Source organism: Amycolatopsis sp. NPDC104587, from assembly GCF_055583645.1.
Genome location: NZ_JBVJNO010000008.1, coordinates 268,584 through 324,362 on the forward strand (window position 1 = coordinate 268,584; position 55,779 = coordinate 324,362).

Sequence of the window (55,779 nt, forward strand, 5' to 3'; positions counted from 1 at the left end):
AGTCTTCTAGGCTGACCCGAGGCGGGGAACGTGATCGGCCGGTCGGAGGCGGTTGAGGGTGGCGAAGGCTGAGGTGGCAGGGCTCTGGCAGCGGCTTTCCGCGCGCCGGCCGAGCCGCGCCCTGTGGCGGCGCGCCCGTGAGGTCGCCGACGCCGTCAGCCTGCCGGAGCCGTTCGACGCCGAGCGGTTCGTCGCGAGCCTGGCCGCCGGCCGCGGCCGCCCGATCGAGCTCATGCCGGTCAGCGCCCCCGAAGGCGCGCCGTGCGGGCTGCTCATGAGCACCGATCGCGCCGACTACATCCTGTACCCGACGAACACGACCGCCCTGCACCGGCGCCACATCCTGCTGCACGAGGTCGGGCACCTGCTGTGCGGGCACACCGGGGCCGACGCCGGCGCGGACGGCGTCGCGATCGACGCCGCGGCCGGCCGTCAGCTGATGCCGAACCTTTCGCCGGAGCTGGTCCGGCGGGTGCTCGGCCGCACCACGTACACGGAGGTCCAGGAGCGGGAGGCCGAGCTCGTCGCGAGCCTGCTGGCCCAGCGCGTCGTGCGGCCCGAAGAGCCGCGCGAGCCGGCGCCGGACGTCCCGGACGGCCTGCGGAACTTCGACTCGCTGTTCGGCGGCCGGTCCCGCCGCCGCGCGCCGTGACCGAGACCCTCGCGTACCTCCTGTGCGTGGTGGGGTTCGCGGGGTTCGGGTACAAGCTGATCGAGGCCCGCCACAGCCAGCCGGTGCGCACGATGTGGTTCCTCGCCGGGTTCGGCATCTGCATCGCCACCGGCATCCTGGTGCTGACCCCGGCGATGGAGGCGTTCGTCGGCCCGGGCCCGCTCGCCGAGTGGGTCCTGACCCTGGCCGGCGACGAGCTGAAGCTGGGGGCGATCGGCTTCGCGGTGGCGTTCACGCAGTCGGTGTGGAGGGGTGAAGGCGCGCGCCTCACCCCGCACGGGCTGTTCACCGGAGCGGCGATGGTGCTGCTGGCGGTGTGCTTCGCGCTGTCCGAGCCGCAGCGCGTCGGCGACGAGACGGTTTTTTCGCCCGGCACGCTGCCGTTCGCGCTGGGGGACAAGGCCGTGTTCCTGATCTACAGCCTGGTCAGCCTCGGGCTGCTGATCACGGTGTTCACCCGCAGCGCGTGGCACGCCGAGCCGGGCCCGCTGCGCGCCGGGCTCTGGCTGCTGGTGGTGGGGGTGGGCGCGGCGATCGCGTGGACGTTCTGGGACATCGACGACGTCCGCCGCCTGGCCCAGTCGGCGAGGATCGGCGCCCGGGAGGACCTGCCCTCCTCGGTCTTGGCGGCGACGACGATCTGTTTCGTGACGGCCGGCGCGACGCTCAGCGCGTGGTCACCGGCGGTGTCGTCGGTGGTCGGGCGGGTGCGCGCGTACCGCGCGTACCGGCGCATCGAGCCGCTGTGGAAGGCGCTGCGCTCGGCGGTCCCGGGCATCGCACTGGACCCGGGCCGCGAGCTGACGGCGGGCGCGGAGTTCGCGCTGTACCGCAGGGTGATCGAAATCCGCGACGGCCATTTGGCGCTGCGAGCCCACTTCGACCCGGCCCTCCCGGCGCGGGTGGAGGCGGAGGCCCGCCGGGCGGGAGTCCGCGAACCGGACTTGGCTCCCACGGTGGAGGCCGTGACCCTGGCAGCGGCGATCGAGGCTGGTAGGGAGGGCCGCCGTTTCGAGCAGGCGGAGGGAGTGCCGTTGGCACCACTGGAGGCCGAGGCGGACGCGGACGTCGCCGCAGAGGCGGCTTGGCTGGTCCGGGTGAGCCGGGCGTGGCAGCGAGACGCGGTGCTGACCCGGGTCCGGCAGGGCGCGCTGCGCTGAGGGCGGTGGGGTCGACCGGAAGCCGCGCTGGGCGGCTTCTGACCGCGGCCTAGTCGGGGCTGCGCTGACCGAGCCGCGAGCGGGCGGAGCCGGCAACTTCGCGTCGCCAGCCAGCCAGCCAGCCAGCCAGCCAGCCAGCCCTCACCGCGGGTAGCGAGCCCCGTTCACCGTCACCCTCAGCGTGTACACCGAGCTCGAAGCCGTGATGAACAGCTCGTTCCCGCGCGCCCCGCCGAAGGTGAAGTTCGAACAGATCTCCGGCACCCTCAGCTTGCCGATCCGGGTTCCGTCCGGGGCGAAGCAGTGCAACCCGTCGTGCGCGGCCGCCCACACCTGGCCCTCGCTGTCGACCCGGATGCCGTCGAAACCGCCGCTGTCGGACGTTGCGAACACCTCGCCACCCGTCAGCTTTCCGTTGTCCCGCACCTCGAACACCCTGATGTGACTCGGGTCCTGGCGCGTGTCGGCGATGTACAGCAACGACTCGTCGGCCGAGAAGGCGAGGCCGTTCGGGCGGGAGAAGTCGTCCGCGACGATGCGGACCTCGCCGTCGGACGGGGACACCCGGTACACGTGACAGCCGCCGATCTCGCTCTCGGCTCGGTACCCCTCGTAGTCGCTGTCGATGCCGTAACTCGGGTCGGTGAACCAGATTGACCCGTCCGAGTGCTCGACCACGTCGTTCGGGCTGTTCAGCCGCTTGCCCTCGAAGTGCGACGCCAGCACCGTGATCGAGCCGTCGTGCTCGGTGCGGGTCACCCGGCGCGGGCCCTGCTCACAGCTGATCAGCCGTCCGGCGCGGTCGACAGTGTGCCCGTTCGCGTACTCGGACGGCTGACGGAAGACTCCGACCCGCCCGGTTGTCTCGTCCCAGCGCAGCGTGCGGTTGTTCGGGATGTCGCTGAACACCAGGTACCGCCCGGCCGGGAAGTACGCCGGCCCCTCCGTCCAGCGGCAGCCGGTGTGCAGGCGCTGCATCCACTCGTCGCCGTTGACCCGCGCGAAGCGGTCGTCGAGCACCTGGAAGTCCGTCTTCACCAGATCCATGGGCCAACCCTAACGAGATTCCCGTTCGGGCCCTCGCCGTGCACACTACTGTGCAATGCGTGGTACCTTTCCAAGCGTAAGACTGGAGGGTGCAGTGGAGATCAGTCAGCTGCTCAAAGGGGTGCTCGATCTGGCCGTGCTGGCGGTGCTCCGCGAGGACGACGGCTACGGGTACGACGTCCTGCGAAGACTCCGGGCCGCCGGCCTGGACGAGGTGGGGGACGCGTCGGTGTACGGGACGCTGCGCAGGCTCTACAAGGCCGGCCTGCTCACCTCGTACGTGGTGCCCAGCGAAGAAGGGCCCCACCGCAAGTACTACAGCCTGAACGAGCCGGGCCGGCTCCGCCTCGCGGAGTCGGGGAAGACCTGGCAGAGCTTCGCATCGACGATGAACGTGCTTTTGGGAGAGGCAGCATGAGCGAGAAGCCGACCGCCGTGCGGGTGTATCTGGCGCGGGTCCGCACCGCGCTCGCCGACCTGCCCGCGAGCGAAATCGAAGAGATCCTCGAAGACGTCCGCCCGCACCTGGCGGAGCTGGAGGCCGAGCTGGGGGAGGGCGCCCGCGTCGAGGCGCTGATCGAACGGCTCGGCTCGCCGGAGAGCTACGCCGCCGAGCTGCGCGCCTCCGGGGGCTACCCGGCGCCGGCCGAGGGGGCGACGCAGGTGCTCACCACCACCAAGAGCCCGAGCCTCGCGAAACCGCGGATCGCGTTGTGGGGCCTGGTGATCTGCGCGCTCGGGCTGGCGATGCTGTCGTTCGGCGCCGCCGTGTCCATCGACCCGGACGTGCTCGCGGGCCTGCTGCTGTTCCTCCCGGTGTTCCTGGTCAGCCTGTTCCTGCTGCTGCGCGGCGGGGTCGAGCCGGTGCTGGCGCTGCCGGAAACGGTGTGGCTGCGCGGCGCGCTGGCCAAGGGGCGCGAGCAGGAAGAATCCGGGAAGGTGCTGCGGTACCTGAGCTCGCTCAAGCCGGCGTGGTGGATCCTGTGCGCCGTCACGCTGATCGCGTTCGGGGTGCTGCTCATGCTCCGGCAGCGGAACGCGGTGCTGATGCTGCCGTTCCTGCTCGTCGCGGGGGCGGGGATCGTGTGGGCCGGCCCGCGGGTGCGCGGCGACCGGCGGCTGCTGTGGCTGGCCGTGCCGGTCTCGGCGTTCGTCGTCGGCGGCGCGCTGGGCGGGTTCGGCGCCGCGGTCGACCTCATCTCGAACCGGAACGCCTACCAGAGCTCGCCGTCGTCGTACTACCAGACGTCCGACCAGTACGGGAACGACCAGCTGAGCTACGGCAGCCACGAAATCGAGAACGTCTACGCGTTCGACGCCGAGGGCAAGCCGCTGACGGAGGTCTACCTCTACGACGAACAGGGCCGGCCGATCACGCTGACCCGCTACGGCTGCGAGCGGTCCAGCGGCACCAAGGAGAAGATCGGCGAGGACAACCGCTTCCCGCGGCCGCGGGTCGAGCAGGGCGTCACCGACAACCAGGGCAACTACAACGGTTACAACGGCTACCGCTCGGCCTGCCGCGAGGACCCGAACGTGCCGTTCAGCGCCGCGATCCCGAAGGTGACGGCGCCGACGCCCACGCCCACGACCACCCCGCCGGCTTCGACGACCACGCCGTCGACCACCCCGCCGACGACGCCGACGACGCCGACGCGGTGAAAGCCCTCAGGAGTGGAGGTCGGGGCCGCTCCTGACGCGACGAAGGCCGCCTCCGGACCCGATCCGGGGGCGGTCTTCGGCCTTTCGCGGTGTTCACCCGATCCGAACGTGGGCGAAACGCGGGCGTGCTGAGCTGGACGCGTGCCACTCACCGAGGTCGGGGCGGACGGCTTCGCCCCGCGCACCCGCGTCGTCCACGGGTACGAGCGCGCCTACCGGATGGCCGGGCGCGGGCCCGCCCTGCTGTTCCTGCACGGCATCGGCGACGACTCGGCGACGTGGCTGGAGCTGCTGGCCTCGCTCTCGACCGACCACACGGTGATCGCGCCCGACCTGCTCGGCCACGGCGCTTCGGCCAAGCCGCGCGCGGACTACTCCGTCGCGGCCTACGCGTGTGGGATGCGCGACCTGCTGACCACGCTCGACGTCGACCGCGTGACGGTGATCGGGCATTCGCTCGGCGGTGGCGTCGCGATGCAGTTCGCCTACCAGTTCCCGGAACGCTGCGAACGGCTGGTGCTGGTCGGCTCGGGCGGTGTCGGGGCGAGCGTGCACCCGCTGCTGCGGCTGGCCGCCGCGCCGGGTGCGGGGCTGGTGCTGCCGCTGCTGGGCACGCGCCCGGCGCTGACGGCGCTGCGCGGGCTCGCCGGGCTGCTGCGGGTGTCCGAGGGGCTGGGGCTGGGGCCGGACCTCGACTACGTGGTGACGCGCTACGTCCGGCTGCTCGAGCCGGGCACGCGCTCGGCGTTCCTGCGGACGCTGCGGTCGGTCGTCGACTGGCGCGGGCAGGTGGTCAACATGCTGGACCGTTGTTACCTGACCGAGGGGATCCCGACGCTGCTCGTGTGGGGGACCGACGACCGGGTGGTGCCGAGCGGCCACGCGCGGCGCGCGCACCGGGCGATGCCGGGCAGCAGGCTGGTGCTGTTCGAGGGCGCGGGCCACTTCCCGCACCGGTCCGACCCGCGGCGGTTCCTGGAGATCCTGCGCGAGTTCTTGGCTGAGGCGCCCCCGGCCGAGTACGACCGCGGCCGGTGGGGCGAGCTGTTGCGCACGGGCCGGCCAGCGGGTTCTCCCGACCCGGCCGGGGCCGACGACGTGCCGGCGGTGTCCTCGGGGACCTGAGCAGCCCCCGTTTTCCACGCTACCGGCGGCTACCGACAGTTCCGGCGCGGTCGGCGCGAGTTGTCCACAGGGAGGGGCAAGCGCCCAAGGCGGCCTTGGTTGCGTCTGACGCCCCCAATGTGGCCTTCGGTGCGTCAGACGCACCGAAGGCCACATTGGGGCGCTCCGGACCGCCGGACGCGACGAAGGCCGCCTCCGGAACACCGGGAGCGGCCTTCGATCTTCAGCGGGTCAGTGGCCGAAAGCGCTCCGCGCCGCGAGGTCCGCGAGCAGCTCACGACCCTTCTCGGCGTTGCGCGGCTGCGACAGCACGTCGTATCGCCGGGCCACCAGCTGGCTCTGCGAGATGAACCCGCGCTTGTTGCGGTTCGCCGCGTAACCCAGGGCCCCGAACAGCAGGTTGAACCCGAGACCGGCGACCAGGCCGATCACGATCGGCACCAGTCCCGCGCCGGGGTTCAGCAGGCTGAGCACCAGGCCGAGGAACACACCGAACATCGCGCCGGACGTCGCCGCGCTGCCCAGCACCTTGCCCCAGGACATCTTGCCCGCGATCCGCTCCACGAGCATCGGCTCGACGCCCACGATCGTGACGTCCGTGACCGGGAAGTCCGTGCCCGCGAGGTGGTCGACCGCGCGCTGTGCCTGCTCGTAGGACTCGTACGAACCGATCGGCCAGCCGGTGGGCAGGGTCGGCAGCTGGGGCCGGGCCTGCTGCTGTCCGATCGTGGTCTGCGTGAATGCTGTGGTCATCGATCTCACCTCTCCTGCCCCGTTCAACGTGGGAGTACCCCGGATTCCTCCCGTCGAGCGGGAATTCACAGACTCTTCTCAGCCGGGCAAACCGCGCATACCGGCTCCCGAGTCAATGGCTCAAGAAAATACCTTTGTTCCGGTTGACCGTCGCGGCGTCACCGGGTAGGAAGAAGCCGCAAAGGATTCGCATCAAACCTTTGGGGCAGCTGATGGCACGCAGGCGAGGCATGCTCACGCTGGACGAGCTCCGGGCGCGCGTGGACGCGGGCACGATCGACACCGTGCTCGTCGCGCTCACGGACATGCAGGGCAGGCTCCAGGGCAAGCGCTGCTCGGCCGAGTACTTCCTGGACGAGGTCGTCGGCCACGCGACCGAGGCCTGCAACTACCTCCTGGCCGTGGACGTCGACATGAACACCGTCGACGGCTACGCGCTGTCCTCCTGGGAGAGCGGCTACGGCGACTTCGTGCTGCGTCCCGACTTCGAGACGCTCCGGGAGATCCCCTGGCAGGAGGGCACCGCGCTGGTGCTGGCCGACGTCGAGCGGGTGCAGGGCGGGTCCGTCGACGTCTCGCCGAGGCAGATCCTGCGCCGGCAGCTCGACCGCCTCGCCGAGCGCGGGCTCGGCGCCTACGTCGGGACCGAGCTCGAGTTCATCGTGTTCGAGGACACCTATGAAGCCGCCTGGGACAAGCGCTACGCCGGTCTCAAGCCCGCCAATCAGTACAACGTCGACTACTCGATGCTCGGCACCGCGCGCCTCGAGCCGCTGCTGCGCCGCATCCGCAACGAGATGGCCGGCGCCGGCCTCTACCCCGAGTCCGCCAAGGGCGAGTGCAACCCCGGCCAGCAGGAGATCGCCTTCCGCTACACCGACGCGCTCACCACCTGCGACAACCACAGCGTCTACAAGAACGGCGCCAAGGAGATCGCCGCGCAGGAGGGCAAGAGCCTCACGTTCATGGCGAAGTACAACGAGCGCGAGGGCAACTCCTGCCACATCCACATCAGCCTGCGCTCGACCGAAGGCCGCGCGGTGCTCGCCGGTGACAACGAACACGGCTTCTCGAAGCTGATGGAGCACTTCCTCGCCGGCCAGGTCGCCGCGCTGCACGAGCTGACCTACTTCCTCGCGCCGAACATCAACTCCTACAAGCGGTTCGTGCCCGGCAGCTTCGCGCCGACCGCGATCGCCTGGGGCACCGACAACCGCACCTGCGCGCTGCGGGTCGTGGGCCACGGCGAGTCGCTGCGCGTCGAAAACCGCGTGCCGGGCGGGGACGTCAACCCGTACCTCGCCGTCGCCGCGCTGATCGCCGCCGGTCTGTACGGCATCGAGAACGAGCTGGAGCTGGAAGAGCCCTTCACCGGCAACGCCTACCACTCCGACCGCGGCACGGTGCCGACCACGCTGCCAGCGGCCGCCGCGGCGCTCGCGGGCAGCGAAATCGCCCGGAGCGCGTTCGGCGACGACGTCGTCGAGCACTACCTGAACGCGGCGAAGATCGAGGTGGACGCCTACAACGCCGCCGTCACCGACTGGGAGCTCATCCGTGGTTTCGAGCGCCTCTAAGCCCGTCATCGGGCTCACCAGCTACCTCGAACCCGCGAAGTTCCTGGTCTGGGAGACCGAAGCCGTGCTGCTGCACCGGGTCTACGTCGACTGCGTCGTCGCGGCCGGCGGCGTCCCGGTGGTGCTGCCCCCGGTGTCCGACGCGTACGACGAACTCGTGTCCACTGTGGACGGCCTGGTGCTCACCGGCGGCGCGGACGTCGAGCCGGAGCGCTACGGCCAGGAGCAGCACCCGGCCACCTACACCCGGCCGAACCGCGACGCCTTCGAATTCGGCCTGTTCGCCGCGGCGCGCGGAGCGGGCAAGCCCGTGCTCGGCGTGTGCCGCGGCCTGCAGGTGATGAGCGTCGGCCTCGGCGGCACCCTGACCCAGCACCTGCCGGAAGCCCGGGACACCACCGAGCACCAGCCCGCGCCCGCGACGTTCGGCCGGGGCACCGTCACCCTGGCCGAGGGCAGCCGGGCCGCCGCGATCCTCGGGTCCGAGACGAAGACGCTCTGTTACCACCACCAGGCCGTCGACCGCCTCGGCGCCGGCCTGGAACCCGTCGGCTGGGCCGCCGACGGCACAGTCGAAGCCGCCGAAGTCCCGGGTGAGTTCACCCTGGGCGTCCAGTGGCACCCCGAGCAGGACACCGACGACGTCCGGCTGTTCCAGGCCCTCGTCGAAGCGAGCAAGGAGCGGAAATGACGACGTTCGACGTCCTGAACCCCGCCACCGAGGAGGTGGTGCGGACCGTCCCCCAGACCAGCGCCGAGGAGACCGACGCGGCGATCGCCCGCGCCCGGGCGGCGTTCCCAGCGTGGCGCGACGTCACCCCCGGCGACCGCGCGCGGCTGCTGCGCCGCTTCGCCGACGCCGTCGAGGCCGACATCGAAAACCTCGCGCGGCTCGAGGTCGAGAACTCCGGGCACACCATCGGCAACGCCCGCTGGGAGGCGGGCAATGTCCGCGACGTCCTCAACTACTACTCCGCGGCGCCGGAACGCCTGATCGGGCAGCAGATCCCGGTGCCGGGCGGGGTCAACGTCACCTTCCACGAGCCGCTGGGCGTGGTCGGCGTGATCGTGCCGTGGAACTTCCCGATGCCGATCGCCGGCTGGGGTTTCGCGCCCGCGCTCGCCGCCGGGAACACCGTGGTCCTCAAGCCCGCCGAGCTGACGCCGTTGACCGCCATCCGGCTCGGCGAGCTGGCGCGCGAGGCGGGCATCCCGGAAGACGTCTTCCAGGTGCTGCCCGGCAAGGGATCCGTGGTGGGACAACGGTTCGTGGACCACCCGGGTGTGCGCAAGGTCGTCTTCACCGGTTCCACCGAGGTCGGCAAGCAGATCATGGCCGGCTGCGCGGCGCAGGTGAAGCGCGTGACGCTGGAGCTGGGCGGCAAGAACGCGAACATCGTCTTCGCCGACGCCGACCTGGAGAAGGCCGCGGCCACCGCGCCCTACGGCGTCTTCGACAACGCGGGCCAGGACTGCTGCGCGCGGTCGCTGATCCTGGTGCAGGCGAGCGCGTACGACCGCTTCATGGAGCTGCTCGAACCCGCGGTGCACGGCGTCGTCGTCGGCGACCCGGGCGATGAAAAGACCGAGATGGGCCCGCTGATCTCGGCCGCGCACCGGGAGAAGGTCGCCTCCTACGTGCCGGACGACGCGCCGGTCGCGTTCCGCGGCACCGCGCCGGAAGGCCGTGGCTTCTGGTTCCCGCCGACCGTCCTCACCCCGCCGGACCTGCGGCACCCGGCCGCGGCGGACGAGGTCTTCGGCCCGGTCGTCGCCGTCGTGCCGTTCGCCGAAGAAGCCGACGCGCTGCGGATGGCCAATGCGACCGAGTACGGCCTGTCCGGGTCGATCTGGACCCGCGACGCCGGCCGCGCGTTCCGGGTGGCGCGTGGCGTCGAAGCCGGCAACCTGTCGGTCAACTCGCACTCTTCGGTGCGCTACTGGACGCCGTTCGGCGGGTTCAAGCAGTCCGGCCTCGGCCGCGAGCTGGGCCCCGACGCCGCGGCGGCGTTCACCGAAACCAAGAACGTCTTTCTGAGCACGGAGGAGTAATGGTCCAGCGTTTCGAAGGCCGCGTCGCGGTGATCACCGGCGGCGCGAGCGGCATCGGGCTCGCCTCGGCGCGCCGTCTGGCGAGCGAAGGCGCGAAGGTCGTCATCGCGGACCTGACGCCGGTCGAGGGCAAGGCGGCCGCCGACGAGATCGGCGGCGCGTTCGTCCAGACCGACGTCACCGACGCCGAGCAGGTGGAGAGCCTCTTCCACACCACGGTCGAGCAGTTCGGCTCGGTCGACGTCGCGTTCAACAACGCCGGCATCTCCCCGCCCGAGGACGACTCGATCCTGACCACCGGCATCGACGCGTGGGAGCGGGTCCAGCGGGTCAACCTGACGTCGGTGTACCACTGCTGCAAGGCCGTCCTGCCGCACATGCAGCGCCAGGGCCGCGGTTCGATCATCAACACGGCGTCGTTCGTCGCGGTGATGGGTGCGGCGACGTCGCAGATCTCCTACACCGCGTCCAAGGGCGGGGTCCTCGCGATGAGCCGCGAGCTGGGCATCCAGTTCGCGCGGGAGAACATCCGCGTCAACGCGCTCTGCCCGGGGCCGGTCAACACGCCGCTGCTCAAGGAGCTGTTCGCGAAGGACCCGGAACGCGCGGCGCGGCGGCTGGTGCACGTGCCGGTCGGCCGGTTCGCCGAGCCCGAGGAGATCGCCGCGGCGGTGGCGTTCCTGGCCAGCGACGACGCCAGCTTCATCACGGCGTCCCAGTTCCTGGTCGACGGCGGCATCTCCGGCGCGTACGTCACCCCGCTCTAACGCTTGGTCGGTTTCTTGACGCCGTAGACCTCCCGCAGGTAGCTCCAGGCGGCGTTGAGCTTCTTGCGCTCTTCGGAGACGAGCCGTTCGCGGCGCCGCAGCACGCGAACGGCGATCTCCGAGGCGAGGAACGCGCCGGCGGCGAAGGTCAGAACGCCGACGATCAGGGTCAGGGCGATGACAGTGGTGGTCATGGTCACCAGCGTCGAGCCGGCGTGGGCGATTTGTCCCTGCGCAAAACTAGCGGGTTTCGTTAGCTTTGTGAGGTGACGCACTGGCGCGCCGACGAGTGGGCGGAAGCGGTCCGGGCCGGCCTCCGCGCGAGGGGGCTTTCCTTCGACGAGGCCGCGCGACGCATCGGCGTCCCCACCTCGACCCTGCGCAGCTGGGTCGAGCACCGGCACGCGCCGAAGGTGACCGTCTTCGACCACTGGGCCCAGCTCGCCGAGGTCACCGGGCTCGGCGAAGCGGACCTCCTGCGCGTCGCCGGTGTGCTGCCCGACTCCCTGGCCAGCCCGGTGCACGTCGCTCACGCCGCGAAGGCGCTGCGGGAAGGCATCGACCAGGCCGGGCAGTTCCTCCGGCAGGCCACCGCGCTCGTCTACTCCTCGCCCGGCACCCAGGTCGCCAACCTCATCGCCGCGTCGCCGGTCGACTGGGAGATGCGGATCCGGTCCGCCACCCGCGGGGACGAGGTCCGCGTCACCTACCACCACTACGTCGGGATCGTGCCGCCACGGGACTTCCCGCACGACGACGCCGAGGTGCGGCGGATCCTCGAGCACGAAGTCCTCGGCGAGCTGTGGCGGCCGCTCGGGCTGTACTGGCGGGTCGCCGAGGTGCACGACTGGCACGAGCCGCCGCGGCTGGTCATCCAGGTGCCCGAGCAGGAGGCGACGCGCCCGCCCGCGCCGTCGCCGGTCGTGGCCGCGCCGCCGGTTGTCGTGCTGTCGCCGATCTGGGGGTACGGCGAGCTGCTCGCGTCGCTGGTCGCCGACGGGCTCGGGTTCGGCAACGTCGACTTCCGCTACTTCGGCCTGCCCGACACGATGGCCGACCGGGTCCGGATCACCGCCCGTGAGCTGGCCGAACCCGCGCCGCGGCTGGTGCACTCGGTGCCGCCGATCATGCTGCTGCACGGCCTGGCGGTCCCCGACCTGACCGGACGGCTCCCGGTCGTCGTCCGCTACGGCCCCCGGATGCGGGCGCGGGCCGCCCGGATCTATCGCGAGCCGCTGCTCGACGCCGGGTTCGCCGACCCCTTGGCGGGCGCGCGGGCGATCGAGGAAGCGGTGTCGGTGCCCCCGGGCCACGCCCACTTCGAGGTGACGCTGGCCGACGAGGACGTCTTCGACGGCGACCGCCCGAGCCTCGACCGGCTCAACGACACGGTGGCTTGGCTCGCGGAACAGATCGTGGAGCAGGTGCTCCTCGGCGCCGGGCACCCGCCCGTGCCGCTCGGCGGTCCGTTGAAGCGGCTGGTGCTGCCTTCGGGCCGGGTGCGCCGGCCGCCCGCGCTGGCCAGCCAGGTGGTCCGCCGGGCCGCCGGTACCCAGCTCTAGCGCCCCAATGTGGCATTGGGTGCGTCTGACGCACCCAATGTGGCCTTCGGTGCGTCTGACGCACCGAAGGCCACATTGGGGCGCTTGGGGCCTGGGCGAGGATCACTGTGGCATTGCCCGTGTGAAGTAGACTGATCTCGCAGGCGGCAGGTACGGTAACCGCCACAACTGCAGATCGGGCCGTCGAGCCGAGGCGGGAGAGCCCTCACGAACGTGGTGGGGCACCGAAGGAGCAAACTCCCCGGAATCTCTCAGGTAACCGCTACCGCTTCGCGCGAGGCCACTCTGGAAAGCAGGCGCACCCGCGCCTCACCCAAGGTGAAAGCCGTGTCGCACACGGTGAAACTCTCAGGTGCCATGACAGAGGGGGAGTTCCCAGCGCACCCGTGTGCGCCCGGCCTGAGGAGCTCCCGATCACTTCTACGCAGTTCGACGCCCGCCACATCGGCCCGTCCGAGGCCGAGCGCGCGAAGATGCTGGCCGAGTGCGGTTACGGCAGCCTGGACGCCCTCGTCGGCGCCGCCGTCCCGAGCGCCATCCGCGCGACCCGTGAGCTCACCCTCCCGCCGGCCGCGTCCGAAGAGGACGCCACCGCCGAGCTGCGTGCTCTCGCCGCGCGCAACCGGCCGATGACGCAGATGATCGGCCTCGGCTACTCCGACACCGTCACCCCCGGCGTGATCCGCCGCAACGTCCTCGAGAACCCGGCCTGGTACACGGCGTACACGCCCTACCAGCCGGAAATCTCCCAGGGCCGGCTCGAAGCGCTCCTCAACTTCCAGACGATGGTCGCCGACCTGACCGGCCTGGCCACCGCGAACGCGTCCCTGCTGGACGAGTCGACCGCCGTCGCCGAGGCCGTCACGCTCATGCGCCGCGCGTCGAAGTCCAAGTCGAACAAGGTCGTGCTGGACGCCGAGTGCCTGCCGCAGACCATCGCCGTCGTGCGCACCCGCGTCGAGGCCCTCGGCATCGAGGTCGAGGTCCGCGACCTGCTCACCGGCCTCCCGGACGAGTTCTTCGGCGTCGTCGCCCAGTACCCCGGCGCGTCCGGCGTGCTGCGCGGCCGCGGCTTCTACCACGCGATTTCCGAGTCGGCGAAGGCCGCGGGCGCGCTGTTCACCGTCGCCGCCGACCTCCTCGCGCTGACGCTGATCACCGCCCCCGGTGAGTTCGGCGCCGACGTCGCCGCCGGTTCGACGCAGCGCTTCGGCGTCCCGCTCGGCTACGGCGGCCCGCACGCCGGGTTCATGTCCGTCCGCGCCGGGCTCGAGCGCTCGCTGCCCGGGCGCCTGGTCGGCGTCTCGGTCGACGCCGACGGCAACTCCGCCTACCGGCTGGCGCTGCAGACCCGTGAGCAGCACATCCGCCGCGAGAAGGCGACGTCCAACATCTGCACCGCGCAGGTCCTCCCGGCCGTGCTGGCCGCGATGTACGCGGTCTACCACGGCCCGGACGGCCTCAAGCGGATCGCGCAGCGCGTCCACGGCCTCGCCGCGGGCTTCGCCGACGCTCTCCGCAAGACCGGCGTCGAGGTGGTCCACGAGTCCTTCTTCGACACGGTCATCGCGCGTGTCCCCGGCCAGTCCGCCGAGGTCCACGCTGCCGCCCGCGAGGCCGGGATCAACCTCGGCCACGTTGACGCCGACCACGTGCGGGTCGCCTTCGACGAGGTCAGCACGCCCGCGATCGCCGCGAAGGTCTTGAAGGCGTTCGGCGTCGAAGAAGACATCCAGGACGGCGTCGCGCTCCCCAACGGTCTCGCCCGCGAGAGCGGCTTCATGGGCCACGAGGTCTTCGGCACCCACCGTTCCGAGACGGCGATGCTGCGCTACCTGCGCAAGCTGTCCGACCTGGACTACGCCCTCGACCGCGGCATGATCCCGCTCGGCTCCTGCACGATGAAGCTCAACGCCACCACCGAGATGGAGCCGATCAGCTGGCGCGAGTTCGCCGGCATCCACCCGTTCGCGCCGGCCGAGGACGCCGAGGGCTACCACACGCTCGTGGGGCAGCTGGCGGACTGGCTGGCCGAGGTCACCGGCTACGACAAGGTGTCGCTGCAGCCGAACGCGGGCAGCCAGGGCGAGCTGGCCGGGCTCCTCGCGATCCGCGCATACCACCGCGCGAACGGCGACGAGGCTCGTGACGTCTGCCTGATCCCGTCGTCCGCGCACGGCACCAACGCCGCGTCCGCGGTGCTCGCCGGGATGCGCGTGGTCGTCGTCAAGTGCACCGACGAGGGCAACGTCGACCTGGCCGACCTGCGGTCCAAAGTCGAGAGCCACCAGGACACGCTCGCCGCGATCATGGTGACCTACCCGTCCACGCACGGCGTGTACGAGCACTCCATCGACGAGCTGGCCAAGATCGTCCACGACGGCGGTGGCCAGGTGTACGTCGACGGCGCGAACCTCAACGCCCTGCTGGGCCTAGCCAAGCCGGGCGAGTTCGGCGGCGACGTCTCGCACCTGAACCTGCACAAGACCTTCTGCATCCCGCACGGCGGTGGCGGCCCCGGTGTCGGCCCGGTCGCGGTGCGCGCGCACCTCGCGCCGTACCTGCCGAACCACCCGCTGCTCGACGCCGCGGGCCCGGAAACCGGCGTCGGCCCGATCAGCGGCGCGCCCTACGGCTCGGCGTCGATCCTGCCGATCTCGTGGGCCTACGTCCGGATGATGGGCGCGCCAGGCCTGACCGCCGCGACGAAGGTCGCCGTGCTGGCCGCGAACTACGTGGCCTCGCGGCTGGCCCCGCACTACCCGGTGCTCTACACGGGCCAGGACGGCCTGGTCGCCCACGAGTGCATCCTCGACCTGCGGCAGATCACCAAGGAGACCGGCGTGACGGTCGACGACGTCGCGAAGCGGCTCATCGACTACGGCTTCCACGCGCCGACCATGTCGTTCCCGGTCGCGGGCACGCTGATGGTCGAGCCGACCGAGTCCGAGGACCTGGGCGAGATCGACCGGTTCTGCGATGCGATGATCGCCATCCGCGCCGAGATCGACGAGGTCGCGGCGGGCAAGTGGAACGCGGAGGAGTCGCCGCTGCGGGGCGCCCCGCACACCGCGGAGACGCTGGTCGGGGAGTGGGACAAGCCCTACAGTCGCGAGCTGGCCGTGTTCCCGGCCGGGGTGTCGCGCAAGAACAAGTACTGGCCCCCGGTGCGGCGCATCGACGGTGCCCGCGGGGACCGTAACCTCGTCTGCTCCTGCCCGCCCCTCAACGCTTACGAAGGCTGAGCCTCAGTGTCTCGAGAAACCTCCCTGCACGGAGTCCACAAGGGACTCGGTGCGCTGTTCACCGACTTCGCCGGCTGGTCGATGCCGGTCCGCTACGCCAGCGAACTGGCCGAGCACAAGGCCGTCCGCGAGGCGGCCGGGCTGTTCGACCTCTCGCACATGGCCGAAATCCACGTCACGGGCAAGCAGGCCGCCGACGTCCTGGACTTCGCGCTGGTCGGCAACCTCACCGGGGTCAATCCGGGCCGGGCGCGGTACACGATGATCTGCGACGCCTCCGGCGGCGTGCTCGACGACCTCGTCGTCTACCGCCTGGCCGACGAGCACTACCTGGTCGTCGCCAACGCGGGCAACGCGAAGGTCGTCGCCGACGCGCTGGCCGAGCGGGTCGCGGGCTTCGACGCCGTCGTGGACGATCGCAGCGAAACCACCGCGCTGATCGCCGTCCAAGGCCCGAACGCCGCGGCGATCCTGGGCTCGGTCACCGATGCCGACCTGGCCGCGCTCAAGTACTACGCGAGCGTCCCCGCGGTCGTGAAGGGCCACGACGTCCTGCTCGCCCGCACCGGCTACACCGGCGAAGACGGCTTCGAGCTGTTCGTTCCGGCGGACGAGGCACCGGCGGTCTGGCGCATCCTGACCGAGGCGGGCGAGGGCCACGGCCTGGTCCCGGCCGGGCTGGCCTGCCGCGACACACTGCGGCTGGAAGCCGGGATGCCGTTGTACGGCAACGAACTCACCCTCGACCAGAGCCCGTTCGAAGCCGGGCTCGGGCGGGTCGTCAAGTTCGAGAAGCCGGGTGACTTCGTCGGCCGCGCGGCGCTGGAAGAGCGGTCCAAGGCCGATGTCCCGCGAGTGCGGGTGGGCCTGAAAGGCGCCGGTCGTCGCGCGCCGCGGCACGGCTACAAGCTGCTGGCCGACGGCGCCGAGATCGGCGAGATCACGAGTGGGGCGCTGTCGCCCACGCTGGGTTACCCGATTGCCATGGCGTACGTCGATCGGGCGTACGCCGAGCCCGGCACCGAGCTGTCCGTCGACATCCGGGGCAGGATCGAGCCCGTCGAAGTCGTCGCCCTGCCCTTCTACTCCCGCGCGTAAGGACCTACTGAACCGTGAGCATTCCCGAGAACCTCCAGTACACCAAGGAACACGAGTGGCTGTCCGTCTCCGACGGCGTCGCCACCGTCGGCATCACCGCCTTCGCCGCCGAGTCGCTCGGTGACATCGTGTTCGTCCAGCTGCCCGACGCCGGCGCGACCGTGACCGCGGGCGAGGTGTTCGGCGAGGTCGAGTCGACCAAGTCCGTCAGCGAGCTGTACGCGCCCGTGTCCGGCGAGGTCGTCGAGGTGAACGGCGCCACTTCGGACACCCCCGAGGTCATCAACTCCGACCCGTACACGGAAGGCTGGCTGCTGAAGGTGCGGCTGACGGGCGACGTCCCCGAGCTGCTCGACGCCGCCGCGTACGCCAAGCTCACCCAGGAGAACTGATGACGACCTTCGACGCCCACCTCGCCGACGTCGACCCCGAGGTCGCCGCGGCCGTCGCCGACGAGCTGACCCGCCAGCAGTCCACGTTGGAGATGATCGCGTCCGAGAACTTCGCCCCGGTGGGTGTGCTCGAGGCGCAAGGTTCGGTGCTGACCAACAAGTACGCCGAGGGCTACCCGGGTCGCCGCTACTACGGCGGCTGCGAGCACGTCGACGTCGTCGAGCAGCTCGCCATCGACCGCGCGAAGGCCCTCTTCGGCGCCGAGCACGCCAACGTCCAGCCGCACTCGGGCGCGCAGGCCAACGCCGCCGCGATGTTCGCCGTGCTCAAGCCCGGTGACACGATCCTCGGCCTCGACCTGGCGCACGGCGGGCACCTGACGCACGGGATGAAGATCAACTTCTCGGGCAAGCTCTACAACGTGGTCGCCTACCATGTCGACAAAGAGACCGGCATTGTCGACCTGGCCGAGATCGAGCGCCTCGCCGTCGAGCACCAGCCGAAGCTGATCATCGCCGGCTGGTCCGCGTACCCGCGTCAGCTCGACTTCGCCGAGTTCCGCCGCATCGCCGACCTCGTCGACGCGCGCCTGATGGTGGACATGGCGCACTTCGCCGGGCTGGTCGCGAGCGGGCTGCACCCGTCGCCGGTGCCGCACGCCGACATCGTCACCACGACCACGCACAAGACCCTCGGCGGCCCGCGCGGCGGTCTCATCCTCTGCCGCGAGGAGCTCGCGAAGAAGATCAACTCGGCGGTGTTCCCCGGTCAGCAAGGAGGGCCGCTGGAACACGTCATCGCGGCCAAGGCCGTCGCGCTGAAGATCGCCGCGAGCGAGGAGTTCAAGGAGCGTCAGCAGCGGACCCTGGAGGGTTCGCGCATTCTGGCGTCGCGGCTGTCGCAGGACGACTGCTCTTCGGTGGGTGTGCGGGTGCTGACCGGCGGCACCGACGTCCACCTGGTGCTGGTCGACCTCGTCCAGTCCACTCTGGACGGTCAGCAGGCCGAGGACCGGCTGCACGAGGTCGGTATCACGGTCAACCGCAACGCCGTCCCGTTCGACCCGCGCCCGCCGATGATCACCTCCGGCCTGCGCATCGGCACCCCGGCGCTGGCCACCCGCGGCTTCCAGGCCGAGGACTTCACCGAGGTCGCCGACGTCATCGCGGAGGCGCTGAAGCCCGACTTCGACGACGCTCTCCGCTCGAAGCTGCGTGACCGCGTCGAGGCGCTGGCCGCGAAGCACCCGTTGTACGCGGGCCTTTCGCGATGAGCGCGCTGCCCGAGGGCCGGAAGCTGCTGCGGCTGGAAGTCCGCAACAGCGAGACGCCGATCGAGAAGAAGCCGCCGTGGATCAAGACGCGGGTGCGGATGGGGCCGGAGTTCACCGAACTCAAGGGTCTAGTGCGCCGCGAGGGTCTCCACACCGTGTGCGAAGAAGCGGGTTGTCCCAACATCTACGAGTGCTGGGAAGACCGGGAAGCCACCTTCTTGATCGGTGGTGACCAGTGCACGCGCCGGTGTGACTTCTGTCAGATCGACACCGGCAAGCCTGCTGCTTTGGACCGGACTGAGCCGCGGAAGGTCGCGGAGTCCGTGCAAGCCATGGGTCTGCGGTACTCGACGGTGACCGGCGTGGCCCGTGATGACCTTTCTGACGGTGGGGCGTGGCTGTACGCGGAGACCGTGCGTCAGATTCACGACTTGAACCCGGGTACCGGTGTCGAGCTGCTGATTCCGGACTTCAACGCCGACCCCGCGCAGCTGGCCGAGGTCTTCGGGTCGCGGCCGGAGGTGTTGGCGCACAACGTCGAGACGGTGCCGCGGATCTTCAAGCGGATCCGTCCCGGTTTCCGCTACGCGCGGTCGCTTGAGGTCATCACCGCTGCGCGTGAAGCCGGTTTGGTGACGAAGTCGAACCTGATCCTCGGCATGGGCGAGACCCCCGACGAGGTTGCTCCGGCGATGCAGGATCTGGTCGACGCGGGCTGCGAGATCCTGACGATCACGCAGTACCTGCGTCCGTCGCCGCGGCACCACCCGGTGGATCGCTGGGTCAAGCCGGAGGAGTTCGTCGAGCACTCTCGCGCGGCGGAAGCGATGGGTTTCGCCGGTGTGATGGCGGGGCCGCTCGTGCGGTCGTCGTACCGCGCGGGACGGCTTTACGCCCAGACCAAGGGTTACCGTGGGGAGGAGCTGCCGGAGAACCTGCAGCACCTCGCCGACCAAGGCCCGGCCGCGCAAGAAGCCAGCTCCCTGCTGGCGCGATAGGAAGGGGCGGATCAATGGCGATCAGCGTCTTCGACCTGTTTTCCATCGGCATCGGCCCGTCGAGCTCCCACACCGTCGGGCCGATGCGGGCGGCACGGACCTTTGTGGACGGTCTCGGCGACGATCTCGGGCGCACGGCCCGCGTCCAGGCCGAGCTGTTCGGCTCGCTCGGCGCGACCGGCTTCGGCCACGGCAGTGACAAAGCCGTCCTGCTCGGGCTTTCGGGCGAGCGTCCGGAAGAGATCGACACCGACACCGTGCCCGGGCGCATCGAGTCGATTCGCGGCGCTGGGCGGCTGCTTCTCGGCGGTACGCACGAAATCGCGTTCGACGAGGACAACGACCTCACCATGCACCGGCGCAAGTCGTTGCCGGCGCACCCGAACGGCATGGTCTTCCGCGCGTTCGACGCGGCGGGCTCACTGCTCCGGGAGCGGACGTACTACTCGGTCGGCGGCGGCTTCGTCCGCGACGAGTCCTACGAGACGGACGCGGTGTTCGTCGAGGACGCGACGCCGGTGCCGTACCCGTTCCGCACCGGCGCGGACCTGCTCGGGCACTGCGCGTCGACCGGGCTGCCGATCAGCGAGATCATGCTGGCGAACGAGCTGTCCTGGCGGTCACGCGAAGAGGTCCGGGCCGGGCTGCTGGACATCTGGGCGGTCATGGCGGAGTGCGTCCGCAACGGCTGCACCCACGAAGGCGTCCTCCCCGGCGGCCTGAAGGTGCCGCGGCGCGCGAAGGCGCTCCACGAGAAGCTCCTGGCCGAGGACGGCGCGGACGACCCGCTGTACGCGATGGACTGGGTGAGCCTCTACGCCCTCGCGGTCAACGAGGAGAACGCGGCGGGCGGGCGCGTGGTCACGGCGCCGACCAACGGCGCGGCGGGGATCATCCCGGCGGTGCTGCACTACTACCAGCGGTTCATCCGGCACTCGACCGACGACGGCATCGTCAAGTTCATGCTCACCGCGGGCGCGATCGGCTCGATCCTCAAGCAGACGGGCTCGATCTCGGGCGCCGAGGTCGGCTGCCAGGGCGAGGTCGGCTCGGCCTCGGCGATGGCGGCGGCGGGCCTGACGGAGGTGCTCGGCGGCTCCCCGGCCCAGGTGGAGAACGCGGCCGAGATCGGCGTCGAGCACCACCTGGGCCTGACGTGCGACCCGGTCGGCGGTCTGGTCCAGATCCCGTGCATCGAGCGCAACGCGGTCGGCGCGTCGAAGGCGATCCACGCGGCGAGGATGGCGATGCGCGGCGACGGCAGTCACGTGGTAACGCTGGACAAGGCGATCAAGACGATGCGCGAGACGGGCGCGGACATGAGCGTGAAGTACAAGGAGACCGCCCGCGGCGGGCTGGCGGTGAACGTCATCGAGTGCTGACGGCGGCGGGCCGGCTCAGTGCTGCTGGTCTTCCACCGCCAGCTTCAACCCCACCTCGACCAGCCGCCAGCCGAGCTGCTGTCTCCGTGTTCCCGGCCTGCGGCTCGGCGTCGCTCGCCCGGGCGGGCGGTTGCGCACGCCGTGGCGCAGTTCGTTCTCTCGCTCGTGAACCAGGTCTTCGGCCATCAAGAAGTGCACCGGATCGCCCCCTGCGTCGATGTTCGGTGTCGGTGTCCCCATCGTCGCCGAACGTGGCCGTCCGGTTCCACCGGTTTTTCCGCCCGCGAACACAGTGTCACCGAGAGCGACGGCGTGAGGCCACTCCGAAGGTGCGCTGCGCCCGGGGTGATCGACTCGGCGCGGCCTAAACTCGCGGGATGGAGTCGACCTCGGTGGTGAATGCCGGTGAAGCGCTGTTCCGGCCGGTCCGCGCGGGCAACGCCTTCGAGGAGACCGTGGAGCGGCTGCTGCAGGCGATCCGGCTCGGCGTGGTGGGCGCGGGGGAGCGGCTCCCGTCGGAACGCGAGCTCGCCGAACGGCTCGGGGTCAGCCGCGTCACGCTGCGCGAGGCCATCCGGGCCCTTTCCGACGCCGGTTACGTCGAGTCACGGCGGGGCCGCTACGGCGGCACGTTCGTGAACGACACCCTGCCCGGACCGCCCGAACGGTCACCCGGGGGCAAGGTCGAACCGATCGCGCTCGAAGACGCATTGAGCCTCCGATACGTCCTCGAGACGGGCGCCGCGGAGATGGCCGCCGCGCGGTCGCTGAGCCCGGCGGACCGGCAGCACCTGACCGGCACGCTCGCCGAAGCCGCGAGCGCGGACCTCGACGACTACCGCCGCAAGGACTCCCGCCTGCACCTGGCGATCGCGGAGGTGACGGCGTCCGGCTCGCTGACCACGGCGATGGCCGACGCGCGCACCCGCGTCAACCAGCTGCTCGACCGGATCCCGCTGCTGCCGCCGAACCTCGAGCACTCGAACGCCCAGCACGAAGCGATCGTGGACGCGATCCTCGCGGGGGACGCGGTCGCGGCCCGGCAGGCCATGGCCGAACACATCGAAGGCACGGCGTCGCTCCTGCGCGCGTTCCTCGCCTGAACCCGTCTTGACAGGATTCGAACAACCTCGTTAGTTCTCCACAGAACCTCCTCACCCGTTCGGCCGTCATCCATTCGTGACCTTGGCTACCGAGGAACCAGCGGAAGAGCACGAGCAGCCGGACACCCCGCGACGCCGGCGGTGGCGGCGGATCCGACGCATCGGGTACTGGACCTTCGGGCTGCTCGTCGGCGTGCCGCTGATCGCCTTCTGGGTCGCCTACCTCGTGCTCGACGTCCGCAGCCCGCAGGACGTGCTCGCCGGGCTCGACAAGACCGTCGTCCTGCAGTACTCGGACGGGTCCGAGCTGCTCAAGGTCATCCCGGCCGACGGCGACCGCACCTTCGTGCCCTACGCGCACGTGCCCGCGAAGCTGCGGGACGCGATCGTCGCCACCGAGGACCCGACCTTCTGGGACAACCAGGGTTTCGACCCGACCGGCATCGGCCGCGCGTTCCTCACCGGCGTCGGCGGCGGGTCCGGGATCACCCAGCAGTACATCAAGAAGTCCACCGGCGACGACGACGCCACGATCGGGCGCAAGTTCGCCGAGCTCGTGCTGGCCACGAAGGTCACCCAGGAGCAGAGCAAGGAACAAATCTTCGAAAGCTACGTCAACATCATCTCCTTCGGCCGCGGCACGTTCGGGCCCGCCGCGGCGATGAACGCCTACTTCGGCAAGAAGCTCGACGACTCGATGACCTGGAGCGAGGCCGCGTTCCTGGCCGGGATGATCCAGTCGCCGTCGGTGCACGACCCGGCCGCCTCGGGCGACGCCCACGCCGCGCGGCGCTGGCAGTACGTGCACGACAAGCTCGTCGCCCGCGGGTACGTGCCGGGAACCGAACCGATGGCCTACCCGGGCGCCGAGATCCAGGCGCCGTCGGAGACGCGCGCCGGGCGGGTCACCTACGACGAGTTCCACGTCAAGCAGCAGGTGCTGGCCGAGCTCGAACAGGACGGCTTCCCGCTCGGCCGGCTCCAGCAGGGGAACATGACGGTGGTGACGACGCTCGACCGCGGGATGCAGGACGCCGCGAAGAAAGCGTTGCAGGACAGGCTGAAGGGCGAGCCGAAGGAGTTCCGCGGCGCGGTGGTCTCGGTCGACCCGAAGACCGGCGCCGTGCGCGCCTACCAGGGTGGTGACCAGGGCGTCCGCGACTACGCGGGCACCTCGCACGCGGCGGGCTCGGCGTTCTACCCGTTCACGCTCGCGGCGGCGCTGCGCCGCGGCTTCGGCCCGGACACGCCGATCCCGGCGCCGGCGGAGCAGGAGTTCCTCGGCGAGAAGTTCAAGTACCCCGACGTCTGCGTCCAGAAGTGCACCCCGCGGATGGCGATGGCGACCCACGCCGACGGCCCGTTCGTCACGCTGGCGAAGAAGCTCGGCCCGGACGCGCTCAGCGAGACCGCGCGGCAGGCCGGCATCCCCGACACCGTCGACGGCGCCCCGACGATGCGGGAGAAGGACGGCTTCCTCATCGGGGCGGGCATCGCGATCGGCCGGTACCCGCTGCGGCCGCTGGACTTGGCGGGCGCCTACGCGACGTTCGCCGCGGAGGGCGTGCGCACGACCCCGCACCTGGTGGCGAAGGTGCGCGACGAAAGCGGCGCGGTCGTCTGGGAGCACACCGACACCACGCGCCCGGCGTTCGACGAGAACGGCGACGAAAGCCGCCGTGTCGCGGAAGACGTCACACGGACCCTCGGCACGACCCTCGACGACGGCCGCCCGGCGGCGCTGCGCACCGGCGAAGCCGAGCACGGCAGCAGCCCGGACAACCAGGACGCCTGGGCGATCGGCTACACCCCGCAGCTGGCCACGGCGGTCTGGATCGGCTCCGACGACGACCGCCGGCTGACCGACGCGACCGGCGCGAAGCTCACCGGGGACGTGGTCCCGGCCGACATCTGGCGCACGTTCATGGCCGCGGCGCACCAGGGCCAGCCGTTCCGCCCGCTGGGCGGCGCGGAGCGGGGCATCCCGCTCGCGCCGCCGATCGACGTCCGCCCGCGGCGGTGAGCATCAGCGCACCAGGCCGAGCAGGAACCCGTCGTGTCCCTTGCCGCCCACGGTCTGGACCGCCGTCGCGTCCACGCGGGGTTCCGCCGCGAGCAGCTCGAACATCTCCCGCGCGCCCAGGACGTTCGGGTCGGTGCTCGCCGGGTCCGCCACCGCGCCCTGGCGGACGACGTTGTCCACCACGATCGTCGTGCCCGGGCGGGACAGCTCCAGCGTCGCGCGGACGTAGTTCGCGAGGTTGTTCTTGTCGGCGTCGATGAACACGAAGTCGAACGGCCCGGTCAGCGTCGGCAGCGTGTCGAGCGCCGCGCCGACCCGGATGTCGACGACGTCCTCGCCGAAGCCCGCCCGTGCCAGGTTCTTCCGGGCGACTTCGGCGTGCTTCGGCTCGTATTCGCAGGTCACCAGCTTGCCGCCGGACGGCAGCGCGCGGGCCAGCCAGATCGTGCTGTACCCGCCGAGCGTGCCGATCTCCAGGATCGAGCGGGCCCCGGCCTGGCGGGCCAGCAGGTTCAGCAGCTTGCCCTGGTTGGGTGCGACGGCGATCGAGGGCAGCCCCGCGGCGGCCGAGTCGGCCAGTGCGGCGTCCAGCGCGGGGTCGGGGGCGAGCAGCGCGCCCGTGAGGTAGTCGTCGACTTCGGCCCAGGTCTTGTCGGTCATGGCTTCCAACCTAGGCCGCTCCGCGACCGGATGGGATCATGCTCCCGACGGCGTTCCGGGCGGGAAGCGAAGGTGGACATGGACGACTACCGCGTCGTCGCGGACGCCCTCGCCGCCGACATCGAGGCCGGCCGTCTCCGGCCCGGGGACCGGCTTCCGCCGCAGCGCCGGTTCGCACGGCAGCGCGGCATCGCGAACTCGACCGCCTCCCGCGTCTACGGCGAGCTCGTCCGGCGTGGCCTGGCCGTCGGCGAGGTCGGCCGGGGCACCTTCGTCCGGGCCGCGAAACCGCCGCCCGAACCCGCGCTCGCCGAGCCGGGGGACGCCCGGGTCGACCTCGAGCTCAACTTCGCCGTCCTGCCCGGCGAGTCCGCGCGGCTGGCCAAGGCGCTCGAACCGCTGCTGCGCGCCGACGTCCTCACCGCGGCCCTGCACCCGATCGGCGCCGCGGGCACCCCGGCGGCTCGCGACGCGGCGGCTTCCCTGCTCACCCGGGACGACTGGCGGCCCGACCCGGCGAGCGTGCTGTTCACCGGCAACGGCCGCCAGGCGATCGCGGCGGCGATCGCCGCGTTCGTGCCGGTGGGGGAGCGGCTCGCGGTCGAGGCGCTGACCTACCCGGTGGTCAAGGGTGTCGCGTCGCGGCTCGGTGTCGAGCTGGTGCCCGTCGAGACCGACGAGCACGGCCTGGTGCCGGAAGCGCTCGTCGCGGCCGGGCCGGTGCGCGCGCTGTACGTCCAGCCGACCCTGCACAACCCGCTCGGCACGACGATGCCCGCGCGACGCCGTCAGGAGCTCGCCGACGTCGTCACGCGGCTCGACCTGCCCGTGATCGAAGACGGCATCTACACGTTCCTGCGGGACGACGTCCGGCCGTTCGCCGCCTACGCGCCGGAGCGGACGGTCTTCGTCGACAGCCTGTCCAAGCGCGTCGCCCCCGGGCTCACCGCGGGGTTCCTGGTGACCCCGCCTTCGTGGACGCCGCGGCTGGCGTCGTCGGTGCGTTCGGGCGCCTGGGCCGCGTCGCGCTTCTCCGTCGAAGCGGCGACGCAGTGGATCGTGACCGGCACCCTCGCCGAGGTCGAAGCCGCGAAACGCCGTGACGCCGCCACACGCGCGGTGGTCGTGGCGGAGAAGCTGCCCGGCCTGCGCGGCGACGCGGCGTCCTACCACCGCTGGTGGGAGCTGCCGGAGCGCTGGCGGGCCGAGACGTTCGTCGCGGCGGCCGCGCGCCGCGGGATCGCGCTGTCCCCGGCGGCGGCGTTCGCGGTGCTGCCCGGCCACGCGCCGAACGCGGTGCGGATCGCCGTTTCGGCGCCGCCGGCGGAGATCCTCGGCCCGGCCCTGGACGTGCTGGCCGGGCTGGCGAACGGCAGCCCGGACGACGTCGGCGTCGACTAGGGCGCGTACTTGCCGACGAAGCTGCCGCAGGTCACGACGCGGCCGGTCAGCCGGGCTTGGAGCGCCTTCTCCAGCCCCAGGTAGTCGAACACCGGCGTGTCGGCCGGCACCGACTCCGGCACCGGGCCGCCCGTCGCCAGCAGCCGGGTCGGCACGGTCTGGAACAGCACCAGGTAGCCGCCCTCGCGGTTCAGCGCGTCCGCCGTCTCGAGCATCCGGGCGGGCGCGTCACCGACGATCTCCAGCGGCAGCGGCCACTCCAGCGGGAACGGGTTGTGCAGGCGGAACGCCGGGTAGGCGAACGGGTTGTCGGGCAGGACCGCCGTCCGCGCCGCCGGGAAGCGGTCGAGGCAGTCGTGGATCTGCCGGACGTACCGGTAGGTCGACGGGTTCGTGCGGATGCCGGCCATCGCCGGGCTGACGTCGCCGAGGTCGCCGGTCAGCTGGTCGTGCCCGAGGTCGAGGTAGGCCGCCTGGTCGTGCCGCGCGACGACGACCCAGCCGCAGACGACCACCGCCGTCAGGCCCGCCGTCGCGGTCACCCAGCGCCGGGCCAGCCGCGGCCGCGGCGGGACGAGGTGGCTCAGCAGCAGCAACGCCGTCAGCGCGAGGGTGCCGGTGAGCAGCGTCGGCGTGTCGTTGCCCCAGGACAGGCTGGTCATGAAGCCGGTGGCGAGCACCAGCAGCCCGGCCCACGGCACCCGCCGCCGCACGGCCGCGTTCACCGGCACGCTGACCGCGACGATCCACCACAGCACGTCCGCCCAGCGCGAGGAGCCGGTGAACCGCCCGTCGACGACCGTCCAGACGACCGCGGCCGCGCCGGCCAGCACGAGCACCCAGGACGCCGCCCGCCCGGCCGCGCCGAGCCGGTCGCCGGGCAGCCGGACGGCCAGCAGCACGACGGCGATCGCGGCGAAGAAGCTCAGCTCCCGGAACGGTGCCTGCGTCAGCACTTCCGGGTCTTCGAGCCAGAGCCCGAGCAGCCGCTCGCCGTACGCGGGCACGCCGCCGGTCAGCTGCTCGACCATCTCCGAGAACCCGCCGCCCAGGCTCACCCAGGCCACGTAGGCCAGCCCGGGTGCGCCGAGCGCGAGGAGGTCGAAGACGAGCCGCCGCCACCAGCGCGCGGTCCGCAGCGCGCCGTCCCGCGTCGCCGGGTGCAGCAGCAGCCACAGCACGCCGATCACCGCGGCCAGTGCGAAGCTCTGCTTGACGAACACCGCGCAGCCGAGGAGGACCAGCCCGCCGCGGCGGGCGAAGGCACGGTCCTTGCCGAGGCCCGCGTCCAGCGCCCAGGCGCCGCACGCGGTGAGCGCGATGCCGTCGACGGTGTGCCAGGCCATCAGCGGGAAGGCGTTGAGGTTGATGAGCGACGCCGCCGCGACCATCGCCGTCATGCCCGGGCCCCAGTCCAGCACCCGGCGGCGGGTGACCAGCGCGGCGAAGGCGATCGTCGCCACGATGATCTCGACCATGGACAGGAAGCTGGAGCCGAAGAACAGCGGCATCGGCAGCGCGTAGTCGACGACGTGCAGCACCGCGGACCCGAGCGGACGGGCCGAGATGATCTCGGCGTGCGGGACTTCGCCGTGCAGCACCCGCCAGGCCTGGGCGAGGATGAACCCCTGGTCGGAGGGGTGGAACCCGAAGCGGCCGACACGCAGTTCGGTGGCCAGGGCGAGGGCGGCGACCCAGGCGGCGTGGACGCTCCAGCGCAGCAGCGGCCGGCCCGGTTTCACGACGGCGGGCCCCGGCTCGGAGGCGGCGGCGCGCGCAGGACTCGCCACGTCCACGCCCGCCCGCCTTCCGCTCCCGATCACACCCGGGAAGCGATGGTAGCGGCCGAGGTCACCCCGGGCGGAGACCGCACCACCAGGGAGCGCCCCAAGGTGGCCTTCGGTGCGTCTGACGCACCCAAGGCGGCCTTCGGTGCGTCTAACGCAACCAAGGCCGCCTTGGGGCGCTTGAGGTTCACCCGGTCGTGGCCCGTGCCGTGCCGATGGCGGCGGTCTGGTCCGCGACCGCCGGCCGGTCCCCAGTGCTGATTTCCGACATCCGAACTCCCCAGTTCACCCGAGCCCCGTTCCGGTGAACGGCGCTGGCGCGAGGGTAAGAGGAGCCGTCCCCGCGCGGCCAGTGTTACCGGCGAACGTGCGGACTTCAGGCACGGCGGCGCCAGATCAGGCGGGTCACCGCCGCCGCGACGGACGCCGGCGCGGGCCGGCGGGGCAGGCCGCGCGCTTCCGGCGCGGACTCCCGCGTCGCCCGGTACGCGAGGTGCGCGGTGAACCGGGCGAGCCGCGGTGTCGCGAGCGTCGCCAGCTCGGCGGCGCGGCCTTCGGGCAGCGTCAGGATCTCCGGCCGTTCCTCCAGGGCTTTGACCACGAGCGCCGCCGCGCGTTCCGGGCTGCTCGCCGGGAGGCCGCGGTAGTCGGTCGGCGCGATCATCGGCGTCCGCACCAGCGGCATCCGCACCGAGGTGAAGGTGACCCCGTCCGACAGCGTCTCGCGCCCGGCCGTCAGCCCGAACTCCTCCAGCGCCGCTTTGGAAGCGAGGTACGCCGAGAAGCGCGGGGTGTCGGTCTGCAGGCCCATGGTGGTCACGTTGACGACGTGGCCGAACCGCCGCTCCGCCATCGACGGCAGCAGCCCGAGGATCAGCCGCACCGGGCCGAAGTAGTTGATGGCCATCGTGCGCTCGTAGTCGTGGAACCGTTCCGTGGACAGGGAAACCGAGCGCCGGATCGACCGGCCGGCGTTGTTCACCAGCATGTCGACCGCGCCGTGCTCGCCGAGCACGTCCTTGACCAGCGCGTCGACGGCGTCGCCGTCGGTGAGGTCGCACGGGTGCGCCGCGGCGAGCCCGCCGGCCGCGGTGATCTCGGCGCGCACCTCCTCCAGCTCGTCGGCGCGGCGGGCCACGAGGATCACCTTCGCGCCCTTGCCGGCCACGGCGAGCGCGGACGCCCGGCCGATCCCGGACGACGCGCCGGTGACCAGCACGGTGCGCCCGGCCAGGCCGTGGGCGCGGCGGGCGCGGTCGGGGTCGAGGTGGGCCCGCCAGTACCGGTAGAGCGGCGCCGCGTAGTCGCGCAGCTCGGGCAGCTCGATCCCGCTGCCGAACAACGCCGTGGTCGTGCGTGCGGTGTCGAAGACGACGTCCAGGGTCAGGTGCGGGAGCACTTCGAGCGGGACACCCAGCTCGTCGAGGACGGCGGCCCGCGCGGCCCGGCCGCCGGGCACCCGGTCGACCCCGGCGGCGGCCGCGTGCGCGAGCCGGGCGCCCGCGCGCCGCAGCACGTTCGACGGCTTCGCGGGCAGCACGGCCCGGATCACCGGCCCGCCCGCGGCACGCGCGAAGGCGTTGTAGACGGAGTTCAGCGACTGCGGCCGCGCGGCGGCGAGGTGGTAGGTCGCCCCGGACGGCGCGTCGCGGTGCATCAGGTGCTCCATCGCCTCGACGACGTAGTCGACCGGCACGAGGTTGGTCGCGCCGAGGTCGGGCGCGGCGAGCGGGATCCGGCGGGGCAGCGCCGCCAGCCGGGAGATGGCGGGCAGGAAGTAGTACGGGCCGTCGACCTTGTCCATCTCACCGGTGCGCGAGTCGCCGACGACCGCGGACGGCCGGTAGACGCGGAAGGGCACCGGCTGCTCGCGCACCAGCTTCTCGGCCTGGAACTTCGTCGCGTGGTACGGCGAGCCGAAGTGCTGGCCGAGGTCGAAGTCGGCCTCGGTGAACCGCCCGGCGTGGTCCCCCGCGACGGCGATCGAGGACACGTGGTGCACCAGGCCCGCCTCCGCGGCCAAGGCGAAAGCGAGCAGGTGCCGGGTGCCCTCGACGTTCGCGCGCCGGTTGGCCTCCTCGCCGGCGGTGAGGTCGTAGACCGCGCCGAGGTGGACGACGTGGTCGAGGTGCCCCAGCCCGGCCGGGTCGACGCCGAGCCGCGGTTCGCCGAGGTCGCCGACCACGGGGTGCAGCTTGTCCGCGCCCGCCCAGCCGTGGGCGAGCGCCTGGAGCCGTCCCCGGGAGGTCTCCCGCACCAGCGCGTACACCGCGGTCGTCTCCGGCCGCCGCAGCAGCCGGGCGACCAGGCGTTTCCCGATGAAGCCCGTCGCGCCCGTCACGAAGTAGGTCGTCATGGCCGGTCCCTTCCGTCGTGGGCCGACTCTAACCTACTGGAAAGTAGGAACGATAGTTGTCAGGTTTGGGCCGTCTCGTCGGCCGTCGCGACGATGGCGTCACGCAGGGCGGCACGCAGCCGTCCGACGTCCAGCGGCCCGAGCACCGCGGCCTCACCCGGCGGCGCGACCAGCACCACCTTGTCGTTGCTGACGAACACCGTGACGTCCCTTCGCCTGCCGGCCAGATCCCGGCAGCCGACCGACCATTCGCCCCGACTCATGGTCGCCACCCTCCGTTTTCTTCGTTGGCGGTCGTGCTCCGTGCGGGGGTGGGAGCCGGGCGCCGGAAGGTCATGACGCCGGTTCACCCGATCTGCCTACTCGCGGGTTTCCCCTTGCGGTTCGCGGACTTCCGGCGTAGGGCCCGCGCGAAGAGATGTGGCCCGGCGGGTTCGGGAGTAGCGTCCGCGGCACGAACCGTCGTCACCGTGGGAGGTCAGGATGTCGGAGCCGCGCAAGATCGTCGTCGTCGGAGCGGGTCTGGGCGGGGCGTCCGCCGCGGCCGCGTTGCGCGAGCGCGGCTACACCGGCGAAGTCCTCCTGATGGGCTCGGACCCGCACCGGCCGTACGAGCTGCCGCCGTTGTCGAAGGGCGTGCTGCTGGGCTCCACCGACGAGCCGGACTGGGTGCACGAGGAGAAGTTCTACGCGGACAAGGACATCCGGTTCACCCCGGGCGTCACGGCGACCCGCGTCGAGCTGGGCGCTCGCCTGGTCCTGGACGACGCGGGCGGCGAGCACCGCTACGACCGGCTGGTGCTGGCGACGGGTTCCCGGCCGCGGTCCCTGCCGGTCCCCGGCGGCGACCTCCCCGGGCTGTACACGCTGCGCAGCCTCGACGACTCGCTCAAGCTGCGTTCGGCGTTCGCCGAGGCCGAGCGCGTGGTGATCATCGGCGCCGGCTGGATCGGCTCGGAAGCCGCGGCGGCGGCCCGCACGCACAACGCGGAGGTGACGGTCGTCGACCCGGTCGCGGTGCCGCTGGCGACGGTCATCGGCGAGACGGTCGGCGGGGTGTTCCGCGACCTGCACACGGAGAAGGGTGTGCACTGGCGGCTGGGCGAGCAGGTCACGGAGATCACGGGCGGTCCCACGGGCGTCCGCGGCGTCCGCCTGAGCGGCGGCGACGAGCTGACGGCGGACGTGGTCCTGGTGGCGGTCGGCGCGGCCCCCCGGGTCGAGCTGGCCCACACGGCGGGCCTGGAGCTGTCCGACGACGGCGGCGTGTGCGTGGACGCGGGCCTGCGCACGGCGGCCCCGGACGTCTACGCGGTGGGCGACATCGCGGCCCACTTCCACCCGCGGTACGGCCGTCGCATCCGCGTGGAGCACTGGTCGAACGCGAAGGAGCAGGGCACGCACGTGGCGCAGAACCTGCTGGGGGAGAACGAGCCGTTCCTCGCCTCGCCGTACTTCTTCACGGACCAGTACGACCTGGGGTGTGAGTACCGCGGTCTGGCGGATCCGGAGTCGGACGAGCTGGTGGTCCGAGGGGACCTGGGTTCCCGCGAGTTCACGGCGTTCTGGCTGCGCGACGGCGAAGTGTCGGCAGCGATGAACGTCAACGTGTGGGACGACGGGGATGCGTTGAGCGCCTTGGTGGACGGCCGGGTGAAGGTGACGGCGGAACAGCTCAAGACGGCGGATCTGGCGTCGCTCACCTGAGCCTTTCGCGGAGCAGACCGTCGAGCCGCCGCCAAGCGGGCGACGACGCATTGACCGCGCCCTGCACCAACGCCGGAATCGCCGAACCCTGGTCGTACGCAGGCAACTCCGCGCCATACCGCTCACGAGTCGCCGCGACGAGCCGCTCGGCCAACGCGTCCACCCGGGGGTCCCGCGGGTCGAGATCGTGCACCCCGTCGTACTCGAGCACGATCGCGAGCAACGCCGGATCGGCCAGCATCGACGACTGGTCCTCGAACGAGACGCGAGCCGTCGCCGGGTGGGTCGCGAACACCAGCAGCCACAGGTCGTTCTGCAACGCCACCCATCGCTCACTGAACCCCAGATCGCGCATCCGCGACAGAAACTCCACAACGTCGGCAGGCAGCGCCGACAACGAACCATCCCCGAGCTGCCGCAGCCGCGAGCGCGTCTCCCGCAGGCCGCGGATCCGCGCGGACAGGTCCTCGTCGATCTGCCGCAACGCCTCGGCGAGCCCGCCGCCGGAACGCAGCTCGCGGATCCGCGCCAACGGCACCCCGGCCTCGGCGAGCGTCCGGATCTTGATCAGCTCCACGGCGTCGGCCGCGCCGTAGCGGCGGTAGCCGGACGCGTCGCGCGGGGGCTCGGGGAGGAGCCCCTTCGCGTGGTAGACGCGGATCGTCTTGGTCGTCACCCCGACGTACCCGGCGAGCTGTCCGATGGTGAGCACCCCGCCATCGTCGCACTTGACGTTGCCCCTGGGGCAAGGTTGCACGATGGAAGCATGACCGACCACGAAACCCTGCGCGCGCTCGCTGACGAGGGCAACGAGACCGCGCTCGACCGCCTGGCCGACCTCGCCGACGCCCGCGGCGACGTCGAGGAGCTGAGCGAACTGCTCGACGAAGGCTGCGACCACGCCGGGGAGCTCCTGACCCGGCGTGCGGTCGCCGAAAACGACCTCCTGGGGCTGCAGCGGATCGCCGACGCCGGGCACGAACCGGCCGGTGAAGAGCTGGAGCGGCTGCTCAGGAAGTAGCCGGGCGGGTCAGCGCCAGATAAGCCACCAGGGCCAGCACCGCGAACCCCGCGATCGTCGCGGCCATCGGCACCGCGGTCCCCGGCCCGCCCAGCCCCACCAGCGGCGTCGCCACCGCGCCCACCACGAACTGCAGCACCCCCAGCAACGCCGACGCCGCCCCCGCCGACCGCGCGTGGGCCGCCAGCGCCAGCGAGCTCGCGTTCGGCATCACCAGCCCGATGCTCGACACCAGCAGGAACAACGACACCAGCAGCAAAACCAACGGTGCGTGGAAGAACGCCGAAACCAGCGTCGCGGACCCGCCGAAGACGCCCAGCACTAGTCCCGAAAGAAGCAGGGCCCGCTCGGGCACGCGCCCCACCAGCCGGCCGTTGAGCTGCCCCGCCAGGACGATGCCGACGCCGTTGACGCCGAACACCACGCTGTACGCCTGCGGACTCAGCCCGTACACACCCTGCAGCGTGAACGACGAACCCGAGATGTAGGCGAACATCGACGCGAACAGCAGCCCGGACGCCAGCGCGTACCCCGCGAACGACCGGTCCAGCGCCAGCCGCCCGTAGGTCCGCATCACCTGGCCGAGCCGCGCCGGCGACCGCGAGGAAGACGGCTCCGGGAAGGCGAACACCACCACGGCCAGCAGCAGCGCGCCGAACGCCGTCAGCACGACGAACACCCCGCGCCACGACGTCCAGTTCAGCAGCTGCCCGCCGATCAGCGGCGCCAGGATCGGGGCCAGCCCGCTCACCAGCATCAACGTCGAGAAGAACTTCGTCATCGCGGTGCCGGAGAACAGGTCCCGCACGGTCGCCCGCGCGATCACGATGCCCGCCGCCGCGCCGAGGGACTGCACACCCCGCGCCGCGACCAGCAGCCACGCGTCCGGGCTCACCGCGCACAGCACCGACCCCACGACGTACAGCACCAGCCCCACCAGCAGCGGGCGACGGCGGCCCAGCGCGTCCGACAGCGGCCCGAGCACCAGCTGACCGATCGCGAGCCCGGCGATGAACGCGCTGAGCGTCAGCTGGACGGTGGTGTCCGCCGCGTGGAGGTCGGCCGCCATCCGTGGCAGCGCGGGCAGGTACATGTCGATCGACAGCGGCCCGAAGGCCGAGAGACCACCCAGCACGAGGACGAACTTCACCTGCGTCCGCCTGCTCGTCGCGGTACTTTCCGACGTGGTGGTCATGCGCCTCCTCGGGTCCCTGTCTCCGACCAGCGACGCGGTGACCTGCGCTATTCCGGCTGTGAGCGGTGACACCCCGTGCTCAAACGAGCACTGAACCGGTACTGATCCGATCAATTTCCGGCCGATTGGGCGGTGGCTCTGGATCGAGGGTCGAGACTGCGATATACATCGGATGTCTGGTCGAGCGGTGAAGGGAATATCCGTGCAGCTTGTGCGCCTCGGGGAGCCGGGTAGTGAGCGTCCGTTCGTGCGGGCCGGCAACGGCACGACCTACGGCCTGAGCGGCCTGACCGCCGACATCGACGGCGGGTTCCTCGCGGCAGGCGGCGTCGCCCGGGTGGCCGCCGCGCTAGCCGCCGGGGAGCTGCCGGAAGAGAACGTCGACGGCCTCCGCGTCGGCTCGCCGATCGCCCAGCCCGGCAAGGTCGTCTGCATCGGCATGAACTACCGCCGCCACGCCGAGGAGACCGGCGCGACCCCGCCGACCGAGCCCGTCGTCTTCATGAAGGCGCCGGACGTCGTGGTCGGCCCGGCCGACGACGTCCTCATCCCGCGCGGGTCGGTCAGCACCGACTGGGAGGTCGAGCTCGGCGTCGTCATCGGGAAGACCGCGCGCTACCTCGACAACGTTGACGAAGCCCTGGGTCACGTCGCCGGTTACGTCGTCTCCAACGACGTTTCCGAGCGCGCGCTGCAGTTCCGGACCGCGCAGTGGGACAAGGGCAAGTCGTGCGAGAACTTCAACCCGCTCGGCCCGGGGCTCGTCCCGGCGAGCGAGGTGCCCGACCCGCAGGACCTCGGCCTCCGCCTCTGGGTCAACGGCGAGAAGAAGCAGGACTCGAGCACCAAGGACATGATCTTCTCCGTGGCCGAGATCATCCACCACCTGAGCCAGGTGATGGTGCTGCGCCCCGGCGACCTGGTCAACACCGGCACCCCGGAAGGGGTCGCGCTCGGGCAGCCCGACCCGAAGCCGTACCTGCGCGACGGCGACGTGGTCGAGCTGGAGATCGACGGGCTCGGCCGGCAGCGCCAGACCGCGAGGCAGGCCTGACCATGGCGAAGATCATCGGCATGGAGGTCCTCGACGTCCGGTTCCCGACGTCGAAGGAGCTCGACGGCTCCGACGCGATGAACCCCGACCCGGACTACTCGGCCGCGTACGTCGTGCTGCACACCGACGGCGGCCCGGACGGCTACGGCCTCGCGTTCACCATCGGCCGCGGCAACGACGTCCAGGCCGCCGCGATCCGCGCGCTCGCCCCGCACGTCGTCGGCCGTGCGGTGCCCGAGGACGCGGCCGCGCTCGGCGCCCTCTCGCGCACGCTCGTCGGCGACTCGCAGTTCCGCTGGCTGGGCCCGGAAAAGGGCGTCGCGCACATGGCCGTCGGGGCGGTGGTCAACGCCGCGTGGGACCTCGCCGCGCGCCGCGCGAACCTGCCGGTCTGGAAGTTCGCCGCGCGCATGACACCCGAAGAGCTCGTCAGCCTCGTCGACTTCCGCTATCTGAGTGACGCGCTCACCGAGGCCGAAGCCTTGGAGATCCTGCGTGCCGCCGAACCCGGCCGCGCCGAACGGGCGAAACGGCTCGAAGCCGACGGCTACCGCGCCTACAGCACGTCCCCCGGCTGGCTCGGGTACGCCGACGCGAAGCTGGTGCGGCTGGCCGAACAGGCCGTCGCGGACGGCTTCGACATGATCAAGCTGAAGGTCGGCGGCAACCTCGAGGACGACGTCCGCCGCATGAAGCTGGCCCGCGAGACGGTCGGGGACGGCATCCGCATCGCCGTCGACGCCAACCAGCGCTGGGACGTCCAAGCCGCGGTCGACTGGATGACCGAGCTCGCGCCGTACGACCCGTACTGGATCGAGGAGCCGACGTCGCCCGACGACGTCCTCGGGCACGCGGCCATCGCGAAAGCGCTGGCGCCGATCAAGATCGCCACCGGTGAGCACGTCCAGAACCGCGTGGTCTTCAAGCAGCTGCTGCAGGCGAACGCGATTTCGGTGCTGCAGCTGGACGCCGCGCGGGTCGGCGGGTTCACCGAGAACCTGGCGATCCTGTTGCTGGCCGCGAAGTTCGGCGTGCCGGTGTGCCCGCACGCCGGCGGTGTCGGGCTCTGCGAGCTGGTCCGGCACCTGTCGATGTTCGACTTCGTGGCGGTGTCCGGCACCGACGCGGACCGCTCGATCGAGTGGGTCGACCACCTGCACGAGCACTTCACCGACCCGGCCGTCGTCGAACGCGGCCGGTACCTCGCCCCGACCGTCCCCGGGTTCTCCGCGCGCATGCACGACGCCACGCTGCGCCGGTTCCGCTTCCCGGACGGTCCTGAGTGGACGGAGACCGCAAGTGAGTGAATTCGAGGGCCTGGTGGCCGCCGTCACCGGAGGCGCCTCGGGCATCGGCAAGGCGGCCGCGGACCTGCTGGCCGAGCGCGGCGCGCGGGTGGCGGTCCTCGACCTGAAGCCGGGCGACGACGGCATCCGCTGTGACGTCTCCTCCGACGACGAAGTCCGCGCCGCGATCGACACCGTCGTGGAACGCTTCGGGCGGCTCGACATCCTGGTCAACAACGCCGGGATCGGCGCGCAGGGCGACGTCACGGCCAACAACGACGACGAGTGGCACCGCGTGTTCGACGTCAACGTCGTCGGCATGGTCCGGCTCGCCCGGGCCGCGCTGCCGCACCTCAAGAACTCGCCGTCCGCGGCGATCGTGAACACCTGCTCCATCGCGGCCTGGGCCGGCCTGCCCAACCGCGCCCTCTACTCGGCCAGCAAGGGCGCGGTGCTCTCGCTGACCCTGGCCATGGCGACCGACCACCTGCCCGACCGCATCCGCGTCAACTGCGTGTGCCCCGGAACGGCGGACACCCCCTGGGTCGGCCGCCTGCTCGACGCCGCCGAAGACCCGGCGGCCGAACGCGCGGCCCTCGCGGCGCGCCAGCCGATGGGCCGGCTGGTCACCGCCGACGAGGTCGCGAACGCGATCGTCTACCTCGCCGGCCCCCTCTCGGCTTCGACCACCGGCACCGCGCTCGCGGTCGACGGTGGCATGTACGGCCTGCGCCCGCGCGGTCCGGTCCCACCCCGGTAAGACTTGATTTCCGCTGTCATCAAGGAGGATGCGGTGCGCACGAAGGTGATCCAGGTGGCCGCGACGGCCACCGTCTGCGGCCTGGTACTGGCCGCCTGCGGGTCCACTAAGGACAATGCGTCGGCGCCCGCGGCGGGCGGCGGCAACCCCGGCGGCAAGGTCGGCGCGACCCTGCCGCTGCTGACCTCGCCGTTCTGGCAGGCCTACAACAACTACGTCCCGCAGATGGCCAAGTCCGAGGGCGTCGACGTCCTCCCGACGGTCAACGCCGACAGCGACCCGGCCAAGCTGATCACCGACATCGGCACCTTCCTCAACCAGGGGGTCAAGGGCCTGGTCGTGACGCCGCTGGACTCCGCGGCCATCGTCGCCGGGCTCAAGCAGGCCGAGAACAAGGGTGTGCCGGTCGTCGCCGTCGACGTCGCCCCCGAAAGCGGCAAGGTCGCCATGGTGGTGCGCGCCGACAACAAGGCCTACGGCACCAAGGCGTGTGACGCGATCGGTGAGAAGGTCAAGTCCGGCAAGGTCGTGCAGATCCAGGGTGACCTCGCCTCGGTCAACGGCCGCGACCGCTCGGAGGCCTTCAAGGCCTGCATGACGCAGAAGTACCCGGGCATCCAGGTGCTGGACATCCCGGCCGAGTGGAAGGCCGACAAGGCGTCCTCCGGCCTGGACAGCATGCTGACGGCGAACCCGGACATCAAGGGTGTCTACATGCAGGCCGGCGGGGTCTACCTGGCCCCGACCCAGCAGGCGCTCAAGCGCAAGAACCTCTCCTTCCCGGTCGGCGACCCGAAGCACATCGTGCTCGTGTCCAACGACGGCATCCCGCAGGAGCTGGCCGCGATCCGCGCCGGCGAGCTGGACGCCACCGTGTCCCAGCCGGCCGACGCCTACGCGAAGTACGGCCTGTACTGGCTGAAGAAGGCCATGGCGGGCGAGACGTTCAAGCCGGGCCCGACCGACCACAACAGCACCATCGTCGAGATCAGCCCCGGCATCCTCGAGGACCAGCTGCCCGCGCCCGTCATCACCAAGGACAACGTGGACGACAAGGCCCTGTGGGGGAACAACCTGTGACCGCGCTGCCCGCCGGCGAACCCGCCGTCCCGGTGGTCAGCGCCGTAGGAGTCGGGAAGCGCTACGGCCCCACCGTGGCCCTGGACGACGTCAGTCTCACCGTGCACCCCGGCGAGTCGCACGCGCTCGTCGGGCGCAACGGGGCCGGCAAGTCGACGCTCGTCACCATCCTCACCGGTCTGTCCGCGACGGACACCGGGCACGTCGAGTTCGGCGGCGAGCCGGCCCCGCCGCTGTCCAAACAGGACGACTGGAAGGCGCGGGTCGCCTGCGTCTACCAGCACGCGATGGTCGTCCCGCAGCTCACGGTCGCCGAGAACCTGTTCCTCAACCGGCAGGCCGGCGGCGGGTTCGCCATCGGCTGGAAGTCGTTGCGCCGCAAGGCGCGCGAGCTGCTCGACTCGTGGGACGTGCACGTCGACGTCGACACGCCCGCCGGCGAGCTGTCGGTCGAGGACCGGCAGTTCGTCGAGATCGCCCGCGCGCTGTCCTACGGCGCCCGGTTCATCGTGCTCGACGAGCCGACCGCGCAGCTGGACAAGCAGGCCATCGAGCGGCTCTTCGAGCGGATGCGGCAGATGCAGGCGAACGGCGTGACGTTCCTGTTCATCTCGCACCACCTGCACGAGGTGTACGAGGTCTGCCAGGCCGTCACGGTGCTGCGCGACGCGAAGCACGTCCTGACCGCGCCGGTCGCCGAGGTCGGCCGGGCCCAGCTGGTCGACGCGATGACCGGCGAACCGGGCGGGCTGTCCGTCCGCGACGCCAGCACACGTGAGTCGCTGGAGGCGGACGCCGCCGAGATCCTCACGGTCGACGGCCTCTCCGGCGACGGCTTCGCCGACGTCTCGTTCCGGCTCCACCGCGGCGAGGTCGTCGGGCTCGCGGGCAGCAACGCCAGCGGCAAGCACCAGGTCGCCGAGACGGTCTACGGCCTGCGGACGCCGTCCGCGGGCACGGTCCGGGTCGACGGCAAGCCGCTGCCGCCGGGCGACATCCCGGCGGCGCTGCGGGCCGGGATCGGCTGCGTGCCCAGGGACCGGCACCACGAAGGCCTGGTGCTGGAGCACCCGATCATGGACAACACGACGCTGTCCATCTTGGACAAGATGGGCCGCGGCGGGCTGGCGTCGCCGAAGACGCGGTTCGCGAAGGCGTCCCAGGCGCTGAAGGACTACGACATCGTCGCGGCGAGCGCCGAGCAGCCGGTGTCCGACCTGTCCGGCGGCAACCAGCAGAAGGTCGTCCTCGCGCGGGCCCTGGCCGGCGACCCGCGGGTCGTGGTGCTGATCAACCCGACCGCGGGCGTGGACGTGAAGTCGAAGGAGGCGCTGCTCGCGGTCGTGGACCGGGTGCGCGCCGAGGGCAAGGCGGTGCTGATCGTCAGCGACGAGCTGGACGACCTGCGCCTGAGCGACCGGGTCCTGGTGCTGCGCGCCGGAGCCGTGGTCGCCGAGCACCAGGCCGGGTGGTCCGACGGCGACCTCGTGGCCGACATCGAAGGAGTCGAGCTTTCGTGACCGACGTGATGACCTCCCCGCAGACGGAGCTGCCCGCACCACCCCGGCGCCGCAAAGCCGGCTGGCTGCGTGAGCTCGCGCTGCTGCCCGCCCTGGTCGTCGTCTTCGTGATCGGCGGCCTGGTCGACGACACCTTCGTCGGCTGGAGCAACATCGTCAGCATCCTGACCGCGTCGGCGGCGCTGTCGCTGGTCGTGCTCGGCGAGTCGCTCGTGCTGATCACCGGGAAGTTCGACCTGTCCCTGGAATCCACGATGGGCCTGGCGCCGGCGCTCGGCGCGATGGTCGTGATCCCGGCGGCGTCGGCCGGCTTCGGCGTCGAGCTGCCCGCCGCGATCGGCCTGCTGGTGATCCCGCTGTGCGGGGCCCTGGTCGGGTTCCTCAACGGCTTCCTGATCGTGAAGCTGAAGCTGAACGCCTTCATCGTCACCCTCGCCATGCTCACCGTGCTGCGCGGTGTCCAGGTCGGGTCGACCAAGGGCAAGACGCTGTTCAACCTGCCGGACTCGTTCACCAACCTGGCGACCACGACGTTCCTCGGGCTGCCGATGTCGGTGTGGCTGGCCGCGGCGCTGTTCGCGGTCGCCGGCTGGGTGCTGCGCTACCACCGCGTCGGCCGGGCGCTCTACGCGATCGGCGGCAACCGCGAAGCCGCGCGGGCGGCCGGTGTCCGCGTCGACCGGATCGCGTGGGCGGTGTTCGTCGTCGCCGGGATCCTCGCCGCGATCGGCGGGCTGGCGTACACGGGTTATGTCGGCGCGCTGGGCGCCAACCAGGGCTCCGGGCTGATCCTGCAGGTGTTCGCGGCGGCAGTGATCGGCGGTGTCTCGCTCGACGGCGGCAAGGGCACGCTGATCGGCGCCCTCACCGGCGTCCTGCTGCTGTCGTCGGTGTCCAGCCTGCTCAACTACGCGCACGTGACGGCGGAGTGGCAGGGGGCCATCTACGGCGCCATCATCCTGGTCGCGCTGATCATCGCCCGGTACGCGGGCGGAAAGCCCCAGACCTGATGGTCACTCCGTGATCATCGGATCACTGTCAGGAGGCTTCCGCGGCCGGCCCGTCGTCCGCATCGGGCACCGTCGGGTCGTCCGCGGTGCCCAGGGCGTTGCGCAGCCACTGCTCGACGCCCGCGACGTGCACGGTCGCCCACGAGCGCGCCAGCTCCGGCTCGCGCGAGGCGATGGCCTCGTAGATCGCCGTGTGCTGCTCGCGCGTCTTCGCGACCGCGCCCTCCTGGGTGAGGCCGCGCCAGATGCGGGCGCGGGCCGTCGGGCCGGAGAGGCTGTCGAGCAGCGAGCACAGCACGGGGTTGCCGGAGCCGTCGGCGATCTTGCGGTGGAACTGCAGGTCGTTGGCGACCAGCGCCTCGACGGTCGGCGAGTCCTCCAGCTCGCCGAGCAGCGCGCCCAGCTCGGTGATGTCGTCGTCGCTCATGTGCAACGCGGCCAGCGCGGTCGCGGCCGGCTCGAGGATCCGGCGCACGGCGAGGAAGTCGAGCACGGTGTCGTCGCGGTGGAAGTCGACCACGAACGTCATCGCGTCGAGCAGCAGGTTCGGCTCGAGGCTGGTGACGTAGGTGCCGTCGCCCTGGCGCACGTCGAGCACCCTGATCAGGCACAACGCCTTCACGGCCTCCCGCAGGGAGCTGCGCGAGAGCCCGAGCCGCTGGGCCAGCTCGGCCTCCTTCGGCAGCCGGTCGCCCGGCGCCAGCTCGCCGGAGATGATCATGTCCTTGATCTTGTCGATCGCGACATCGGTGACGGGCATCTGTCCGCCCTCCCTGCAACAGACCTCGGATGTTTCGGTGTTCCTCCCCAGCGTGCCATGTCCCGGCCAAGGAGTGGTGATGACCCACCAACGCGAACCGCACTGTGACTCCAAAAGAGTGGTGGCGCTCCATACCCGGCTCAAGCCCGGCAAGGAGGCCGAGTACGAGTCCGTCCACGCGGTCATCCCGCCCGAGCTGGACGTGGCCCTGCGCGAAGCCGGTGTCCGCAGCTGGCGGATCTGGCGTAACGGTCTCGACCTCTTTCACGTCGTCGAAGTCGACGACTACGCGGCGATGCGGGCGGCGTTGCGGGACCACCCCGCCAACGTCCCGTGGCAGGCCAGGATGGCCGAGCTGCTGGCCGTCGAAGACGACTACTCCGGCGACGACACCGGCATCGGGCTGGTCTGGGAACTGCCGGTGAAGGAGTGACGGCGTTGGAACTGTCCCCGCTCGGGCTCGGCTGCGCGCAGCTGGGCAACCTCTACCACGCGATCACCGACGAGACCGCGGCCGCGACCGTGCGCCGCGCGTGGGACGAGGGCATCCGGTACTTCGACACCGCGCCGCACTACGGCCTCGGCCTGTCGGAGACCCGGCTCGGCGCGGCCCTGCGGTCCTTTCCCCGCGACGAGTACGTGCTCTCGACGAAGGTCGGGCGCGTGCTCGAGCCGAACCCCGGCGGCGCCGGCGCCCAGGACGACCAGGGCTTCGCCGTCCCGGCCGCGTACCAGCGCCGGTGGGACTTCAGCCGTGACGGCGTCCTGCGCTCGATCGAGGACAGCCTGGTCCGGCTGGGGCTGGACCGCGTCGACGTCGTGTACGTCCACGACCCCGACGACCACTTCGAGGAAGCCCTTCGCGGCGCCTTCCCGGCGTTGCGCGAGCTGCGGGAGCAGGGCGTGATCGGCGGGTTCGGCGCCGGGATGAACCAGGCGCCGATGCTCACCGAGTTCGTCCGCCGGACCGAGCTCGACGTGCTGCTGGTGGCGGGGCGCTACACGCTGCTCGATCAGCCCGCGCTGGACGAGCTGCTGCCGCTCTGCCTCGATCGTGGCGTTCGCGTGGTCATCGGCGGCGCGTTCAACGGCGGCATCCTGGCCACGGCCGAACCGGGCCGCGTCTACGACTACGCCGAAGCGCCGCCGGAGCTGGTCGAGCGGGCCGCCCGGATCGCGGCGGTCTGCGCGCGCCACGGGGTCGAGCTGCCGGAAGCCGCGCTCGCGCTGCCGATCGCGCATCCGGCGGTGGCGTCGGTGGTCGTCGGCGCGCATGATCCGGAGCAGGTGAGCGTGAACGCCCGGCGAGCGCGGGCGGTCGTGCCGCCGGAGCTGTGGACGGAGCTGGTCGACGCGGGCCTGCTGCGCGCCGACGTCGTGATCGCCGAAGGAGTCTCATGATCGACGCCCACCACCACCTCTGGGACCCGTCGCGGCGCGAGTACCCGTGGATGGCGGGGGCGGCGATGGACCCGATCCGCCGCCCGTACACCGTCGACGACCTGCGCGCGGTGACGAAGGCGGCGGGTGTCCACGCGACAGTGCTGGTGCAGACGGTGTCCTCGGCCGAAGAGACCGAGGAGTTCCTGGCGACGGCGGTGGCGGAACCCGTGGTCGCGGGGGTGGTCGGCTGGGCCGACCTCACCGCACCGGACCTCGCCGACCGCCTGGCGGCGTTGCGCGAGCGCGGACCGCTGGTCGGCCTCCGCCACCAAGTCGAGGACGAGCCGGACGACGACTGGCTGCTGCGCCCGGGCGTCGTGGCGGGCCTGAACGCGCTGGCGTCGGCCGGCCTGACCTACGACCTGCTGGTGCGCACCGCCCAGCTGCCCGCGGCGGCCGAGCTGGCGCTGCGGCAGCCGGAGCTGCGGCTGGTGCTCGACCACGCGGCGAAGCCCCCGATCGCGTCGGGGGAATGGGAGCCGTGGGCGTCCGGGGTGGCGGCGCTGGCCGCGCGCGAGAACGTCGTGTGCAAGCTGTCCGGGCTGGTCACGGCCGCGGACTGGTCGGGCTGGGAAGTGGGGCACCTGCGCCGGTACGTCGACCACGTGCTGGAGGTGTTCGGCCCGTCGCGCGTGCTGTTCGGCTCGGACTGGCCGGTCTGCGAGCTGGCGGCGTCCTACGAGCTGGTCCTGGACGCGGCGATCGCACTGACGGGCTCGCTGTCGGACGCGGAGCGGCTGGCGGTGTTCGAGCACAACGCCCGGCGCGTCTACGCGGTGGATGCGAGCGAGGACACCTCTTCCAGGGGGTAAAAGAGGTGTCCCCGCCCGCGGCTGTGATGGCCTAGAACTCGTCGTCGCGGATCATGCCGCGCAGGCGCGTCAGCGCCCGGTGCTGCGTGACCCGCACGTTGCCCGGCGAGATCCCGAGCGCTTCGGCGGTCTCCTGCGCGGAGAAGCCGACGGCGATGCGCAGGGTCAGGATCTCCTGCTGCACCCGGGGGAGCGACGCGAGCAGCCGGCCCAGGCGCGCGCCGAGGTCGAGGCTGAGCGCGTGCGTCTCCGGCTCGTTGCCGACGAGCGGGCGCTCCGGGAGCTCGGGGACGGGCTCCGAGCGGTCCCGGGCGACGGCGCGGTAGGCGTCGGCGACCTTGTTGGCCGCGATCGCGTGGACGAGGTAGAGGAAGGAGCCCCCGCGGTCCTGGTAGTCGGGGAGCGCCTTGAGGACGGCGAGGCAGACTTCCTGCGCGACGTCGTCGGCGGACAGGTACGACAGGTCGCGCCCGCCCATGCGCGCCCGGCAGTACCGGACCACGACCGGCTCGATCATCTGGAGGAGGTTGTGGATCGCGGCGGGGTTGCCCTCGCCCGCGTCTTTCACCAGAGGATCGAGGTCCTCCTTGGTGAGCCGTCCGCTGGGCCGAGGCAGTGACTCCGGAGTGCGATAATCGTGAATCTCACTGGAAGCCTGCTCGGTGGTCCTGGGCGGTGCTGTCATGAGTCGTCTCCCCGGCCGACCCTCGACCGTCGCTGCCGGGGGTTCCACTCTCCGTGACCGTTCGGTGACAGGTACTCCGGGAGACCCGGCCTTACCTGCGTTCCGTGCGACGCTGGGTAATCGTAAGCACCTGATGGCGGATCAGTCCAGATTTCAACGACCAATACCCCGTTCGCAGGAGCGACCGTGATGTTACCGCGACCCGACGCCGCACATTGCGATTAATCGGTTTCAGGATGTGCCGAGTTCACTCGTCAGTGGAGGATGACCACGGAAGTGGCAGTCACCGTGACGGCGAGCGACGCCAGGGCGGGCATGACCGGGTGAAGCGGCCGCGGTTCGGGTGCCCGCAGCGCCCGTTCGCGCTGGACACCGACGCCGGCGAGGAGCACGGATGTAGCAGCCGCGAAGAGCACCGGGACCAGAGCGAGGCCCCAGTGGTGCTGGGCGGCGGCGTGAAGGAGAAGGGCAGTGCAGGCGGCGGACCCGAGGGCGGTGCGCCGCCAGGCCAGCCCGGTCCGCTCGGCCTGCGCCCCGGCGGGGGCGGTCACGGCCGGGCCCCGAAACCGAAATAATCGCGAACGGCCCGCAGTCGGGGAGCGCGGTAGCGTCCCGGGGCGGGTCGCTCACGGTCCGTCGTCCGGGGGTTCGGGTCCGCGGTGGCCGTTGAACACTGGTCACCTGGTGTAGTTACGGAGACACCAGTAGCCCCGCAACCGCCCGACCCTCCGGCGCGAGTTCCGGTGGCGAGATCACCGGCCGGCCGCACCACCACGACAGCCGTCGTCCATCCAGGTGCGCCAGGCGCCCGCCCAGATACCCACCCGACCCCTCCCGGCGTGCGAGTCGACCCTCCAGACACGCGAGTCGACCCCTCAAGCACGCGTGTCGACTGTCCAATCACGCGAGTCGTCCGTCCGGGCACGCGAGTTGACCCTTCAGTCACGCGTGTTGCCCCTCCAGTCACGCGTGTTGCCCCTTCAGTCACGCGTGTTGCCTCTTCAGTCACGCGTGTTGCCCCTCCAATCACGCGAGTTGACCCTTCAGTCACGCGTGTCGGCTCCCCAAACACGCCTGCCGACCCTCGCGGCACGCAACCCGGCCGCTCAACCCCGCTCAAGACACCACCAGCAAGACCGCCGCAGCCACGATCAGGGCCAGCAAGCCGCCGGTCAACGCCACGATCATCCAGCTCCGAGGCAACGGCTCCCCGGCCCGCATCGCGATCTGCACCCGCCGCCACCGCGGATACGCCGTCGCCGCGAGCACTGCCGCTAGCACCACGCACAACCCCGACAGCACCGCGCTCGCCGCCGCCGGGGCCGGGACCAGCTGGTGGACCGCCACGCCGCCGGCCACCAGGCCCAGCGCCGTCCGGAGCCAGGCCAGGAACGTGCGCTCGTTGGCCAACGTGAATCGATAATCCGGCTCGTCGCCGCCCGAATGGGGCCTGATCTCCTCTGCAGCCACGTCCGCAGACGCTAGCGGGCAGCCGGCTCCTCGGCTCGGTGCGCGAACACCCACCAGCGCAGCACCGCGAACCGGACGAAGCCGCCGACCAGGCTGGACAGCAGCAGCGTGCCCGTCTCCTCCCACGACGTCGGCCGGTCGACGACCGCGTCGAGGATCGCCAGGACCGCCGAGCCGTACCCGGCGTAGAAGGCGAACGTCAAGAGGTCCTGCAGGTGCCGCTTGCCGGCGTTGCTCTGCCGTCCCGCGAAGGTGACACGGCGGTGGAACTCGGTGTTGCCGAGCGTCGTCAGCGCGATCGCGACCAGGTTCGCGACCTGGGAGCCGAGCTCGTCGCGCAGCAGGAGGAACAAGACCGCCTGGACGCCCGTTGTCACCACGCCGGCCACGACGTACCACGCCGCGTGCGTGCCGAGCTCGTGGTGCCGGTCGGGGTCGGTGGCGAGCAGCCGGTGCTCCGGTGCGCACCTGGTGGTGGCCATGATCCGAAGCTACTCCGCATTCACAAACTTGTGAATATGTTAAACCCGTTGAAGAAATGTGATCCCGGCGACACCACCGGGGTTTCGCCCTCCGGCGCCTCGGGTAGGTCACCGGCGATGCCTACTGCCTACGCGCCGGGAGAACCCTGTGAGTGACCGTGACTCGGCCGAACCGGAAAGCCTGAGCCCCAGCGAGGCGCTGGACGAGGACGAGCTGCGCGTCGACCCGCTCGAAGAGGGTGTCGAGCCGCCTGAACACTGGAGCGCCGCCAACCGCTTCGGCACGACGCCCAACGAAGCCCGCGAAGGCGAGCCGATGGCGCAACGCCTCGCCGAAGAGGAGCCGGACACCGAGCCCGAGCCGGTCCCGGACCGGCCGATCGCGGCGACGCCGGCGGACGAGCTCGACGAAACGGTCGAGGACGCCCCGGCGGACTTCGAGCAGGTGACCCCGGACGACGACGTGCCGCACCGGCACGCCGACCCCGATCCGGGGGAGCGGGCGGACTACGCCGGCGGCTCTGTGGCGGACGCCATCCGCCAGGCCCGGCAGGGCTGATCCGCTCAGACTGCGCGTCCGAACGGCCGCCCCTAGCGTGGGGCACCAGTGCATCGGACCGCGACGAAGGGAAGGCCGAAGATGCTGACCGTGACCGAAGCCGCCGCCGAGGCGATCACCGCATTGACCAGCCAGAGCGAAGGGGACGCCGGGCTCCGCCTGGCGGTCCAGAACGCCGAGGGCGAAAGCGCACAGCTCGCGCTGTCCGTCGCCCCCGAACCCACCGAGGGTGACAGCGTGCTCGGCGCCGAGGAAGGCCCGAAGGTCTTCCTCGAACCGCAGGCGGCGGCGTTGCTCGACGACAAGGTGCTCGACGTCCAGGAGGACGAAGCCGGCGGAGTCGCCTTCGCCGTCTTGCCGCAGCACACGAGCTGACCGCGGCGAACGGGCCTTTCGCACCGCGGAAGGCCCGTTCGCCTAGCGGGGCCGCCAGGCGCTGACGAGCACCGCGGCCCGCACCCGCAGCAGTTCCGCCGCGTGGGCGCGGGCGTGGGCGAGCGACGGCGCGTGGTCGATCAACGCGCTGCTGGCGACGACGCCCAGGCTCGCCAGCCCGGCTTCGTCGAGCTGGATCCGCCCCGCCAACGCCATCAGCGGCACCCCGCGCGGCCTCGCGCGCGCCGCGATCCCGGCCGGCGCCTTGCCGTGGAGACTCTGTTCGTCGAGTGATCCCTCGCCGGTGATGACAAGGTCGGCGCCGACGAGCGCCTGGTCGACCCCGGTCAGCCCGGCGATGAGGTCGAACCCGGACTCCACGGTCGCGCCCAGCCCGGCGATCGCGCCGGCCGCGACCCCGCCACCGGCCCCCGCGCCCGGCACCCGGCTGACGTCCGGGGCGCCACCCACCTGCAGCGCGTGCGCCCAGCGCGCGAGAGCGTCGTCGAGCACCGTCACTTCCGACGTGCCGGCGCCCTTCTGCGGCCCGAACACCGCCGCGGCGCCGTCCGGGCCGAGCAACGGGTTCGTGACGTCGGTCGCGACCGCGACGCTCACGCCCTCCAGCCGTTCCCGCACCGGCGTCAGCTCGGTCGACGCGACCCGCGTCAACGTTCCGCCGCCGAGCCCGACCGGCGCGCCGAACGCGTCGAGCACCCCGGCGCCGAGCGCGCCCAGCATTCCGGCGCCGCCATCGGTGCTGGCCGTGCCGCCGACCGTCAGGACGAGCCGGCGGGCGCCGTGGATCAGCGCGTCCCCGAGCAGTTCGCCGACCCCCCAGGTGTGCGCGGCCAGCGCGGTCGCCGGGCTCGGCTCGACGAACTCGATCCCGCACGCGCGCGCCGACTCGATGTACGCAGTGCCGTCCAGCACCGCGTACGACGCTTTCACCGCCGCCTCGAGCGGACCGCGGACGGTCAGCCGGACGATCCGCGCACCTGCGGCTTCGAGCACGTCGAGCGTGCCTTCACCGCCGTCGGCGACGGGGCAGGTGACGATGTCGGCGTCCGGCAGCGCGTCCCGCACGCCCAGCGCGATCGCCTCCGCGGCCTCGACCGCGGTGAGACTGCCCTTGAACTTGTCGGGCGCGATGACGACTCGGGTCACGGCTTCACCTCCGTCAGCGGGGCACGCCCGCCGAGCACTTCGACGACGTTGCGGGCGGCCAGCACGGCCATCGCGGTGCGGGTCTCGACGGTGGCCGACCCGAGGTGCGGGCTCAGCACGACGTCGTCGCGCCCGAGCAGCCGCGGCTCGACGTCGGGCTCGTGCTCGAAGACGTCGAGCGCGGCGCCGGCGATCTCCCCGGCTTCGAGCGCGTCCGCCAGCGCCGCCTCGTCGACGACCGGGCCGCGGGTCGTGTTCACCAGGTAGGCACCGGGTTTCATCGCGCGCAACGCGGCGGCGTCGATGAGGTGCCGCGTTTCCGGCGTCAGCGGGCAATGCAGTGAAACGACGTCGGAGCGTTCCAGGAGTTCCTGAAACGTAACGGATCCACGGCTGGACCGTCCTGAATGGACGATCGACATGCCGAACGCCTCGGCGCGCCGAGCCACCGCCCGGCCGATCTCGCCGAGCCCGACGATGCCGAGCGTCTTGCCCTGCAGTCCCGAGCCCAGCAGGAAACCGAGGTGGAACGACCACGGCGTCCGCGAGCGCAGCAGCCGTTCCCCTTCGCCGAGGCGCCGCGTGACCGCGAGCAGCAGGCCGAAGGCGAGATCCGCGGTGGCCTCGGTGAGCACACCCGGCGTGTTGGTGACGACGACACCGCGCTCGGCCAACGCCGGGACGTCGACGTTGTCGTAGCCGACGGCGGCGTTCGCGACCACCTTGAGATCCGGCCCGGCGGCGTCGGCCAGCGCGCCGTCGAGCCGGTCGTGCAGCATGCCGACCACCGCCGACGCGCCGGCCACGAACTCGTGCAGCTCTTCGGAGGTCAACGGGCGGTCGGCGGGGGACACCGCCACCTCGCCCGCCTCGGCGAGCAGCTTCACCGCCTCGTCGGGAATCCATCGGGTCACCGCGATCTTGGCCACCCCGACAGCCTAGGCCACGGCACCGACAGTTCAGCCCCGCCGGACCGCCGCCAGGACGATCTCCGACTGCGCCGCCGCGCCCGCGCCGTTGGGGTGGAAGGGGAACGCGAGCAGGAGCGGGTTGCTCGCCGAGATCGGGATCAGGCCTTCGGCGTAGCGCACGGTGGGCGCCTGGCACGCGTCGTGGCCGACGGTCGGGGTGTAGGTGTCGACGAGCTCGGCGCCGTTGGCCGCGGCGACCCGCGCGAGCATGGCGTTCATCTGCAGGAACTTCGCCTGCAGGTACGCGATGTCGCCGTCGGCGACCGGGATCACCGGCCAGCACCCCTTGCCGCTCGCGGGCAGCCCGGCGAGGTAGTTCACCAGCAGGACCCGCGCGTGCGGCGAGCGCTCGTGGATCCCCTGCAGCGCGTTCGCGACCTTGGGCTCGCTCGCCGCGACGGCGTTTTCCAGCTGGTCGACGCCGCCGGCGGTGAACTTGGCCTTGCAGGTGCTGATCGGCAGCAGGTTGAGGCACTTCGTCACGGCTGAGGCGAGCCCGATGTCGTTGCCGCCGATCCCGACGGTCACCAGGTCGGTGGCCGTCGTCAGCCGGTCGAACTGCGGCGGGTTCGTGCCGCCGAGCGGCAGCTTCTGCGGCTGCGTGAAGTCGGGTGTCGCGGCGCCGCCGCAGCTGGCGTCGCGGAAGGTTTCGACGCCGAGCGCGCCCGCGACCTCGTGCGGGTAGTCCGATGTGGACTGGGCGCAGTCGAGCGGGGTGAACTCGGTGGTGGGCGGGAAGGTGACGAAGACGTCGGCGGTCCACGAATCGCCCAGCGCCACGTACTCGTGGTAGCTGGTGCTCGCCGACGCCGGAGCGGCGAAGGCGAGCGCGGCGATGGCGGGCACGGCGAGGAGAGTGAACAGGCGCCGGCGCATGCTGCCTCCGTTGGCGAGCGGCGAAGTGAAGGACTTTCACATTCGCCGGACGCCTCGTGAAAAGTCAATGCGCCTCACCCGTCCTGGTGACGCCGGTCGGCGTGGGTATTCAGGCCCTGGTCAGCCGCACCACCGCGCTCGCGTAGCCGCTCCCGGGCAGCTCGACGTCGAGCCCGTGGCTCAGCAGCACCGCGCCGTGGTGCTCGACGCCGTCCTGGTCGCGGTACCGCGCCGAAGGGTCCAGCCCGGCGAGCCGCGGCGGGGTGAACGGGCGCGCGAACTCCGTGGGCCGCCGCCAGAAGAACACGACCACGGAGTCGCCCAGCACGTACTGGACCGCGGTCAGCGCGGCGGTCGCCGGGTCCGCCAGCCGGTACTGGACGCCGTGCTGCACGACCGGCCGGATCTCCTTGTACAGCGCGACGAGCGCCGTCGCTTCGTCGAGCTCGGCGGCGCTCCACCGCGGCAGGTCGCCGCCGAGACCGAGCACACCGGCCATCGCGACGTGGAACCGGAAGCGCAGCGGCGCCTCCCGGCCGGTTGTCGGGTTCGGGCTGTCGGTCACCCAAGCCGACATCGTGCCGGCGGGGTAGAGCTGCCCGTACCCGTGCTGGATGCCGATCCGGTCGGCGGCGTCGGTGTTGTCGGACGCCCAGATCTCGTCGGTCCGCGCGAGGATTCCCAGGTCCGTGCGTCCGCCGCCACCCGCGCAGCCCTGGATCCGCAGGCCGGGGTGGTCGGCCCGCAGCCGGTCGAAAATCGTGTAGACGGCGCGGACGTGGTCGACCCAGAGCCGTCCGGGATCGTCGCTCGAGGGCCAGCCCGCCTCGGTGAACGCGCGGTTCATGTCCCACTTGAGGTAGTCGACGCCGTGCTCGCCGACCAGCCGGTCGAGCCACTTGTGCGCCCAGCCGGCGACGTCCGGGCGCGCGAAGTTCAGCACGAGCTGGTTGCGCAACGTCGTCCGCGAGCGGTGGGCCATGTGCAGCACCCAGTCCGGGTGTGCGCGGTAGAGGTCACTGTCCGGGTTGACCATCTCCGGCTCGACCCACAGCCCGAACTTCATGCCGTGCGCGTGGACGGCGTCGACGAGCGGCCCGAGCCCCGCCGGGAAGCGCTGCTCGTTGGCGGTCCAGTCGCCGAGCCCGGCGGTGTCGCCGGTGCGGGCGCCGAACCAGCCGTCGTCCATGACGAACAGCTCGACGCCGAGCTTCGCCGCGGCGTCGGCCAGGGACGTCTCGGTGGTTTCGTCGACGTCCCAGCCGGTCGCCTCCCACGAGTTGTAGACGATCGGCCGCAGCTCCTCGGGATGCGGCTGGACGAACTCGCGGACGTAGGCGTGCCAGCGCCGGCTCGTGCCGCCGAAGCCGTCGGCCGCGTAGAGCCCGGCGAACACCGGCGTCTCCCATGTTTCCCCGGGTTCCAGCCGCCAGCCGACGTTCTCGTGCCCGAACCCGCCGGTCCACGTGACGCGCCCGGTGTGCGTCCGCTCGACGGTGATCCGCCAGCTCCCGCTCCACGCGAGCGCGCTCGACCACACCTCGCCGGACGTCTCGGTCGCGTCGCCCGCGTCGAGCATCACCCACGGGTCGACCTGGTGGCTCGACACCCCACGACGGCTGGTCAGCGTGGTTTCCCCGACCGGCAGCGGTTCGCGCAGCACGCCGTGCTCGGCACTCCACGCGCCGGACGTCCGGCTCAGCCGCGCGCCGTCGCGCCGGGGGAGTGTCCACGACGCGGAATCCGTGCGCAGCAAGGAGACCGGCTCGTCCCCGGTGTTGCGCAGGGTCGTCCACCGCTCGAGGACTTCGCCGCGGACGCGGTAGTGCAGCGAAAGCTCGAGCGGGTAGTGCCGGTCCGCGAGCCGCACGACCAGAGCGCCGTCTTCGAGCGCGTAGCCGTCGTAACGCCACTCCAGCGCCGACGTCCCGTCCGCGTAGCGCACGGCCAGCGCCGCGACGCCGAAGAACGCGCCGCCCTCGGCCGGCAGCTCGAGCCGTTCGTCGCCCGGCTCGTCGAAGCTGCTGTCGGCCGGGTTGCGCCGCGCGGCGACCTGCCCGGCCTGCGCCAGCGTCAGCGGCGGCCCCCAGTGCACGTGCCGCGGCCGGTCGTCGGAGTCGAGCCGGAAGGCGTACGAGCTCTCGGGGGTGCGCAGCAGCCACAGCCGGTGCGCGGGGTCGTGTTCCACGAGCGACATGGACCTGAGCGTAGGGATGACCAGCCAAAAAATAAATTCTTGACGAAGTTAATTAATCCTGCCTACCCTTCCGGCCATGCCTCGCAGTGCACCGGCAAGGGCGCCGATCACCAGTCCCGCGGCAGCGACCGTCTTCACCACGGTCCTGACCGAGGGGCCGGTCTCCCGCGTCGACGTCGCCCGCCGCACCGGGCTCTCCTCGGCCGCGGTCACCAAGGCGGCCCGGCCGTTCATCGACGCCGGTTACCTCGAGGAGCTCGCCTCCGAAGGCCGGACCACCCCCGGCGCCGGCCGTCCCGCGAACCCCCTGGCCATCCGCCCGGACCGCGAGTACTTCGTCGGTGTCAAGATCACCGGCGACGACCTGATCGGCGTGGTCACCGACCTGCGCGCCGACGTCCGCGCCAGCGCCCACCACCCGCTGACCGGCCACGACGTCGACCACGTCGTCCGCGCGCTGGCCGACCTCGTCGGCGAGCTGCTGGCCGGTCCGACCCCGGACGGCACCAGCAATCTCCGGGAACGCGCCTACTGCCTCGGCGTCGCGGTGTCCGGTGACGTCGACCGCGCGTCCGGCGTCGTCCGGTATTCGCCGTTCCTCGGCTGGCGGGACGTCCCGCTGGCATCCCTGCTGGAAGACGCCACCGGGCTCACCGCGACGCTCGAGAACGACGTCAAGGCCCTCGCCGTCGCCGAGCAGTGGTTCGGCGAGGGGGTCGGCGCGTCATCGTTCGCGCTGGTCACGGTGGGTACGGGCATCGGCAGCGCACTCGTCGTCAACGGCGACCTGGTCCGCGGCGCGCACGGTGTCGCGGGCGAGATCGGGCACGTCCCGGTCGCCGACGACGGCCCGGCCTGCCACTGCGGCGGCCGGGGTTGTGTCGAGGCGATCGCGTCCACCGAAGCGATCCTCACGCGGGCCAGGACGGTCTCCGGCGAACCCGCGCTGACCATGGAAGACGCGGTGCTGCGCGCCCGTGGCGGCGACGAACCGCTGCGCGGGGTCTTCGCCGGGGCGGGGCACGCGATCGGGCTCGGCCTGGCCGCGCTGGTCAACCTGTTCGGCCCGGAGCGGGTGGTCGTCTCCGGGGAAGGCGTCGCCACCTACGACCTGTTCGAAGACCAGATCCGCCGGACCTTCGCGGTCCAGGCGTTCGGCAGCGCCGCCCGCTGCGGCCTGGTGATCCGGCCGCTGCCGTTCGAGGAGTGGGCGCGGGGCGCGGCCGCCGTCGCCATCCAAAGTCTTTTTGTCGCCGAGAGCGTCTAAGGAGTCCGTTGTGAGCCCCATGAACCGCCGAAGCTTCCTGGTCGGGTCCGTCCTCTTCGCCGGTGGCGCCGCACTCGCGGGCTGCACGAGCGATCCGCTGAACAAGAACGCGGGCGCCGCTTCCGTCGCGAAGGTCACGTTGCAGCAGTGGTACCACGCGTACGGCGAATCCGGGACGCAGCAAGCGGTCCAGCGGTACGCGCAGGAGTTCACCAAGGCCAACCCGGACATCGCGATCAACGTCAGCTGGATCGCCGGCGACTACGAGACCAAGCTCAACTCGGCGATGCTCACCGCGCAGGCACCCGACCTGTTCGAGCTGGGCGACTTCCGGTACCAGAACGTCAAGAACGGCCTGCTCGCGCCGCTCGACGACGTCATCGCGCCGGCCAAGGCGGACTTCAGCCCGGCCGCGCTGGACACCGTGACGGTGGACAACAAGATCTACGGCGTCAAGATGATCGACGACGTCATGATGCTGTACTACCGCAAGAGCGCGCTGCAGGCCGCGGGTGTGCAGCCGCCGCAGACGTTCGCCGAGCTGCTCGACGCCACGAAGAGGCTGAACACCGGCAAGCAGAAGGGCCTGTACGTCGGCACCGACGGCGTCGGCGAGGCCGCGACGCTGCTGCTCTGGTCGTCCGGCGCGGACTTCTTCGACAGCAGCGGCAAGAAGGTCGCGTTCTCCTCGCCCGAGGCCGTCGCCGCGATCGCCGGGCTCAAGCAGCTGCACGACACCGGCGGCCTGCTCCAGGGGTACCCGACCGACTGGTCCGACCCCGGCGCGTTCGCCAACAACGCGACCGCGATGCAGTGGGGCGGCCTGTGGTCGCTGCCGGACATCAAGAAGGCGCTGGGTGACGACTTCGGCGTGGTCCCGTGGCCGAAGTTCGGCGACGCGGGCAAGCAGGTCGCGCGCGTCGGCGGCTGGTACCAGCTGGCCAACGCGAAGTCCGCTCACCTGGATGCTGTGAAGCAGTTCATCGACTGGCTGTGGATCAAGAACGCCGACCTGCAGAAGGACTGGTGTGTCAAGTACGGCTTCCACATCCCGGCCCGCAAGCCGGTCGCCGCGCAGACCACCGAGTTCTCCAGCGGCGCGGCCAAGGACGCCGTGACGATCTCGCAGCAGAACGGCAAGTCGTACTCGGGGCTGTGGAACAAGGCGTCGGCGACGCTGTTCCTGCAGGCCGCGACGAGGATCGCGAACGGGCAGGCCGACCCGGCCGCCGAGCTCGGCGACGCGGCGAAGAAGGCCCAGGCCGAAGTCGACAAGCAGCTGGCATGACGGCCTTGATGGAGGCGCCGGCAGTCCCCGCGTCGGCGGCGAAGAAGCGTCGCCGACGCCGGGACTGGCGCGCGATCGGCGCGTTCGCGGTCCTGACCGGGCCGGTGGTGCTCGGGCTGGGGCTGTTCAAGTACGTCGCGATCGCGTGGAGCTTCCTGCTCAGCTTCAACGACGCGCGCGGCACGATCAGCCTCGGGAACTGGATCGGCTTCGACAACTACGCGTTCCTGCTCGGCGACGACGCCTTCCTGACGTCGCTGTCGACGATCGCGGTGTTCACCGTGTTCATCGTGCCGATCACCTTCGTCGCTTCGCTCGGCCTCGCGGTGCTGATCAACAGCATCAAGCGGGGCAAGGCGTTCTTCCGGACGGTGTTCCTCATCCCGGCCGCGGTGTCCTACGTCGTCGCGGCGCTGGTGTGGAAGATGGCGCTGTTCAACGGCCTGCCCTCCGGCGTCGCGAACGTGCTCGGAGGGCTGTTCGGCGCCGAGCCGGTGCCGTGGCTGTCGGAGACGAGCCCGCCGGTGTACTGGGTCGCGGTCGTGACGCTGCGGCTGTGGCTGCAGGTCGGGCTGTACATGATCCTGTTCCTCGCCGGGCTGAAGGCGATCTCGCCGTCGCTGTACGAGGCAGGCGAGCTGGACGGCACGACCAAGTGGCAGGCGTTCCGGTACATCACGCTGCCGCAGCTGCGGAA

54 protein-coding genes and 1 riboswitch (1 of these 55 cut by a window edge) are annotated in these 55,779 nt (G+C 71.5%); of the genes, 35 read left to right on the forward strand and 19 right to left on the reverse strand.

All coding sequences use genetic code 11. The features are described from left to right. Positions 1 to 121 precede the first annotated feature (121 nt). Complete coding sequence (locus ACZ61C_RS26255; RefSeq protein ID WP_465310732.1) at positions 122 to 652, forward strand: hypothetical protein; 531 nt, start codon at positions 122 to 124, stop codon at positions 650 to 652. Further along, the gene (locus ACZ61C_RS26260) at positions 649 to 1,833 is read left to right on the forward strand and encodes an MAB_1171c family putative transporter (protein WP_465310472.1); all 1,185 of its coding nucleotides are present in this window, start codon (positions 649 to 651) and stop codon (positions 1,831 to 1,833) included. The genes ACZ61C_RS26255 and ACZ61C_RS26260 overlap by 4 nt, the downstream gene beginning before the upstream one ends. Before the next feature lie 141 nt (positions 1,834 to 1,974). Here ACZ61C_RS26260 and ACZ61C_RS26265 read toward each other — a convergent pair whose 3' ends face one another. Beyond that, positions 1,975 to 2,880: an SMP-30/gluconolactonase/LRE family protein gene (locus ACZ61C_RS26265; protein WP_465310473.1), complete on the reverse strand. Its 906-nt coding sequence runs from the start codon at positions 2,878 to 2,880 to the stop codon at positions 1,975 to 1,977. A 94-nt stretch (positions 2,881 to 2,974) separates the two neighbouring features. Here ACZ61C_RS26265 and ACZ61C_RS26270 point away from each other — a divergent pair, with 94 nt between their 5' ends. From ACZ61C_RS26270 to ACZ61C_RS26280, 3 genes are all read left to right on the forward strand, one after another. Continuing rightward, complete coding sequence (locus ACZ61C_RS26270; protein ID WP_465310474.1) at positions 2,975 to 3,298, forward strand: PadR family transcriptional regulator; 324 nt, start codon at positions 2,975 to 2,977, stop codon at positions 3,296 to 3,298. Next, on the forward strand, positions 3,295 to 4,542 hold the full coding sequence (locus tag ACZ61C_RS26275; RefSeq protein ID WP_465310475.1) for a DUF1700 domain-containing protein: 1,248 nt from the start codon (positions 3,295 to 3,297) through the stop codon (positions 4,540 to 4,542). Before ACZ61C_RS26270 ends, ACZ61C_RS26275 begins: the two co-directional genes overlap by 4 nt. A gap of 219 nt (positions 4,543 to 4,761) precedes the next feature. Beyond that, a complete protein-coding gene (locus ACZ61C_RS26280) occupies positions 4,762 to 5,667 on the forward strand; it encodes an alpha/beta fold hydrolase (protein WP_465310733.1) in 906 nt (301 codons plus the stop codon). A gap of 231 nt (positions 5,668 to 5,898) precedes the next feature. Here the strand turns inward: ACZ61C_RS26280 and ACZ61C_RS26285 are convergent, their stop codons facing one another. After that, positions 5,899 to 6,420 (reverse strand): YflT domain-containing protein, encoded by a 522-nt coding sequence (locus ACZ61C_RS26285; protein WP_465310476.1) that lies wholly within the window; start codon positions 6,418 to 6,420, stop codon positions 5,899 to 5,901. 212 nt (positions 6,421 to 6,632) lie between these two features. Here ACZ61C_RS26285 and ACZ61C_RS26290 point away from each other — a divergent pair, with 212 nt between their 5' ends. The 4 genes from ACZ61C_RS26290 to ACZ61C_RS26305 are packed head-to-tail and all read left to right on the forward strand — an operon-like array spanning position 6,633 to position 10,816. Further along, a complete protein-coding gene (locus tag ACZ61C_RS26290; RefSeq protein ID WP_465310477.1) occupies positions 6,633 to 7,997 on the forward strand; it encodes a glutamine synthetase family protein in 1,365 nt (454 codons plus the stop codon). Then, a complete protein-coding gene (locus ACZ61C_RS26295) occupies positions 7,978 to 8,688 on the forward strand; it encodes a gamma-glutamyl-gamma-aminobutyrate hydrolase family protein (protein WP_465310478.1) in 711 nt (236 codons plus the stop codon). Before ACZ61C_RS26290 ends, ACZ61C_RS26295 begins: the two co-directional genes overlap by 20 nt. Continuing rightward, entirely contained in the window at positions 8,685 to 10,049 is a 1,365-nt protein-coding gene (locus ACZ61C_RS26300) for an aldehyde dehydrogenase family protein (RefSeq protein ID WP_465310479.1), read from the forward strand. The genes ACZ61C_RS26295 and ACZ61C_RS26300 overlap by 4 nt, the downstream gene beginning before the upstream one ends. Next, on the forward strand, positions 10,049 to 10,816 hold the full coding sequence (locus ACZ61C_RS26305; protein WP_465310480.1) for a 3-oxoacyl-ACP reductase: 768 nt from the start codon (positions 10,049 to 10,051) through the stop codon (positions 10,814 to 10,816). The genes ACZ61C_RS26300 and ACZ61C_RS26305 overlap by 1 nt, the downstream gene beginning before the upstream one ends. Here the strand turns inward: ACZ61C_RS26305 and ACZ61C_RS26310 are convergent. After that, a complete protein-coding gene (locus ACZ61C_RS26310) occupies positions 10,813 to 11,010 on the reverse strand; it encodes a hypothetical protein (protein WP_285454732.1) in 198 nt (65 codons plus the stop codon). The two genes, ACZ61C_RS26305 and ACZ61C_RS26310, sit on opposite strands and share 4 nt — an antisense overlap. 72 nt (positions 11,011 to 11,082) lie before the next feature. On the opposite strand from ACZ61C_RS26310, the gene ACZ61C_RS26315 reads away from it, so the two are divergent. The 7 genes from ACZ61C_RS26315 to ACZ61C_RS26345 all read left to right on the forward strand — a co-directional run bounded on the left by ACZ61C_RS26315 (position 11,083) and on the right by ACZ61C_RS26345 (position 20,767). Continuing rightward, positions 11,083 to 12,378: a helix-turn-helix domain-containing protein gene (locus tag ACZ61C_RS26315; protein WP_465310481.1), complete on the forward strand. Its 1,296-nt coding sequence runs from the start codon at positions 11,083 to 11,085 to the stop codon at positions 12,376 to 12,378. 184 nt (positions 12,379 to 12,562) lie between these two features. After that, positions 12,563 to 12,656, forward strand: a riboswitch (glycine riboswitch). Positions 12,657 to 12,791: 135 nt separating this feature from the next. Next, entirely contained in the window at positions 12,792 to 15,623 is a 2,832-nt protein-coding gene (gene gcvP / locus ACZ61C_RS26320) for an aminomethyl-transferring glycine dehydrogenase (protein ID WP_465310734.1), read from the forward strand. A 6-nt stretch (positions 15,624 to 15,629) separates the two neighbouring features. Next, entirely contained in the window at positions 15,630 to 16,721 is a 1,092-nt protein-coding gene (gene gcvT / locus ACZ61C_RS26325; RefSeq protein ID WP_465310482.1) for a glycine cleavage system aminomethyltransferase GcvT, read from the forward strand. Between the two features lie 14 nt (positions 16,722 to 16,735). Further along, positions 16,736 to 17,113, forward strand: coding sequence for a glycine cleavage system protein GcvH (gene gcvH, locus ACZ61C_RS26330; RefSeq protein WP_465310483.1), 378 nt, complete (start codon positions 16,736 to 16,738; stop codon positions 17,111 to 17,113). Next, a complete protein-coding gene (gene glyA / locus ACZ61C_RS26335) occupies positions 17,113 to 18,387 on the forward strand; it encodes a serine hydroxymethyltransferase (RefSeq protein ID WP_465310484.1) in 1,275 nt (424 codons plus the stop codon). Before gcvH ends, glyA begins: the two co-directional genes overlap by 1 nt. After that, on the forward strand, positions 18,384 to 19,385 hold the full coding sequence (lipA, locus tag ACZ61C_RS26340) for a lipoyl synthase (RefSeq protein ID WP_465310485.1): 1,002 nt from the start codon (positions 18,384 to 18,386) through the stop codon (positions 19,383 to 19,385). The genes glyA and lipA overlap by 4 nt, the downstream gene beginning before the upstream one ends. Positions 19,386 to 19,399: 14 nt before the next feature. Then, a complete protein-coding gene (locus ACZ61C_RS26345; protein WP_465310486.1) occupies positions 19,400 to 20,767 on the forward strand; it encodes an L-serine ammonia-lyase in 1,368 nt (455 codons plus the stop codon). A 15-nt stretch (positions 20,768 to 20,782) separates the two neighbouring features. On the opposite strand, the gene ACZ61C_RS26350 is transcribed toward ACZ61C_RS26345, so the two are convergent. Then, a complete protein-coding gene (locus ACZ61C_RS26350; RefSeq protein WP_465310487.1) occupies positions 20,783 to 20,953 on the reverse strand; it encodes a hypothetical protein in 171 nt (56 codons plus the stop codon). Positions 20,954 to 21,144: 191 nt separating this feature from the next. On the opposite strand from ACZ61C_RS26350, the gene ACZ61C_RS26355 reads away from it, so the two are divergent. Continuing rightward, positions 21,145 to 21,870: a FadR/GntR family transcriptional regulator gene (locus ACZ61C_RS26355; protein ID WP_465310488.1), complete on the forward strand. Its 726-nt coding sequence runs from the start codon at positions 21,145 to 21,147 to the stop codon at positions 21,868 to 21,870. Positions 21,871 to 21,946: 76 nt separating this feature from the next. Continuing rightward, positions 21,947 to 23,893, forward strand: coding sequence for a transglycosylase domain-containing protein (locus ACZ61C_RS26360; RefSeq protein WP_465310489.1), 1,947 nt, complete (start codon positions 21,947 to 21,949; stop codon positions 23,891 to 23,893). 3 nt (positions 23,894 to 23,896) lie between these two features. Here ACZ61C_RS26360 and ACZ61C_RS26365 read toward each other — a convergent pair whose 3' ends face one another. Further along, positions 23,897 to 24,553, reverse strand: a complete 657-nt coding sequence (locus tag ACZ61C_RS26365; protein WP_465310490.1) for an O-methyltransferase — start codon at positions 24,551 to 24,553, stop codon at positions 23,897 to 23,899. Between the two features lie 78 nt (positions 24,554 to 24,631). Between ACZ61C_RS26365 and ACZ61C_RS26370 the strand changes: the two genes are divergently transcribed. Beyond that, a complete protein-coding gene (locus tag ACZ61C_RS26370; protein WP_465310491.1) occupies positions 24,632 to 25,954 on the forward strand; it encodes an aminotransferase-like domain-containing protein in 1,323 nt (440 codons plus the stop codon). Here ACZ61C_RS26370 and ACZ61C_RS26375 read toward each other — a convergent pair. The 3 genes from ACZ61C_RS26375 to ACZ61C_RS26385 all read right to left on the reverse strand — a co-directional run bounded on the left by ACZ61C_RS26375 (position 25,951) and on the right by ACZ61C_RS26385 (position 30,360). Then, complete coding sequence (locus ACZ61C_RS26375; protein ID WP_465310492.1) at positions 25,951 to 27,750, reverse strand: hypothetical protein; 1,800 nt, start codon at positions 27,748 to 27,750, stop codon at positions 25,951 to 25,953. The genes ACZ61C_RS26370 and ACZ61C_RS26375 overlap by 4 nt on opposite strands. A 367-nt stretch (positions 27,751 to 28,117) precedes the next feature. Continuing rightward, entirely contained in the window at positions 28,118 to 30,097 is a 1,980-nt protein-coding gene (locus ACZ61C_RS26380) for an SDR family oxidoreductase (RefSeq protein WP_465310493.1), read from the reverse strand. A 59-nt stretch (positions 30,098 to 30,156) separates the two neighbouring features. Further along, positions 30,157 to 30,360, reverse strand: coding sequence for a hypothetical protein (locus ACZ61C_RS26385; protein WP_465310494.1), 204 nt, complete (start codon positions 30,358 to 30,360; stop codon positions 30,157 to 30,159). Between the two features lie 220 nt (positions 30,361 to 30,580). On the opposite strand from ACZ61C_RS26385, the gene ACZ61C_RS26390 reads away from it, so the two are divergent. After that, a complete protein-coding gene (locus ACZ61C_RS26390; RefSeq protein WP_465310495.1) occupies positions 30,581 to 31,804 on the forward strand; it encodes an NAD(P)/FAD-dependent oxidoreductase in 1,224 nt (407 codons plus the stop codon). Here the strand turns inward: ACZ61C_RS26390 and ACZ61C_RS26395 are convergent. Beyond that, positions 31,797 to 32,516, reverse strand: a complete 720-nt coding sequence (locus ACZ61C_RS26395; protein WP_465310496.1) for a MerR family transcriptional regulator — start codon at positions 32,514 to 32,516, stop codon at positions 31,797 to 31,799. The genes ACZ61C_RS26390 and ACZ61C_RS26395 overlap by 8 nt on opposite strands. Positions 32,517 to 32,570: 54 nt before the next feature. Here ACZ61C_RS26395 and ACZ61C_RS26400 point away from each other — a divergent pair, with 54 nt between their 5' ends. Continuing rightward, positions 32,571 to 32,825 carry a hypothetical protein gene (locus tag ACZ61C_RS26400; RefSeq protein WP_465310497.1) on the forward strand — a complete coding sequence of 85 codons (255 nt, stop codon included), beginning with the start codon at positions 32,571 to 32,573 and terminating at the stop codon, positions 32,823 to 32,825. Here the strand turns inward: ACZ61C_RS26400 and ACZ61C_RS26405 are convergent. After that, on the reverse strand, positions 32,815 to 34,020 hold the full coding sequence (locus ACZ61C_RS26405) for a multidrug effflux MFS transporter (protein WP_465310498.1): 1,206 nt from the start codon (positions 34,018 to 34,020) through the stop codon (positions 32,815 to 32,817). The two genes, ACZ61C_RS26400 and ACZ61C_RS26405, sit on opposite strands and share 11 nt — an antisense overlap. A gap of 202 nt (positions 34,021 to 34,222) precedes the next feature. Here ACZ61C_RS26405 and ACZ61C_RS26410 point away from each other — a divergent pair, with 202 nt between their 5' ends. From ACZ61C_RS26410 to ACZ61C_RS26435, 6 genes are read left to right on the forward strand one after another with little or no spacing between them, the layout of a single operon-like run. Further along, positions 34,223 to 35,074 carry a fumarylacetoacetate hydrolase family protein gene (locus ACZ61C_RS26410; protein WP_465310499.1) on the forward strand — a complete coding sequence of 284 codons (852 nt, stop codon included), beginning with the start codon at positions 34,223 to 34,225 and terminating at the stop codon, positions 35,072 to 35,074. Between the two features lie 2 nt (positions 35,075 to 35,076). Continuing rightward, positions 35,077 to 36,381 (forward strand): enolase C-terminal domain-like protein, encoded by a 1,305-nt coding sequence (locus tag ACZ61C_RS26415; RefSeq protein WP_465310500.1) that lies wholly within the window; start codon positions 35,077 to 35,079, stop codon positions 36,379 to 36,381. Further along, positions 36,374 to 37,120 carry an SDR family NAD(P)-dependent oxidoreductase gene (locus ACZ61C_RS26420; RefSeq protein WP_465310501.1) on the forward strand — a complete coding sequence of 249 codons (747 nt, stop codon included), beginning with the start codon at positions 36,374 to 36,376 and terminating at the stop codon, positions 37,118 to 37,120. The genes ACZ61C_RS26415 and ACZ61C_RS26420 overlap by 8 nt, the downstream gene beginning before the upstream one ends. Before the next feature lie 33 nt (positions 37,121 to 37,153). After that, on the forward strand, positions 37,154 to 38,200 hold the full coding sequence (locus tag ACZ61C_RS26425) for a sugar ABC transporter substrate-binding protein (RefSeq protein ID WP_465310502.1): 1,047 nt from the start codon (positions 37,154 to 37,156) through the stop codon (positions 38,198 to 38,200). After that, the gene (locus tag ACZ61C_RS26430; protein ID WP_465310503.1) at positions 38,197 to 39,720 is read left to right on the forward strand and encodes a sugar ABC transporter ATP-binding protein; all 1,524 of its coding nucleotides are present in this window, start codon (positions 38,197 to 38,199) and stop codon (positions 39,718 to 39,720) included. Before ACZ61C_RS26425 ends, ACZ61C_RS26430 begins: the two co-directional genes overlap by 4 nt. Beyond that, complete coding sequence (locus tag ACZ61C_RS26435) at positions 39,717 to 40,730, forward strand: ABC transporter permease (protein WP_465310504.1); 1,014 nt, start codon at positions 39,717 to 39,719, stop codon at positions 40,728 to 40,730. The genes ACZ61C_RS26430 and ACZ61C_RS26435 overlap by 4 nt, the downstream gene beginning before the upstream one ends. A 28-nt stretch (positions 40,731 to 40,758) precedes the next feature. On the opposite strand, the gene ACZ61C_RS26440 is transcribed toward ACZ61C_RS26435, so the two are convergent. Then, positions 40,759 to 41,490 carry a FadR/GntR family transcriptional regulator gene (locus ACZ61C_RS26440; RefSeq protein ID WP_465310505.1) on the reverse strand — a complete coding sequence of 244 codons (732 nt, stop codon included), beginning with the start codon at positions 41,488 to 41,490 and terminating at the stop codon, positions 40,759 to 40,761. Positions 41,491 to 41,569: 79 nt separating this feature from the next. On the opposite strand from ACZ61C_RS26440, the gene ACZ61C_RS26445 reads away from it, so the two are divergent. Genes ACZ61C_RS26445 through ACZ61C_RS26455 form a run of 3 tightly spaced genes read left to right on the forward strand, consistent with a single transcriptional unit; the run spans position 41,570 to position 43,745 of the window. Then, on the forward strand, positions 41,570 to 41,923 hold the full coding sequence (locus ACZ61C_RS26445; protein WP_465310506.1) for an L-rhamnose mutarotase: 354 nt from the start codon (positions 41,570 to 41,572) through the stop codon (positions 41,921 to 41,923). Further along, entirely contained in the window at positions 41,920 to 42,891 is a 972-nt protein-coding gene (locus ACZ61C_RS26450) for an aldo/keto reductase (RefSeq protein ID WP_465310507.1), read from the forward strand. Before ACZ61C_RS26445 ends, ACZ61C_RS26450 begins: the two co-directional genes overlap by 4 nt. Continuing rightward, positions 42,888 to 43,745 carry an amidohydrolase family protein gene (locus tag ACZ61C_RS26455; protein WP_465310508.1) on the forward strand — a complete coding sequence of 286 codons (858 nt, stop codon included), beginning with the start codon at positions 42,888 to 42,890 and terminating at the stop codon, positions 43,743 to 43,745. Before ACZ61C_RS26450 ends, ACZ61C_RS26455 begins: the two co-directional genes overlap by 4 nt. 31 nt (positions 43,746 to 43,776) lie before the next feature. Here the strand turns inward: ACZ61C_RS26455 and shbA are convergent, their stop codons facing one another. From shbA to ACZ61C_RS26475, 4 genes are all read right to left on the reverse strand, one after another. Beyond that, entirely contained in the window at positions 43,777 to 44,430 is a 654-nt protein-coding gene (shbA, locus tag ACZ61C_RS26460; RefSeq protein ID WP_465310509.1) for an RNA polymerase sigma factor ShbA, read from the reverse strand. A 254-nt stretch (positions 44,431 to 44,684) separates the two neighbouring features. Next, positions 44,685 to 44,981 carry a DUF202 domain-containing protein gene (locus ACZ61C_RS26465; protein WP_465310510.1) on the reverse strand — a complete coding sequence of 99 codons (297 nt, stop codon included), beginning with the start codon at positions 44,979 to 44,981 and terminating at the stop codon, positions 44,685 to 44,687. A gap of 565 nt (positions 44,982 to 45,546) precedes the next feature. Then, positions 45,547 to 45,900 carry a YidH family protein gene (locus ACZ61C_RS26470; protein ID WP_465310511.1) on the reverse strand — a complete coding sequence of 118 codons (354 nt, stop codon included), beginning with the start codon at positions 45,898 to 45,900 and terminating at the stop codon, positions 45,547 to 45,549. An 11-nt stretch (positions 45,901 to 45,911) separates the two neighbouring features. Further along, positions 45,912 to 46,382, reverse strand: a complete 471-nt coding sequence (locus tag ACZ61C_RS26475) for a GtrA family protein (RefSeq protein WP_465310512.1) — start codon at positions 46,380 to 46,382, stop codon at positions 45,912 to 45,914. Positions 46,383 to 46,530: 148 nt separating this feature from the next. Here ACZ61C_RS26475 and ACZ61C_RS26480 point away from each other — a divergent pair, with 148 nt between their 5' ends. Then, entirely contained in the window at positions 46,531 to 46,941 is a 411-nt protein-coding gene (locus tag ACZ61C_RS26480; protein ID WP_465310513.1) for a hypothetical protein, read from the forward strand. Between the two features lie 81 nt (positions 46,942 to 47,022). Continuing rightward, the gene (locus ACZ61C_RS26485; protein ID WP_465310514.1) at positions 47,023 to 47,316 is read left to right on the forward strand and encodes an iron-sulfur cluster biosynthesis family protein; all 294 of its coding nucleotides are present in this window, start codon (positions 47,023 to 47,025) and stop codon (positions 47,314 to 47,316) included. A gap of 42 nt (positions 47,317 to 47,358) precedes the next feature. Here ACZ61C_RS26485 and ACZ61C_RS26490 read toward each other — a convergent pair whose 3' ends face one another. From ACZ61C_RS26490 to ACZ61C_RS26505, 4 genes are all read right to left on the reverse strand, one after another. Further along, complete coding sequence (locus tag ACZ61C_RS26490) at positions 47,359 to 48,483, reverse strand: glycerate kinase (protein WP_465310515.1); 1,125 nt, start codon at positions 48,481 to 48,483, stop codon at positions 47,359 to 47,361. Then, complete coding sequence (locus ACZ61C_RS26495) at positions 48,480 to 49,412, reverse strand: 2-hydroxyacid dehydrogenase (protein ID WP_465310516.1); 933 nt, start codon at positions 49,410 to 49,412, stop codon at positions 48,480 to 48,482. The genes ACZ61C_RS26490 and ACZ61C_RS26495 overlap by 4 nt, the downstream gene beginning before the upstream one ends. 30 nt (positions 49,413 to 49,442) lie before the next feature. Then, a complete protein-coding gene (locus ACZ61C_RS26500) occupies positions 49,443 to 50,330 on the reverse strand; it encodes an SGNH/GDSL hydrolase family protein (RefSeq protein ID WP_465310517.1) in 888 nt (295 codons plus the stop codon). A 109-nt stretch (positions 50,331 to 50,439) separates the two neighbouring features. After that, positions 50,440 to 52,527, reverse strand: coding sequence for an alpha-galactosidase (locus tag ACZ61C_RS26505; RefSeq protein ID WP_465310518.1), 2,088 nt, complete (start codon positions 52,525 to 52,527; stop codon positions 50,440 to 50,442). A gap of 76 nt (positions 52,528 to 52,603) precedes the next feature. Between ACZ61C_RS26505 and ACZ61C_RS26510 the strand changes: the two genes are divergently transcribed. The 3 genes in view from ACZ61C_RS26510 to ACZ61C_RS26520 are tightly spaced (at most 19 nt apart) and all read left to right on the forward strand, a layout consistent with a single transcriptional unit that may run on beyond the window. Continuing rightward, complete coding sequence (locus ACZ61C_RS26510) at positions 52,604 to 53,794, forward strand: ROK family protein (RefSeq protein ID WP_465310519.1); 1,191 nt, start codon at positions 52,604 to 52,606, stop codon at positions 53,792 to 53,794. 19 nt (positions 53,795 to 53,813) lie between these two features. After that, entirely contained in the window at positions 53,814 to 55,082 is a 1,269-nt protein-coding gene (locus ACZ61C_RS26515; protein WP_465310735.1) for an ABC transporter substrate-binding protein, read from the forward strand. Then, on the forward strand, positions 55,079 to 55,779 hold the 5' portion of the coding sequence (locus ACZ61C_RS26520) for a carbohydrate ABC transporter permease (protein ID WP_465310520.1). The gene runs 256 nt beyond the window's last position; only the first 701 of its 957 coding nucleotides appear in the window; its start codon is at positions 55,079 to 55,081; its stop codon lies beyond the right edge, outside the window. The genes ACZ61C_RS26515 and ACZ61C_RS26520 overlap by 4 nt, the downstream gene beginning before the upstream one ends.

Bases quoted from the DNA above. Each gene is read 5' to 3' on its own strand.
- ACZ61C_RS26265 (WP_465310473.1), bottom strand. From the start codon at position 2,880: ATGGATCTGGTGAAGACGGACTTCCAGGTGCTCGACGACCGCTTCGCG.
- ACZ61C_RS26275 (WP_465310475.1), top strand. From the start codon at position 3,295: ATGAGCGAGAAGCCGACCGCCGTGCGGGTGTATCTGGCGCGGGTCCGC.
- ACZ61C_RS26280 (WP_465310733.1), top strand. From the start codon at position 4,762: ATGGCCGGGCGCGGGCCCGCCCTGCTGTTCCTGCACGGCATCGGCGAC.
- ACZ61C_RS26285 (WP_465310476.1), bottom strand. From the start codon at position 6,420: ATGACCACAGCATTCACGCAGACCACGATCGGACAGCAGCAGGCCCGG.
- ACZ61C_RS26290 (WP_465310477.1), top strand. From the start codon at position 6,633: ATGGCACGCAGGCGAGGCATGCTCACGCTGGACGAGCTCCGGGCGCGC.
- ACZ61C_RS26300 (WP_465310479.1), top strand. From the start codon at position 8,685: ATGACGACGTTCGACGTCCTGAACCCCGCCACCGAGGAGGTGGTGCGG.
- ACZ61C_RS26305 (WP_465310480.1), top strand. From the start codon at position 10,049: ATGGTCCAGCGTTTCGAAGGCCGCGTCGCGGTGATCACCGGCGGCGCG.
- ACZ61C_RS26310 (WP_285454732.1), bottom strand. From the start codon at position 11,010: ATGACCACCACTGTCATCGCCCTGACCCTGATCGTCGGCGTTCTGACC.
- glyA (WP_465310484.1), top strand. From the start codon at position 17,113: ATGACGACCTTCGACGCCCACCTCGCCGACGTCGACCCCGAGGTCGCC.
- lipA (WP_465310485.1), top strand. From the start codon at position 18,384: ATGAGCGCGCTGCCCGAGGGCCGGAAGCTGCTGCGGCTGGAAGTCCGC.
- ACZ61C_RS26345 (WP_465310486.1), top strand. From the start codon at position 19,400: ATGGCGATCAGCGTCTTCGACCTGTTTTCCATCGGCATCGGCCCGTCG.
- ACZ61C_RS26350 (WP_465310487.1), bottom strand. From the start codon at position 20,953: ATGGCCGAAGACCTGGTTCACGAGCGAGAGAACGAACTGCGCCACGGC.
- ACZ61C_RS26355 (WP_465310488.1), top strand. From the start codon at position 21,145: ATGGAGTCGACCTCGGTGGTGAATGCCGGTGAAGCGCTGTTCCGGCCG.
- ACZ61C_RS26365 (WP_465310490.1), bottom strand. From the start codon at position 24,553: ATGACCGACAAGACCTGGGCCGAAGTCGACGACTACCTCACGGGCGCG.
- ACZ61C_RS26370 (WP_465310491.1), top strand. From the start codon at position 24,632: ATGGACGACTACCGCGTCGTCGCGGACGCCCTCGCCGCCGACATCGAG.
- ACZ61C_RS26380 (WP_465310493.1), bottom strand. From the start codon at position 30,097: ATGACGACCTACTTCGTGACGGGCGCGACGGGCTTCATCGGGAAACGC.
- ACZ61C_RS26385 (WP_465310494.1), bottom strand. From the start codon at position 30,360: ATGAGTCGGGGCGAATGGTCGGTCGGCTGCCGGGATCTGGCCGGCAGG.
- ACZ61C_RS26390 (WP_465310495.1), top strand. From the start codon at position 30,581: ATGTCGGAGCCGCGCAAGATCGTCGTCGTCGGAGCGGGTCTGGGCGGG.
- ACZ61C_RS26400 (WP_465310497.1), top strand. From the start codon at position 32,571: ATGACCGACCACGAAACCCTGCGCGCGCTCGCTGACGAGGGCAACGAG.
- ACZ61C_RS26405 (WP_465310498.1), bottom strand. From the start codon at position 34,020: ATGACCACCACGTCGGAAAGTACCGCGACGAGCAGGCGGACGCAGGTG.
- ACZ61C_RS26415 (WP_465310500.1), top strand. From the start codon at position 35,077: ATGGCGAAGATCATCGGCATGGAGGTCCTCGACGTCCGGTTCCCGACG.
- ACZ61C_RS26440 (WP_465310505.1), bottom strand. From the start codon at position 41,490: ATGCCCGTCACCGATGTCGCGATCGACAAGATCAAGGACATGATCATC.
- ACZ61C_RS26445 (WP_465310506.1), top strand. From the start codon at position 41,570: ATGACCCACCAACGCGAACCGCACTGTGACTCCAAAAGAGTGGTGGCG.
- ACZ61C_RS26455 (WP_465310508.1), top strand. From the start codon at position 42,888: ATGATCGACGCCCACCACCACCTCTGGGACCCGTCGCGGCGCGAGTAC.
- shbA (WP_465310509.1), bottom strand. From the start codon at position 44,430: ATGACAGCACCGCCCAGGACCACCGAGCAGGCTTCCAGTGAGATTCAC.
- ACZ61C_RS26475 (WP_465310512.1), bottom strand. From the start codon at position 46,382: ATGGCCACCACCAGGTGCGCACCGGAGCACCGGCTGCTCGCCACCGAC.
- ACZ61C_RS26485 (WP_465310514.1), top strand. From the start codon at position 47,023: ATGCTGACCGTGACCGAAGCCGCCGCCGAGGCGATCACCGCATTGACC.
- ACZ61C_RS26500 (WP_465310517.1), bottom strand. From the start codon at position 50,330: ATGCGCCGGCGCCTGTTCACTCTCCTCGCCGTGCCCGCCATCGCCGCG.
- ACZ61C_RS26505 (WP_465310518.1), bottom strand. From the start codon at position 52,527: ATGTCGCTCGTGGAACACGACCCCGCGCACCGGCTGTGGCTGCTGCGC.
- ACZ61C_RS26510 (WP_465310519.1), top strand. From the start codon at position 52,604: ATGCCTCGCAGTGCACCGGCAAGGGCGCCGATCACCAGTCCCGCGGCA.
- ACZ61C_RS26515 (WP_465310735.1), top strand. From the start codon at position 53,814: ATGAACCGCCGAAGCTTCCTGGTCGGGTCCGTCCTCTTCGCCGGTGGC.